The organism is Endozoicomonas sp., assembly GCF_965196975.1.
Taxonomy (GTDB): Bacteria; Pseudomonadota; Gammaproteobacteria; order Pseudomonadales; family Endozoicomonadaceae; genus Endozoicomonas.
The window spans coordinates 1,784,102-1,841,772 of record NZ_OZ239981.1 but is presented as its reverse complement, the minus strand read 5'-3'; the positions used below and the strand labels follow the sequence as shown (position 1 = coordinate 1,841,772).

The 57,671-nt window shown below is 47.4% G+C and carries 53 protein-coding genes (2 of these 53 running past the window's edge); 32 read left to right on the top strand and 21 right to left on the bottom strand.

The window, feature by feature from the left end:
* Positions 1-40: the 3' portion of a DUF1579 family protein gene (locus ACOCLE_RS08135; RefSeq protein ID WP_419537178.1), read on the top strand. It extends 392 nt beyond the left edge of the window; the window shows 40 of its 432 coding nt (coding positions 393-432); the start codon falls outside the window, past its left edge; the stop codon is at positions 38-40.
* Positions 41-99: 59 nt separating this feature from the next.
* On the opposite strand, the gene ACOCLE_RS08130 is transcribed toward ACOCLE_RS08135, so the two are convergent.
* Positions 100-765: a potassium channel family protein gene (locus ACOCLE_RS08130; RefSeq protein WP_419536282.1), complete on the bottom strand. Its 666-nt coding sequence runs from the start codon at positions 763-765 to the stop codon at positions 100-102.
* Between the two features lie 216 nt (positions 766-981).
* Between ACOCLE_RS08130 and ACOCLE_RS08125 the strand changes: the two genes are divergently transcribed.
* From ACOCLE_RS08125 to ACOCLE_RS08110, 4 genes are all read left to right on the top strand, one after another.
* Positions 982-3,393, top strand: a complete 2,412-nt coding sequence (locus ACOCLE_RS08125) for a DNA translocase FtsK (RefSeq protein WP_419536281.1) — start codon at positions 982-984, stop codon at positions 3,391-3,393.
* A gap of 154 nt (positions 3,394-3,547) precedes the next feature.
* The gene (gene lolA, locus ACOCLE_RS08120) at positions 3,548-4,135 is read left to right on the top strand and encodes an outer membrane lipoprotein chaperone LolA (RefSeq protein ID WP_419536280.1); all 588 of its coding nucleotides are present in this window, start codon (positions 3,548-3,550) and stop codon (positions 4,133-4,135) included.
* Positions 4,132-5,451, top strand: a complete 1,320-nt coding sequence (locus tag ACOCLE_RS08115; RefSeq protein WP_419536279.1) for a replication-associated recombination protein A — start codon at positions 4,132-4,134, stop codon at positions 5,449-5,451. Before lolA ends, ACOCLE_RS08115 begins: the two co-directional genes overlap by 4 nt.
* 154 nt (positions 5,452-5,605) lie before the next feature.
* Positions 5,606-5,983, top strand: a complete 378-nt coding sequence (locus tag ACOCLE_RS08110) for an ester cyclase (protein ID WP_419536278.1) — start codon at positions 5,606-5,608, stop codon at positions 5,981-5,983.
* A 56-nt stretch (positions 5,984-6,039) separates the two neighbouring features.
* Here ACOCLE_RS08110 and ACOCLE_RS08105 read toward each other — a convergent pair whose 3' ends face one another.
* Complete coding sequence (locus ACOCLE_RS08105) at positions 6,040-7,296, bottom strand: amidase (RefSeq protein ID WP_419536277.1); 1,257 nt, start codon at positions 7,294-7,296, stop codon at positions 6,040-6,042.
* Between the two features lie 211 nt (positions 7,297-7,507).
* Between ACOCLE_RS08105 and ACOCLE_RS08100 the strand changes: the two genes are divergently transcribed.
* Complete coding sequence (locus ACOCLE_RS08100; RefSeq protein ID WP_419533005.1) at positions 7,508-8,551, top strand: transposase; 1,044 nt, start codon at positions 7,508-7,510, stop codon at positions 8,549-8,551.
* On the opposite strand, the gene ACOCLE_RS08095 is transcribed toward ACOCLE_RS08100, so the two are convergent.
* Positions 8,541-9,158 (bottom strand): hypothetical protein, encoded by a 618-nt coding sequence (locus tag ACOCLE_RS08095; RefSeq protein WP_419536276.1) that lies wholly within the window; start codon positions 9,156-9,158, stop codon positions 8,541-8,543. The two genes, ACOCLE_RS08100 and ACOCLE_RS08095, sit on opposite strands and share 11 nt — an antisense overlap.
* 247 nt (positions 9,159-9,405) lie before the next feature.
* Between ACOCLE_RS08095 and crcB the strand changes: the two genes are divergently transcribed.
* Both crcB and serS read left to right on the top strand, forming a co-directional pair.
* Positions 9,406-9,807, top strand: coding sequence for a fluoride efflux transporter CrcB (gene crcB / locus ACOCLE_RS08090; protein ID WP_419536275.1), 402 nt, complete (start codon positions 9,406-9,408; stop codon positions 9,805-9,807).
* 151 nt (positions 9,808-9,958) lie between these two features.
* Positions 9,959-11,248 carry a serine--tRNA ligase gene (gene serS / locus ACOCLE_RS08085; protein ID WP_419536274.1) on the top strand — a complete coding sequence of 430 codons (1,290 nt, stop codon included), beginning with the start codon at positions 9,959-9,961 and terminating at the stop codon, positions 11,246-11,248.
* A gap of 52 nt (positions 11,249-11,300) precedes the next feature.
* Here the strand turns inward: serS and ACOCLE_RS08080 are convergent, their stop codons facing one another.
* Complete coding sequence (locus tag ACOCLE_RS08080; RefSeq protein ID WP_419536273.1) at positions 11,301-12,686, bottom strand: MATE family efflux transporter; 1,386 nt, start codon at positions 12,684-12,686, stop codon at positions 11,301-11,303.
* A 378-nt stretch (positions 12,687-13,064) separates the two neighbouring features.
* Here ACOCLE_RS08080 and ACOCLE_RS08075 point away from each other — a divergent pair, with 378 nt between their 5' ends.
* From ACOCLE_RS08075 to cysG, 3 genes are all read left to right on the top strand, one after another.
* Positions 13,065-13,517, top strand: coding sequence for a precorrin-2 dehydrogenase/sirohydrochlorin ferrochelatase family protein (locus ACOCLE_RS08075; RefSeq protein WP_419536272.1), 453 nt, complete (start codon positions 13,065-13,067; stop codon positions 13,515-13,517).
* Positions 13,518-13,581: 64 nt separating this feature from the next.
* Positions 13,582-14,862, top strand: coding sequence for an ISKra4 family transposase (locus ACOCLE_RS08070; protein WP_419532972.1), 1,281 nt, complete (start codon positions 13,582-13,584; stop codon positions 14,860-14,862).
* Between the two features lie 39 nt (positions 14,863-14,901).
* The gene (gene cysG / locus ACOCLE_RS08065) at positions 14,902-15,861 is read left to right on the top strand and encodes a siroheme synthase CysG (RefSeq protein ID WP_419536271.1); all 960 of its coding nucleotides are present in this window, start codon (positions 14,902-14,904) and stop codon (positions 15,859-15,861) included.
* An 18-nt stretch (positions 15,862-15,879) separates the two neighbouring features.
* Here cysG and ACOCLE_RS08060 read toward each other — a convergent pair whose 3' ends face one another.
* Positions 15,880-16,695, bottom strand: coding sequence for a hypothetical protein (locus ACOCLE_RS08060; RefSeq protein ID WP_419536270.1), 816 nt, complete (start codon positions 16,693-16,695; stop codon positions 15,880-15,882).
* A 159-nt stretch (positions 16,696-16,854) separates the two neighbouring features.
* Between ACOCLE_RS08060 and nfuA the strand changes: the two genes are divergently transcribed.
* From nfuA to ACOCLE_RS08045, 3 genes are all read left to right on the top strand, one after another.
* A complete protein-coding gene (nfuA, locus tag ACOCLE_RS08055) occupies positions 16,855-17,436 on the top strand; it encodes a Fe-S biogenesis protein NfuA (RefSeq protein ID WP_066017465.1) in 582 nt (193 codons plus the stop codon).
* Between the two features lie 84 nt (positions 17,437-17,520).
* On the top strand, positions 17,521-18,009 hold the full coding sequence (gene greB, locus ACOCLE_RS08050; protein WP_066017464.1) for a transcription elongation factor GreB: 489 nt from the start codon (positions 17,521-17,523) through the stop codon (positions 18,007-18,009).
* Positions 18,010-18,155: 146 nt separating this feature from the next.
* Positions 18,156-18,551: a hypothetical protein gene (locus tag ACOCLE_RS08045; RefSeq protein WP_419536269.1), complete on the top strand. Its 396-nt coding sequence runs from the start codon at positions 18,156-18,158 to the stop codon at positions 18,549-18,551.
* Positions 18,552-18,576: 25 nt separating this feature from the next.
* Here the strand turns inward: ACOCLE_RS08045 and ACOCLE_RS08040 are convergent, their stop codons facing one another.
* Positions 18,577-19,647, bottom strand: coding sequence for a 3-deoxy-7-phosphoheptulonate synthase (locus tag ACOCLE_RS08040; protein ID WP_419536268.1), 1,071 nt, complete (start codon positions 19,645-19,647; stop codon positions 18,577-18,579).
* Between the two features lie 333 nt (positions 19,648-19,980).
* Positions 19,981-20,751 carry a sulfite exporter TauE/SafE family protein gene (locus ACOCLE_RS08035; RefSeq protein WP_419536267.1) on the bottom strand — a complete coding sequence of 257 codons (771 nt, stop codon included), beginning with the start codon at positions 20,749-20,751 and terminating at the stop codon, positions 19,981-19,983.
* A gap of 213 nt (positions 20,752-20,964) precedes the next feature.
* On the opposite strand from ACOCLE_RS08035, the gene cysB reads away from it, so the two are divergent.
* Positions 20,965-21,939 carry an HTH-type transcriptional regulator CysB gene (gene cysB, locus ACOCLE_RS08030; protein WP_066015488.1) on the top strand — a complete coding sequence of 325 codons (975 nt, stop codon included), beginning with the start codon at positions 20,965-20,967 and terminating at the stop codon, positions 21,937-21,939.
* Between the two features lie 20 nt (positions 21,940-21,959).
* Here cysB and ACOCLE_RS08025 read toward each other — a convergent pair whose 3' ends face one another.
* A complete protein-coding gene (locus tag ACOCLE_RS08025) occupies positions 21,960-22,238 on the bottom strand; it encodes a hypothetical protein (protein ID WP_419536266.1) in 279 nt (92 codons plus the stop codon).
* A 164-nt stretch (positions 22,239-22,402) separates the two neighbouring features.
* Here ACOCLE_RS08025 and thrH point away from each other — a divergent pair, with 164 nt between their 5' ends.
* Positions 22,403-23,005, top strand: coding sequence for a bifunctional phosphoserine phosphatase/homoserine phosphotransferase ThrH (gene thrH / locus ACOCLE_RS08020; RefSeq protein WP_419536265.1), 603 nt, complete (start codon positions 22,403-22,405; stop codon positions 23,003-23,005).
* 34 nt (positions 23,006-23,039) lie between these two features.
* Here thrH and ACOCLE_RS08015 read toward each other — a convergent pair whose 3' ends face one another.
* From ACOCLE_RS08015 to ACOCLE_RS08005, 3 genes are all read right to left on the bottom strand, one after another.
* On the bottom strand, positions 23,040-24,035 hold the full coding sequence (locus ACOCLE_RS08015) for an ATP-grasp domain-containing protein (RefSeq protein WP_419536264.1): 996 nt from the start codon (positions 24,033-24,035) through the stop codon (positions 23,040-23,042).
* Between the two features lie 12 nt (positions 24,036-24,047).
* Positions 24,048-24,803, bottom strand: coding sequence for a methyltransferase domain-containing protein (locus ACOCLE_RS08010; RefSeq protein ID WP_419536263.1), 756 nt, complete (start codon positions 24,801-24,803; stop codon positions 24,048-24,050).
* Between the two features lie 206 nt (positions 24,804-25,009).
* Positions 25,010-25,282 carry a ComEA family DNA-binding protein gene (locus ACOCLE_RS08005; protein ID WP_419536262.1) on the bottom strand — a complete coding sequence of 91 codons (273 nt, stop codon included), beginning with the start codon at positions 25,280-25,282 and terminating at the stop codon, positions 25,010-25,012.
* Positions 25,283-25,629: 347 nt separating this feature from the next.
* On the opposite strand from ACOCLE_RS08005, the gene tnpC reads away from it, so the two are divergent.
* On the top strand, positions 25,630-27,135 hold the full coding sequence (gene tnpC, locus ACOCLE_RS08000; RefSeq protein ID WP_419532963.1) for an IS66 family transposase: 1,506 nt from the start codon (positions 25,630-25,632) through the stop codon (positions 27,133-27,135).
* Between the two features lie 154 nt (positions 27,136-27,289).
* Here tnpC and ACOCLE_RS07995 read toward each other — a convergent pair whose 3' ends face one another.
* Complete coding sequence (locus ACOCLE_RS07995; protein WP_419536261.1) at positions 27,290-27,553, bottom strand: hypothetical protein; 264 nt, start codon at positions 27,551-27,553, stop codon at positions 27,290-27,292.
* A 268-nt stretch (positions 27,554-27,821) separates the two neighbouring features.
* Here ACOCLE_RS07995 and ACOCLE_RS07990 point away from each other — a divergent pair, with 268 nt between their 5' ends.
* Positions 27,822-28,685 (top strand): alpha/beta fold hydrolase, encoded by an 864-nt coding sequence (locus ACOCLE_RS07990; RefSeq protein WP_419536260.1) that lies wholly within the window; start codon positions 27,822-27,824, stop codon positions 28,683-28,685.
* Between the two features lie 12 nt (positions 28,686-28,697).
* On the opposite strand, the gene pabB is transcribed toward ACOCLE_RS07990, so the two are convergent.
* Positions 28,698-30,098 carry an aminodeoxychorismate synthase component I gene (pabB, locus tag ACOCLE_RS07985; RefSeq protein ID WP_419536259.1) on the bottom strand — a complete coding sequence of 467 codons (1,401 nt, stop codon included), beginning with the start codon at positions 30,096-30,098 and terminating at the stop codon, positions 28,698-28,700.
* A 219-nt stretch (positions 30,099-30,317) separates the two neighbouring features.
* Between pabB and ACOCLE_RS07980 the strand changes: the two genes are divergently transcribed.
* From ACOCLE_RS07980 to prpF, 6 genes are all read left to right on the top strand, one after another.
* Positions 30,318-31,955: an amidohydrolase gene (locus ACOCLE_RS07980; protein ID WP_419536258.1), complete on the top strand. Its 1,638-nt coding sequence runs from the start codon at positions 30,318-30,320 to the stop codon at positions 31,953-31,955.
* A gap of 209 nt (positions 31,956-32,164) precedes the next feature.
* On the top strand, positions 32,165-32,839 hold the full coding sequence (locus ACOCLE_RS07975; RefSeq protein WP_419537177.1) for a GntR family transcriptional regulator: 675 nt from the start codon (positions 32,165-32,167) through the stop codon (positions 32,837-32,839).
* A 49-nt stretch (positions 32,840-32,888) separates the two neighbouring features.
* The gene (locus ACOCLE_RS07970) at positions 32,889-33,728 is read left to right on the top strand and encodes an isocitrate lyase/PEP mutase family protein (protein WP_419536257.1); all 840 of its coding nucleotides are present in this window, start codon (positions 32,889-32,891) and stop codon (positions 33,726-33,728) included.
* A gap of 184 nt (positions 33,729-33,912) precedes the next feature.
* Complete coding sequence (gene prpC, locus ACOCLE_RS07965) at positions 33,913-35,040, top strand: bifunctional 2-methylcitrate synthase/citrate synthase (RefSeq protein WP_419536256.1); 1,128 nt, start codon at positions 33,913-33,915, stop codon at positions 35,038-35,040.
* 103 nt (positions 35,041-35,143) lie between these two features.
* Positions 35,144-37,738 (top strand): Fe/S-dependent 2-methylisocitrate dehydratase AcnD, encoded by a 2,595-nt coding sequence (gene acnD / locus ACOCLE_RS07960; protein ID WP_419536255.1) that lies wholly within the window; start codon positions 35,144-35,146, stop codon positions 37,736-37,738.
* A gap of 69 nt (positions 37,739-37,807) precedes the next feature.
* The gene (gene prpF, locus ACOCLE_RS07955) at positions 37,808-38,989 is read left to right on the top strand and encodes a 2-methylaconitate cis-trans isomerase PrpF (RefSeq protein WP_419536254.1); all 1,182 of its coding nucleotides are present in this window, start codon (positions 37,808-37,810) and stop codon (positions 38,987-38,989) included.
* 41 nt (positions 38,990-39,030) lie between these two features.
* Here the strand turns inward: prpF and ACOCLE_RS07950 are convergent, their stop codons facing one another.
* Positions 39,031-39,852, bottom strand: a complete 822-nt coding sequence (locus ACOCLE_RS07950; protein ID WP_419536253.1) for a pyruvate, water dikinase regulatory protein — start codon at positions 39,850-39,852, stop codon at positions 39,031-39,033.
* Between the two features lie 311 nt (positions 39,853-40,163).
* Between ACOCLE_RS07950 and ppsA the strand changes: the two genes are divergently transcribed.
* From ppsA to ACOCLE_RS07925, 5 genes are all read left to right on the top strand, one after another.
* Positions 40,164-42,539, top strand: coding sequence for a phosphoenolpyruvate synthase (gene ppsA, locus ACOCLE_RS07945; RefSeq protein WP_419536252.1), 2,376 nt, complete (start codon positions 40,164-40,166; stop codon positions 42,537-42,539).
* A 148-nt stretch (positions 42,540-42,687) separates the two neighbouring features.
* The gene (rraA, locus tag ACOCLE_RS07940; RefSeq protein WP_419536251.1) at positions 42,688-43,167 is read left to right on the top strand and encodes a ribonuclease E activity regulator RraA; all 480 of its coding nucleotides are present in this window, start codon (positions 42,688-42,690) and stop codon (positions 43,165-43,167) included.
* Between the two features lie 303 nt (positions 43,168-43,470).
* Positions 43,471-44,892, top strand: coding sequence for a pyruvate kinase PykF (gene pykF / locus ACOCLE_RS07935; protein WP_419536250.1), 1,422 nt, complete (start codon positions 43,471-43,473; stop codon positions 44,890-44,892).
* 205 nt (positions 44,893-45,097) lie between these two features.
* The gene (locus tag ACOCLE_RS07930) at positions 45,098-45,646 is read left to right on the top strand and encodes a heme NO-binding domain-containing protein (RefSeq protein ID WP_419536249.1); all 549 of its coding nucleotides are present in this window, start codon (positions 45,098-45,100) and stop codon (positions 45,644-45,646) included.
* Positions 45,647-45,652: 6 nt separating this feature from the next.
* Positions 45,653-47,104, top strand: coding sequence for an ATP-binding protein (locus ACOCLE_RS07925; RefSeq protein ID WP_419536248.1), 1,452 nt, complete (start codon positions 45,653-45,655; stop codon positions 47,102-47,104).
* Here the strand turns inward: ACOCLE_RS07925 and ACOCLE_RS07920 are convergent.
* The 6 genes from ACOCLE_RS07920 to ACOCLE_RS07895 form a co-directional block, all read right to left on the bottom strand.
* A complete protein-coding gene (locus tag ACOCLE_RS07920; protein WP_419536247.1) occupies positions 47,094-48,122 on the bottom strand; it encodes a threonine ammonia-lyase in 1,029 nt (342 codons plus the stop codon). The genes ACOCLE_RS07925 and ACOCLE_RS07920 overlap by 11 nt on opposite strands.
* Positions 48,123-48,257: 135 nt before the next feature.
* Positions 48,258-49,865 (bottom strand): hypothetical protein, encoded by a 1,608-nt coding sequence (locus ACOCLE_RS07915; protein WP_419536246.1) that lies wholly within the window; start codon positions 49,863-49,865, stop codon positions 48,258-48,260.
* Positions 49,866-50,011: 146 nt separating this feature from the next.
* On the bottom strand, positions 50,012-51,676 hold the full coding sequence (locus ACOCLE_RS07910; RefSeq protein ID WP_419536245.1) for a sulfatase-like hydrolase/transferase: 1,665 nt from the start codon (positions 51,674-51,676) through the stop codon (positions 50,012-50,014).
* A gap of 22 nt (positions 51,677-51,698) precedes the next feature.
* Positions 51,699-52,517, bottom strand: a complete 819-nt coding sequence (locus ACOCLE_RS07905; protein WP_419536244.1) for an SDR family NAD(P)-dependent oxidoreductase — start codon at positions 52,515-52,517, stop codon at positions 51,699-51,701.
* Positions 52,518-52,538: 21 nt separating this feature from the next.
* Positions 52,539-52,928: a DUF4260 domain-containing protein gene (locus ACOCLE_RS07900; RefSeq protein WP_419536243.1), complete on the bottom strand. Its 390-nt coding sequence runs from the start codon at positions 52,926-52,928 to the stop codon at positions 52,539-52,541.
* A complete protein-coding gene (locus tag ACOCLE_RS07895) occupies positions 52,925-54,145 on the bottom strand; it encodes an NADH:flavin oxidoreductase (protein WP_419536242.1) in 1,221 nt (406 codons plus the stop codon). The genes ACOCLE_RS07900 and ACOCLE_RS07895 overlap by 4 nt, the downstream gene beginning before the upstream one ends.
* Positions 54,146-54,250: 105 nt before the next feature.
* Here ACOCLE_RS07895 and ACOCLE_RS07890 point away from each other — a divergent pair, with 105 nt between their 5' ends.
* Together ACOCLE_RS07890 and ACOCLE_RS07885 are read left to right on the top strand one after the other, a co-directional pair.
* On the top strand, positions 54,251-54,829 hold the full coding sequence (locus tag ACOCLE_RS07890; RefSeq protein WP_419536241.1) for a TetR/AcrR family transcriptional regulator: 579 nt from the start codon (positions 54,251-54,253) through the stop codon (positions 54,827-54,829).
* 96 nt (positions 54,830-54,925) lie between these two features.
* Entirely contained in the window at positions 54,926-55,714 is a 789-nt protein-coding gene (locus tag ACOCLE_RS07885; protein ID WP_419536240.1) for a hypothetical protein, read from the top strand.
* A 35-nt stretch (positions 55,715-55,749) separates the two neighbouring features.
* Here the strand turns inward: ACOCLE_RS07885 and aceA are convergent, their stop codons facing one another.
* Entirely contained in the window at positions 55,750-57,066 is a 1,317-nt protein-coding gene (aceA, locus tag ACOCLE_RS07880; RefSeq protein WP_419536239.1) for an isocitrate lyase, read from the bottom strand.
* Positions 57,067-57,205: 139 nt separating this feature from the next.
* On the opposite strand from aceA, the gene ACOCLE_RS07875 reads away from it, so the two are divergent.
* Positions 57,206-57,671: the 5' end (the start) of a LysR family transcriptional regulator gene (locus tag ACOCLE_RS07875; RefSeq protein WP_419536238.1), read on the top strand. Its footprint extends 467 nt past the window's final position; the window shows 466 of its 933 coding nt (coding positions 1-466); the start codon lies at positions 57,206-57,208; its stop codon lies beyond the right edge, outside the window.

The window sequence follows — 57,671 nt, the reverse complement described above, 5'->3', positions numbered from 1 at the left end:
TCCGGATTACCAGTCAGTCTCTGAATTTTCACGCATATAAAGCTACCGACAGTAGTGGCAGTTCATCCGCTGCCACCAGACTTCGTACTGGTTTTCGTGTTATTTTCCAACAAATCTGGCAATCATTACCGTTGGGCTCAGAACTCCCACGATAGCTTCCAGCGATACCAGACTCTGGGCCAGGGAACTAAGTGGCAGGATGTCGCCATAACCAAGGGTAGTCAGGGTGACAAAACTGAAATAGAGATAATCCGGCCAGCTGGAAATACTCTGGTTAGCAAGATCGAAGGCACCGGGAGTAAACAGGTTAACCAGCAGATAAAGATAACTGAACGTGATGCCCGTCAGTAAGTAGAAGTTGATCGCGGCCAATAATTTCTCTGCCTGAGGCTTAACGCTGAATAGGTGTCGGATCAACATCAACATCATACCCAAATGGAACAGCATGCTGGCTATCAGGGTAAAGAAGGGCAGCCATTCTGGTGGGTTTGGAAGCTCAACGACGGCCCTGAGTATGACGATGGCAATACCCGTAATTTGTAACCAGAGACGGGTTTTCGGACTGTTTTCCGTAAGCGACCTCAAGGTAAGAACCAGACTGGCTATCATCAGGCAGGAAAAGAGCGTACCCCCAATGGACTGGTACTCCATGACGATAGGAGAGAAAACGATACTGCATATCAGAGTGGCTAATAGCAGGCCAAGTGAAGCGTCCGGGTTGCGGCTCACTCGTTGTGAGAAGTTCAGGAAGGATCGTCGTAACATTCTTAGCTGGCCTTGAGGGCACTGTCTAAATAAGAGATAGCTCTCTAAAATACCTTGCAAGGTGACAAGGGGCTACAAAAACTGTTCATTCTCACGTTATTGGCCGATGTTTGATCTTTATATGGTATAGGATGCAGGATTGTCCGCAGTTCAGGGCTCGTGTTATCTTCTCAGGTTAAACTACTGTGTTTATAGTCAGTTATTTCAGGGAGCCGAATGGCAGAGTCGGTGAGTAAAAAGAGTAATCAGTTGGATAATGATCAGTCAGACGAGTCTGTTTCCATCCGACGGCGCAAGCGTTCAATCCGGGGGGAAGTGGTGACGGAAGCCCTCTCATTACGGGTGCGTGAAGGCATTATGTTTGGCTGGCTGGTACTGGCCGCTTTTCTCGCGTTGGCACTGGTCAGCTATGATAAGGTTGATCCCGCCTGGTCTCATGTTGGCTCTGTCAACGAGATTGCCAACAGTGCTGGCAGAATAGGCGCCTGGTCTGCCGATTTGTTATTAACCCTGTTTGGGTTTCTGGCTTGGATGGTGCCGGTCATTCTGGTGATCAAGGCGATTAAGGTCTTTCGCTACCGGCATGAACCTGATGAATGGAACTCCTGGTTACTGCTGATTCGCAGTATGGGGTTTATTCTGGCCATTGCTTCAGGTGCTGCGCTGGTTTCACTGCACTATCATGCTTTCAATGAATTGCTGCCACAGGGCAGTGGCGGAATTATTGGGCGATCAGTTATTGAGCAGTTCCTGCCAGCCTTTAATGTGACTGGCAGTACGTTGTTGCTGATGGCGTTGTTCCTGCTAGGCGTGACTCTCTATACCGATCTTTCCTGGTTTCGTCTGATGGACAGTGTTGGCTATTGGAGCCTACGCTTTGCCGTTTACTGCAAAGATCAGTCGATTGCGCTCTATTTTGTGTCGAGAGAGAAGCTGGAAGCCAGAAAGCAAAAGCAACCGGAGAAAAGTATTATACCGCCAGTCAAAAAGCAGGAGCCTGCGTTGAAGCTTCAGGATGAGTATGCGCCTCCGGCTTCACCACCGATGGTAGAAAAGAAAGTCGATAAACCCAATTCCCCGGTTATCATTCCTCCTCCAGCAAGGGAGAAGACGCTTCCTCTGGTTGACAATACTCCGCTTGGCAGTTTACCAACCGTTTCATTACTTGATGAAGCACGCCACTCTGGCAAGGCCATGAGTCCTGAGTCACTGGATGCGATGTCCCGTTTGCTGGAACTGAAGTTAAAAGACTTCAACGTCGATGTCGAAGTGGTTGCCGTTCATCCCGGCCCGGTCATCACCCGTTTTGAGATTCAACCAGCACCGGGTACCAAGGCCAGTAAAATTACCAATCTGGCCAGTGACCTGGCCCGTTCTCTAGCCGTGGTCAGTGTTCGTGTGGTGGAAGTGATTCCCGGAAAGTCGGTCATGGGTATTGAGATTCCGAATGATGACCGAGAAACCGTTTTCTTCAGTGAGATCATTTCATCAAGAACCTTTGATGATGCACAGTCTCCGATCAGTCTTGCTCTGGGGCATGATATTTCAGGTCAGCCAGTGATCGTTGATCTGGCTAAAATGCCGCACCTTCTGGTTGCCGGTACCACCGGCTCTGGTAAGTCTGTTGGCATCAATGCCATGATTTTGTCCATGCTGTTTAAGTCCAGCCCGGAAGATGTGCGGTTAATCATGATTGACCCCAAAATGCTGGAGTTGTCGATTTATGATGGAATTCCGCATCTACTGGCACCGGTGGTGACGGACATGAAAGAGGCGGCTAATGCCCTGCGCTGGTGTGTTGCGGAAATGGAACGTCGTTACAAGCTGATGGCGCATATGGGTGTACGTAACATTGCCGGGTATAACCGGAAAGTGAAAGATGCCCTGGAAAAAGGAGAACCACTGAGGGATCCTTTCTATCAGCCGGTTTCTGCAGAGGATGTGGCTCCTGAGTTAGGTACGCTGCCCTTTATTGTCGTCGTCGTTGATGAATTTGCCGACATGATGATGATTGTTGGTAAAAAGGTGGAAGAACTTATTGCCCGTATCGCACAAAAGGCGCGGGCAGCAGGTATTCACCTGATTCTGGCCACGCAACGTCCATCCGTTGATGTTATTACCGGCCTGATCAAGGCCAATGTTCCCACTCGCATCAGTTTCCAGGTATCCAGTAAGATTGACTCCCGAACCATTATCGATCAGGGGGGCGCTGAACAGCTACTGGGGCATGGTGATATGCTCTATCTACCCCCGGGAACGAGTGTTCCTGTTCGTATTCATGGTGCTTTTGTTGCTGATGATGAGGTACATCGGGTGGTTGCAGACTGGCAGCAACGGGGTACCCCGGATTTTGTTGAAGAGATTCTGAACGGTGTGAGCGAAAGCTCTGAAGGCAGTGCATTCTCCGGCGGTCTGGATAACAGTGAGCAGGACCCGCTGTATGATGAAGCGGTTGCCTTTGTCACCGAGTCCCGCAGGGCATCCATTTCTTCGGTTCAACGACAGTTGAAAGTCGGTTATAACCGGGCTGCCCGAATGATTGAAGCCATGGAGGCGGCAGGTGTCGTCAGCCCAGCATTGAGTAACGGTAATCGAGAAGTCATTGCTCCACCACCGCCCAAGCATTAATTATCCAGATAAGATCATTTATATGATGAAGAAAACGCGGTTATTTGCTGTTTTACCACTGGTTTTTACTATTAGTATTCCAGTCTGGTCTCTTGAACAGAAATCAGTTCAACCATCCATGCAGTCAAAGGCTGAAAGCAGTACGCCTGCCAGTATGAAACATGATAAAAAAGCTGTTGATGAACTGTCTAAAAAACTGCAGGCCATGAATACTGTCAGTGCAAATTTCTCTCAGAGCACGATGGATAAAAGCGGTCGCCCTAAAGTTGAGAAGGGAAGCATGCAGCTGAAGCGGCCAAACCAGTTTCGCTGGAATATCACTTCTCCGTTTAATCAGGAGATCATCGCCAAAGGTGGCAAGCTCTGGATGCTCGATCCTGATTTTAAGCAGGTGGTGATTAAAAAACAGGATAACCAGTCAGGACCTACCGCGGTTCAGCTACTCAGTGGTGATGCCAGAGAGTTTCTGACAGAGTACGCAGTGACTCGAATGAACTATGGCCCTGAGGTGGTTTATACCCTGAGACCCCGCAAAGCGTCGGACCTTTTTGAAATGCTGGAAATTCATTTTTCAAGAGATGAGATTTCTGCCATCAGTATTGTGGATTCTCTTGGTGGTAAGCGTCGCATTGACTTTACCCGGGTGAACCTCAATCAGCCTGTAGACAATAAATTGTTTGAGCCTGACCTGAAGAAGTTAAAGAAGGCCGGCTTTGATATTATTGATGAGAGCGGGGTATGACCTCACTCTTTGATACCCCTGTGGCTGATCGCTATGAGCCCCTGGCGGCGAGAATGCGTCCCCGAACGCTCGATGAATACCTGGGTCAGGAACATATTCTAGGAAGAGGAAAGCCCCTGCGGGAAGCGCTTGAGCAGGGCATGCTCCATTCCATGATTTTCTGGGGGCCTCCCGGTGTTGGCAAGACAACACTGGCCAGACTGATTGCCACGAAAACTGACGCTCACTTTGAAACACTTTCTGCCGTACTTTCCGGCGTTAAAGATATACGGGAAGCGGTGGCAAGAGCCAAGGATGAACAGCGATTTTATCAGCGTAAAACTGTACTGTTTGTTGATGAGGTCCATCGGTTTAATAAATCTCAGCAGGATGCATTCCTGCCACATATAGAAGATGGCACCGTTATTTTTATCGGAGCCACGACTGAAAACCCATCGTTTGAACTCAACAATGCCTTGCTTTCAAGGGCCAGGGTCTATGTACTCAAGTCACTGGGTGAGGAGGCGATTGGCCAGTTGGTTGATCAGGCCTTGACCAATGAAGAGAGAGGGCTGGGGGGCAAGGGGATCCAGCTTGATAAGAGTGCCAGGGATATTCTGATTCGTTATTCTGACGGTGATGGTCGTAAGGCACTCAATACTCTTGAAGTTGCGTCTGATCTGGCTGAGAGCGGGGTTATCACATCTGAGGCTATTCAGGCCATTCTTGCTGACACAGGACGCCGTTTTGATAAAGGCGGCGATGCTTTTTACGATACTATTTCAGCGTTTCATAAGTCAGTTCGCGGTTCTAACCCGGATGCAGCGCTTTACTGGGCTGCCCGAATTGTGGATGGGGGAGGGGATCCGCTCTATGTGATTCGCAGGCTGGTGGCCATCGCCAGTGAGGATATCGGCAATGCGGACCCTCGAGCGCTGGAGATTGCCATTAATGCCTGGCAGGCATTTGAGCGGCTGGGGGCACCGGAAGGGCTTCTGGCTCTGGCCCATGCCACGGTTTATTGCGCCTGTGCACCAAAAAGTAACGCAGTATACAAAGCCTGGAAAGCGGCATTGGCTGACGTTAAAAGCAGTCCATCCTATGAGGTACCTCATCATCTGCGAAATGCACCGACCCAGTTAATGGGAAGCCTGGGCTACGGTGATGGTTATCGTTATGCTCATGATGAACCCAATGCCTATGCCGCAGGGGAGTGTTACTTTCCTGAGGAAATGAATGCTCCGGGCTATTACCAGCCTAATGACCGTGGATTGGAGATTAAGATTAAGGAAAAGCTGGCCTGGCTCAGGCGTCTTGATGAAGAGAGTGCTCAATAATGATATTATCCAATCATATTTCTAGTCGGTTATAATCATAGCCAATCTTGAACTGAAACTAATGTTAGCCAATGTGGTAAAGGTTGACTATGTCGTCTACGTTTATCGCTTAACTGAATTTGCTCTGTATCGATCAGTTGTCGAGGTGTCGAATATGGATCTGAAGCAAAATAAACTGAATGCGATTAATTTTTATCAGATGGCTTATCAGGGGGAACCAGCAAAAGCGTTTGACCTCTATGGAGGTAATGAGTACATACAACACAACCCGGATGTTGCCAACGGTAAGGAAGGGTTGGTCGATTATTTTACCCGCATGAAAGAAGAGTATCCTGATAAAGAAATAAGTTTTGTCAGGGCTATAGCTGAGGGAAATATGGTAGCCCTTCATACTCATCAAGTATGGCCAGGTAATGATGAATACATCACGATGGATTTTTTCAGGTTTGATGAGAAGGGAAAAATCGTAGAGCATTGGGATTCCATTCAACAAATCCCGAATAAGACCTTGAATGGAAATAGTATGTATTAGGACCTGTGACATGTAATTGCCAACAGGCCCTGTCTTGCAGGATGAACAGATATTGGTTAGAGCTTTGATTTGATCTTTGGCTCTTGATTAACTGACCATGCATTTCTCATTGGATCAAAGTATGGTCTTTTTTTCCATGCTGGATGGTCTTTATCTCTTTTATAGATGCTTTTTTCCACTAGAGCACCAAGCATCATTAACAAATATTCACTATTGTCATCACCCATTAACTGAAGGCCTATTGGCAGGTTGTCCTCATCAAACCCACAGTGAACAGTGATACGTGGACCACCGGTAAGATTTGCGAGGCCTGTGTGTGCCGTCATAAGATAGGTTTTAGGTAGATTTAATTCACCATTATCAAAGCTCTCAAACCACGGGCGAGAGGCCTTTGGCGCAGTGGTTAGTAGGGTTGGCATCGCAATAATATCGACTTTAGAAAATACATTGTTCTGGAAGTGATGAGCCAGCCTTTTCTTGTTTTCGTGCGCTTTTTCAATCGTACTTTGATCCAGAGAGAGCCCCATAATCAAAGCAAGTTCAATTTCGGCAGGAATTCCTTTATCGATATAGCTTGCTTTTCCTTCAGCTTCACCTCGGCCAAACAGTACAGCATGAGTATCCCATAGTGGTTTTTCGAAACCTTTAGGCAAATAGTCCATTTCCAGAAGATTGGGAGTAGCTCCTGATTGCTCAAGAGAATCAGTCAGTCTTTCAAGGCAGGTGATGGTGGTTTCAGCTACTTCTTTTGATGCATGCTCAAACCACTGGGGGTCAATACCGATACGGAGGTCTTGCAACGTATCTGCAACCTGGCTTGTTGGCCATTGACGACTGGTCAACATGTAGCCCTCTGCAATGTCCTCAAAAGACTGGCCAATAAATCCAATGGCGACAAGCCCAGGTGCAGCATTGTCATAGTTTTTAACAGACAATTTCCCTTCGGTAGGCTTAAGTCCGGACACAGCATTGTTAGCGGCCGGAATCGATATTGAACCTCCTCCATCCGTTCCCAGTGCCAGAGGTCCTCCTATCCCTGCAAACATAGCCGAACCACTGGAAGACCCTCCTGGAATATGAGAGCTGTTAAAAATATTTCCAAGTCGGGGGTAATGAGGGTTCAAACCGAAGGCACCCAAACCAAAAATATGCTGATTACTCTTTCCAAGAACAATAGCCCCTTCATCGATCATTCTCTTTACAACTTCGGACTGACTATCCTCACTGTGAATGACAAACTCCTTATCTACACGAAAAGGATCAAGTCCATAGGATGTGGTATAACCTGAAACATTAATTTCATCTTTTACCATAATAGGAATACCTTCAAGTGCTCGAACTACTCCAGCCTGACGGCATTGCCGTAAATCCCCTTGATAACTCTCACGGCAAGTTTGCCACCTTTCTGATGATGCTTTGGCCTGACTTCTAGCAAGTACCCTGTTTTTTTTGATAATCTAGGACTTTCGCATTGACAGGCAGCTGTAAAAATTGCTAGATCAGCAAAAAATAGCGGATGTCGTCGTGCGTAGAAAGATAACAAGACCTACAACAGCTGGGTGTGATTTGCCGAAATATACAGGGTTTCTATTGTGTGAGCCGAAATCAGCAACCTGTACTCGCCTTAGTGAGATCGGAGATATGTCACACCACAGCGTTAACCGTTTTCTACAACGTGAAGACTTTGCTCCCAATGACCTTTTCATGGAAGTAGCCGCAAGGCTGATTCTTGATGGGGGCACGCTATCGGTTGATGATACGGTGCTGGATAAGCCGTACAGTAACTACACGGCATTCATCGGCTATCATTACTCGGGCAAGCATCATAAAGCCGTCAAGGGCATTAATCTCATAACGCTCTATTACACCGATATCAAAGGCTATAGCCTTCCTGTCAATTTCCGTATCTATGACTCTGCGGACGGAAAGTCCAAAAATGATTATTTTCTCGAGATGCTGAAAGAAGTACTTGTATGGGGCTTACGACCTGCATTTGTTACGGGGGATTCCTGGTATAGCAGTGCCGCAAACCTGAAGACTGTGAAAAACAACGGTCTGGGTTTTATGTTTGCCGTTAAAAGCAACCGTACTGTTTCTATCCAAAAGGGTGACTACCAACAAGTGCAGAGCCTGGAGATTCCTGAAGAGGGAATAACCGTTTGGCTACGTAATTTTGGTTCTGTGCGTTTGTACCGGACGCGGCTAAAAAACGAGCTGCGCCATTACGTCGTCTACACACCCCATGCTGGATCAGAGGTATCACCACAGGTAGGCTTTAATGAACTTCACCTGCACCATTGGGCGATCGAAGAGTATCACCGGGCGCTGAAACAACTCTGCAGTATTGAGCGCTTTCAGGTGAGAGGAAAGCAGCAGGTCAGGAACCATATTTTTGCCTCTATCTTTGGGTATGCCTGCCTTCAGGCCAAGAAAGTATCTGAATCTCTCAGTAGCATCTATCGCGTTAAGAATGATGCGCTCAAGGATGCTATTTGGGACTTCATTAAGAGCTTCTCTGATGGTAAAGACTGGCTGAGACCATCTTTTATCAGAGCTGTCAATGCGTAAGTTCTATAATCATATCTTGAATATGCCAGGGTCCTTCACGGTCAAGCCAAAAGTAGAAGTTATCTATAACTTCATCAGGTTCAAGGCTGGTGTTTGCATAATTCTGGTGATAGAAATGTATGCCATTTGGCTTATCTTCATCCCTGATTTTCTCAAGAAACTGCTCTGTTATTTGATGGTTGTTATCATGGCTTTCATATTTTGATTTTGCAGTTTTTTTCGGAATATCTGCATTGAGTTTTGAGAGTTTGTATTCATTAAATAGTTTAGGTGTATCTGGAGTAATACCACTCTCTGAAAGTAAAGAATTGACTTTACGTTCACGGTTTTTCTTAAACTCTTCCTCATCATAGGCCTTTGAACTAAACAGCCACAACGCGTTTGCTTTGGGGTCTGATATTAGATTCAGTAGAACCCTTTTGCTAGTTAACTCAAATCCAGAAGCCTGGTCGGACGTGATCAGCCAAGGAGGAATGAAATTTTTATCAATATGTCTTGAAGTATCAATTGAATCTCTGACCTCATCAATCGTAATACTAGGGCCTGCAAAGCTAAGTGGACTCAGCATTATCAGACCTTGTAAAGTGAGTACCTTTGCCGTTTTCATTCGATGTAAGTTCATCTTGTATATTCTTAAATTATGGATTGATAGTGTTCTAGCAAGTTAGATACGTTTAGCGAATGACAGTTCAGATTTATTTCTTTTTGTTTCTTTCTTTATATTGGGAAAAGTATCTTCTTTTACGGAAAGTTCCAGTTTTGTTGCTCATTTACACATTTTGATTTAATCGCCAAAATAAACCCTTGAAACGATGTAATATTTGTCTCAGATCTCATCTGAAAAGGAATCTCTGATGCAATACCCGTATATGTTGAACTACCTTGCAGTGGCAGCCGGGGGAGCCCTGGGTGCATTGGCACGTTCACTGGTTTATGAGTGGTATGCCAAATCCGGGAATGATCAGCTATTTCCGCTGCCGACATTGACGGTGAACATAATTGGTTCGTTTCTTATCGGAATTGGCTGGTATTGTCTGGTAGAAAAAAGCTTGCTTCCGCCAATCTGGAAAGATTTTGCCACGGTAGGCTTTCTGGGAGCATTAACTACCTTTTCCACTTTCTCACTGGATATTTTCCGGCTTTTTCAGTCTGATCGGTTTGTTGAGGCGATAGCTTATATGCTGGCCAGCGTTATTTTGTGCCTCGTGGGTACCTGGTTAGGTTATCAGGGCATTCGAGTCATTCTGAACGGGTGACAGATCACCACGATCTGTCACTATCATTATCGAATGTCTTGTTCTCATGGTGTATGATCTGCAGGTTACCCTGATCGGAGCCTGTACATTTAAAATGGCTTCTAAATCCAGGGATGTAAACCATCGTCCAATCAGTTAATTTGGTAGGAATATGCTAGACCCTAAGCTCGTTCGCAGCACTCCTGAAGCTGTGGCAGAACAGCTGTTAAAGAAGCACTACAAACTGGATGTTGAGCGTCTGGTTTCTTTGGAAGAGCGTCGCAAATCACTCCAGGTTAAAACTGAGCAGCTGCAGAGCGAACGTAAGTCGGGTTCCAAGGAATTTGGCAAAATCAAGGCGCAGGGTGGTGATGTTTCGGCACTTAAAGAGCGCATGGATCAGGTCAATGCCGAGCTTAGGGAAAATGAGCAGGCCCTGTCCGAACTGCAGGATGAATTGAATAACCTGTTGCTGGAAGTGCCTAACCTGCCAGACAGTTCTGTACCAGAAGGTAAGGACGAGAACGATAATGTTCTGGTTCGTACCTGGGGTGAGCCACGGAAGTTTGAGTTCGAGGTTAAAGACCACGTTGATCTGGGTGAAACCCTGGGCCTGGATTTCGAAGCGGCAGCAAATATTTCCGGCTCCCGCTTTGCCATGCTGCGTGGAAAAATTGCCCGACTGCACCGTGCACTGGCTCAGTTTATGCTGGATGTTCAGACTACTGAACACGGTTATGAAGAAATCATTACCCCTCTGCTGGTCCATGACAAAGCGCTTTACGGTACTGGTCAGCTACCAAAATTCGGTGAAGACCTGTTCAAGACCGCCTGTGATGATGATACCGGTGCTGATCAGAAGCAGTTTTTCCTGATTCCTACGGCCGAAGTTACCCTGACTAACCTGGTGCGTGAGCAGATTGTTGAAGCAGATCAACTGCCAATCCGTCTGACGGCGCATACTTCCTGTTTCCGTAGTGAAGCGGGCAGTTATGGCCGTGATACCCGCGGTCTGATCCGTCAGCACCAGTTCGAAAAAGTTGAGATGGTTCAGATCGTCCATCCTGAGAAGTCTTTCGATGCCTTGGAAGAGATGACCGGACACGCAGAAGCCATTCTGCAGAAGCTGGGCCTTCCTTATCGTGTGGTTGCATTGTGTGGCGGCGATATGGGCTTTGGCGCTGCCAAGACCTATGATCTTGAAGTCTGGCTGCCTGCTCAGGATCAGTACCGTGAAATCTCTTCCGTCAGTAACTGCGTTGATTTCCAGGCACGCCGTATGATGGCTCGTTTCCGTAATGAGTCTGGAAAGCCGGAGTTGGTTCATACGCTGAATGGTTCAGGTCTTGCCGTGGGCCGTACTCTGGTGGCTGTACTGGAAAACTACCAGGATGAAGAAGGCCGTATCCACGTGCCTGAAGCACTCCAGCCTTATATGGGTGGTTTGAAGATTATTGAATAATCTTTCTTACAAAAAGGCTTCCTTAATGGAAGCCTTTTTTATCCAGATCTTTTTACGCTTCAGCTTCTACAGTCAGGTTTTTCAACCAGTATTTTGCCAGAACGCGGTAAAGCACCAGAACCGCTTTTGTCACTTCCTCCATCAGCGCACAGATAAACACCAGATAAAGTGGCCAATTCCAGATATTCACCGCAGCCCACGCCAGGGGAACCCCCACAAACCACATACCAATGACATTGATGGCTGCCGTGGCTTTCACATCACCTCCGCTGCGCAAAACACCAACAATCCCCGTCAGGTTGATGACCCGGATACACAGGGCAAAACCGGCAATAATCAGCACCTCGCTGGCCATTTTTAAGGTTTCACCCTGAAACTTACCGAACATTCTGACGATCTCTTCATTAAAGATCAGGGTAATAAAGCCAATTAACAAAGCGATTGCCGGAGCCGCCAGCATAAAGTAGCGGCTCTGTTTCCAGGCCAGTTCAAATTCTCCAGCGCCGAGTTCCTTTCCAAGAATAATCGAAGTGGCGATGGCGAACCCGATAAACAGGGAGATCAGAACACCTTCAACGGAAGAGATCGCACTCATCACCGCCAGCTCAACAACCCCCATCTGGGCAAACATCAGATTGTACAGCACCAGACCAAATGACCAGAGACCGTCCTGAATCAACATCGGGACACAGATGCCAATGTACTTAATCCAGTGTCTGCGGTTTTTGCACTGCAGAAAATCTGCCTTCACCGGTATCAGGCCAGGGCGCACCTGGAGGATGTAATAGATGAGTAATCCAACCTGAATCAACCGCGAGATGGTGGTTCCCCAGGCTGATCCTGCAACCCCAAGTGCCGGAAAGCCAAAGTGGCCATAGATGAGCAGGTAATTAAACAGCACATTCATAAGAATGGTGATAAAACCAATGCGCGTTGGGGTTTTTGCGTCGTTATTCGTTCTCAGCAGGGCTTCCAGTGGGATTGTGATCGCTACACAGAGAAAGGAGGGTGCAGTGATAATGAGATAACTGCTGCCCAGAGCCTTCAGTGTAAGATCATCACTGACCAGCCCCATGATCTGTTCTGGAAAGAGCAGGTACACAATGGCAAATGGGGTGGTGATGGCCAGTGCTGCAATGATGGTTTGAACTAGCGTCCTGCGAACGCCATCCATATTTCGGGCACCAATATACTGCGCGGCCAGAATGCTCATCCCACTGCCCAGGGCGGCAATCAGAATCAGGTTAAAGAAGAAGATCCGGTTACCCATACCCACCGCAGCAACTTCGGTTTCACCCAGCATGGACACCATGAAGATATCGATCAATCCAAGCATTGAAAACATCATGGATTGCAGGGAAATTGGCAGCGCCAGTTGCCAGAGATTGCGCAGAAAGTCCCGGTTTGGGGCTGTGTTTTCAGTAGTTTGACTGGTCATAAGGCGACTAACAATTATTGGGGCCTGAAGCGCGTTTCAATCCATGAAGGAGGGGAATAGTCTCATTCGGATATAAACAGCCATGAGCTGTAAAGCATCCTCGTTGTCGTTATGTCGGAGTAATGCAATCACAGTATAAAAAGCTATATCGTCATCTTTGATATCAACTGTACTCTCATAGTCGCATAAGATATAAGTCGGATTTTTCCTTATCCTACATCCGTGCTTGGCTTATTTATAACTTTTAAGAATAGATGATAAGAAAACATTGTTATCTTTGTTCTGTCGTATGCTGGTAAACTCGTGCCATCCATGGTTCGGCAAGCCGTGCCAGAGGCTTATGTGGCCTGAGCTAACCCAACAAATAACGAGAAGAACATGGACTATCTGCCATTATTTCTACAGGTACGTAACCAGCGCTGTCTGGTGGTGGGTGGTGGCGATATCGCCCTGCGTAAAATCAGGCTTCTCAAGGCTTCTGGTGCCACTGTTCGAGTGGTCGCCAGTGAGATCTCTTCAGATATTTGTGAGTTTCTTCCCGGCAGTGATGACCAACTGCTGGAAAAAGCATTTGATCATCATGATCTCAATAATGTTTGTCTGGTCATTGCCGCAACGGATGATGAGGGTGTTAACCGGCAGGTAGCCCTGTTGGCACAACAGCGACAACTGTTTGTTAATGTGGTGGATGATGCGGATGCTGGTAATGCAGTGATGCCGGCAATCGTTGATCGTTCGCCTGTCGTGGTCGCCTTCTCTACCGGAGGAAAAGCACCGGTTCTAGCCCGTCTCCTGAGACAGAAGCTGGAAACGGGTGCTCTCTCTGAATGATTGAAACAATAGTGCTCTATTTTCACAGCTACTATGGGAACACCACTCATAATAGTTAACTGTCATGCCCGCTTCTGTTATTTCCAGCTCTACCAAAAGCATCGTTTTGCAAATTGAAGTTTCTATAGATTCAGGCAACATGCTGAATCTTGAAGATAGTTTACAGCGTGCACTCAATGAAGCCGGGCAGCTTGGAACAAAAGAGTTATTGGGGCTATTTGAATCACCCAATAAAGAACCTATCGTCGTTAATCAGCAGAAGTGGAACTACAAAGGAAAGGTTCTTAAGCACTATGAAACCTTATACGGTCGTATACCTTTGGAGCGCTCCGTATATCAGGGTGTCAGAGGTGGCAGTACTCTGGCAGCACTTGATCTTCGTGCCGGTATTATTGGTTCAGCTACCCCCAAATTTGCCAAGTCTATCGCCTGGAAATACAGCCAGATGCCAGCGCCTGCGGTAAAAGAAGATTTTGAGACCAACCATCAAAGGACGCTTTCAAATTCTTATATCAAGCATTTATCGGACAGAGTAGGTGCATTAATTGAAGACCAGCAAGACACTCACTACCACCTTCCTCCACTAAAAGAGCCTGTTGAAACAATAGCCATTGGTCTGGATGGAACCTGCATGCTGCTTTGTGAAGAAGGCTGGAGGGAAGCCATGTGTGGGACATTGAGCCTATATTCTGCAGATGGAGACAGGCTCCACACGATATATACAGCCAGTTCGCCAGAGTATGGTAAACAAAGCTTTATGAGCAAGCTCGACGAGGAGATTGCAGATCTAAAACGACTCTACCCAAATGCCACATACATCGGGGTAGCTGACGGGGCTAGAGAAAACTGGAGTTATTTGAAACAACATACCTCTGGGCAGATACTCGATTTTTATCATGCATCTGAATATTTAGCTGGAGCAGCGGAAGCACTGTTTCCAACCAGTAAGGCGAAGCGACACCAGTGGCTTGAAGACAGGCTACATAGTTTGAAAAACAAGCGTGGAGCAGCCAAAAAAATCCTTCAGGAAATTGAATCAGCCGAGCTCCCGAAAAAGACAATCGCACTGACAGAGAAGCGCTACAAAGCTGTGAGCTATTTTACAAACAATCACCAGTTAATGAATTATCATCAGGCGCTTAAACGCCATTGGCCAATAGGTTCAGGAGTTACTGAAGCGGCTTGTAAGACTCTGGTAAAGCAACGATTATGTGGTTCTGGAATGAGGTGGAAAGCAACAGGAGCGGAAGTGCTTTTGACAACAAGAGCACTGATCCAGAGTAAGGGGCGCTGGGAACAACTTTGGTCTGAGTTCATGACTGGAAAGGTTGAAGCTAACCTATGAGTCAGTTATCAAATTGAGAGAGCACCCCTGGAAACCCTGTTGCCCCAGGGATATGGCCGACTGGCTGCACTGGCTGGTGAGTGTCGCGATATGGTCAAAGCCAGATTCAGTCAGATCAATGATCGCCGGTATTTCTGGGAGAAGGTGTTGGCAGGACCTGCTGCCGAAAAGGCTCTGATGGGGGATCTTCAGGGTGCCCGGAGTTTTATTGAGCAGACCCTGGAAAACACCTCTGAGCAGAAAACCGGTGAAGTGTATCTGGTTGGTGGAGGACCAGGTGATCCAGACCTTCTGACCTTTAAAGCACTGCGGCTGATGCAGCAAGCCGATGTCGTGCTTCATGACCGGCTGGTTTCTGAAGATGTTCTCGCACTGTGTCGCCGGGATGCAGATTATATCTACGTTGGAAAAAAGCGAGATCGACACGCACGGCCCCAGGAAGAAATTAATGCCCTGTTGGTCGAGTTGGCCAAAGAAGGTAAGCGGGTTCTTCGATTGAAGGGGGGAGACCCCTTTATCTTTGGCCGCGGTGGTGAAGAGATTGAAACACTGGCCAGCGAGGGAATACCTTTTCAGGTGGTGCCTGGTATTACTGCCGCTTCCGGTTGTGCCAGTTATGCCGGTATTCCTCTCACCCATCGGGATCACGCCCAGTCTGTCCGATTTGTCACTGGGCACCTGAAAGATGGCAGCTATGCCCTGAACTGGAATGAAATGCTGGATCCTGGTCAAACGCTGGTGTTTTACATGGGGTTACTGGGGCTTCCCCGTATCTGCCAGGAATTAATGGATCATGGAAGGGCTGCACAAACGCCCATTGCCTTGATTCAGCAGGGAACAACCCGGAATCAGCGGGTCTTCACCGGCACCCTGGCAACCATTAATAAGATTATTGAATCAGAAAAGGTAAAGGCACCCACATTGATCATTGTTGGCAGTGTAGTGACACTGCATGAGATGTTAAGCTGGTACAACAATGAGAAGCTTCTGGAACAGTAAGTTCCAGAAGCGTGTGAGTCAGACTTCCAGTGCTTCCAGTGGGTCTGGATAAACAAATTGATAATTCAGCGCTTTTTTCAATTTGTCGCAATTCACCAGACGGTAGGGCATGGGTTTATCGATAAAAATAGGAGGCTCAATGCCCATGACTTCACAGGACTTGGTGTAGAGCTGGCGACGGGTAGGGTGCTCATCCGCTGAAGCATTAAAGACCTCCCCGAACAGGTTTTTGGCAATGATCTGCTCAATGATTTGCAGACAGTCTTCCCGATGTATCATATTCACCGGGTCGTCAGCGCCACCCAGCGCTTTGCCCGAAAAGTAGCGGCCAGGTTGATATTCACCGCCAATAAGGCCTGAGAAGCGAAGGACCGTGGTTCTCAGGTCATCATGATTGGTGAACAGTTCTTCAATATCCAGCCATGCGGTGTCAGAGAATGGAGACTCAATTCGTACGGCATCTTCTTCCGTTACTTCGTCGTTATTTTGGGGGTAGACAGACGTTGCACTGATCAGAATAATTTTTTTAACTCTGGATTGCTCAATACGTTGAAGGAGAGCTTTCATCTGGCGAAAGTAAAAGTGGGGCTGACCATCGCCTTTTCCAGGCGGAATATTGATGAAGAGAATATCGGTATCAAGAAACGCATCAATATCACCCTCTGGTTCCGGTGAAAGCCCAATCCTATAAGGCTCCATGGCAACGGCAGAAATGGCTTCCATCTTTTCTTTACGGGTGGTGGAACCCTTGACTGGGTAGCCATCTTTCACCAGTCGTTCGCCTAATGGCATGCCCAGCCAGCCACAACCCAGAATGCTGATGGTTTCTTTCATTATCGATCTCTTTCTTGCTAATGAATTGCAAATGCGAACTTTTTCGCTGATTGTTGCAACAAATGAAACAGTTCTGAATAACCGAGTTACCCGGTAGGGATTCTCTGAAGCGTTCCAATGACATAGAATAGCCATGAAGTTAATAGAGGAAGTGTTGCGTTGAACATTACATTCACTGAAGCCGCACAGAAATATCTTGCCCAATTATTAGAAAAACAGGGGGTTGAGGGGATTGGTGTACGCCTGTTTGTCAGTAATCCCGGCACGCCTCATGCAGAAACCTGCCTTGCCTATTGTAAGCCAGGGGAAGAGAAAGAGGGTGATTTGACCCTGGAGCTTGAGTATTTCAACTGCCATGTGGAAGGTCCAAGTGAGCCTTTTCTGGAAGAAGCCGTTGTTGATTTTGCCGAAGACAAGCTGGGTGGCCAGCTGACCATCAAGGCACCCAACGCCAAGATGCCCAAAGTCAATGAAGACAGCCCTCTGGATATAAAAATCAACTACTTCCTGCAGACGGAGGTTAACCCTGGGCTGGCCTCCCACGGTGGTGTGGTTTCACTGGTGGAACTGGATGATGGTATTGCTGTTCTTCAGTTTGGTGGTGGTTGTCAGGGGTGCGCTGCGGTCGATATGACCCTTAAGGATGGTGTTGAGAAAACGTTGATGGAGCGCATACCGGAATTGAAAGGCGTTCGTGATGTGACGGATCACAGTAATACCGAGAATGCGTTTTACAAATAAAGCATGTCATTTAGAAGAGGGAGGTGGTGTCCACTTCCTTTCTTCATTGTTTCCCTTTTCACCTTTGGTTTTCGGTTTCACCCTATGAAGTCCCCCCTTATTACCCGTGCCGGAAAAGAAAAGCTTGAGCAGGAGCTTCAGTATCTGTGGCGAATAAAGCGCCCTGAAGTGACACAGGCTGTTTCTGAGGCTGCAGCTCTCGGGGATCGGAGTGAGAATGCGGAATATAAAGAAGGAAAGCGACAGCTCCGTGAGATTGACCGTCGTATACGATACCTTAGTAAACGGCTTGAAATCCTGAAGGTTGTCGATTATTCACAAGAGCAGGAAGGCAAGGCTTTTTTTGGTGCCTGGGTTGAGCTGGAAAGTGAAGCTGGTGAACTGCTCCATTGCCGTATAGTTGGCGCAGACGAGATTGACGTGAAAAACAACCACATTACCATCGATTCCCCAATGGCCAAGGCAATGGTTGGGCGTCAGGTCGATGATGAAATTGTGGTGAATGCACCGGGTGGACGCAAAATATGGTTCATCAATAAAATACAGTATCAGCCTTTTTCAGATGATGAATAGGCAAAGCTATGGTTTTTCAGGCTTTATTAATGGTACTTTTACTTAGTGGTAAAGATACCGGTATAACTCTCTGAAATAATGGTGTATCTTCTCCCGCCTTTTTGAAATCCCAAGCTCATTCAATCACCCAGTAGTCCGACGGAACTGTGAAGCGTTATAAACAGGCCATTTTATCCAACTTTTTTGTCACCGAAGACGGCAGTGCTGTGCGTCATCTGGTCGAGGCAAATCTGGATATTGAGTCAAGAAGTGACCGTACGCTCTGTACCGAAGTCCTGAACAGTGACTGTCGCTACGAGGTGTTGGTTAATGGCCATCTTTCCAGTGTCTGCATGATCTGCTCAGCCATTCTTGACCGCAGGATCAGCAATATGCCGGTAGAGCGTAAAGTCAGTTACGGCAAAAAGCAGGCCATTGAGGTCTATACACCACCCGATACCCAGTTATCACTTCTGGGAGGGGGGGAGTTTATTCAGATTACCGAGTGTAAAGTGATCACTGCAATAGAAGAACAGCCCGAGCAAATCGAGCTGTTTATTTGAGTAAAAGTCAGCTTTATAAGACCTTCTAGCGACGCCCCGGCAGAACGTCTTTCAGTTTGTCTCTGATGCTTCGAAGTGTCGTCTCCGTAGTTTTCCAGTCAATACAGGCATCAGTAATGGAAATACCGTATTGCAGGTCATCCAGATTGACGGTCATTTTTTGATTGCCCCAGCCAATATTGCTCTCCACCATCAGGCCCACAATTGACTGATTGCCTTCAATGATCTGGTTGGTCACATTCTCCATCACCAGTGGCTGCAGCGAAGGGTCCTTATTGGAGTTGGCGTGGGAGCAGTCGACCATGATATTTGGCTTAATGCCTGCTTTCTCAAGCTCCTTCTCACACAGTGCCACACTAACGGAGTCATAGTTTGGCTTGCCATTACCACCACGCAGGACAACGTGACCATAAGGATTCCCTTTGGTATGGGTAACCGCAACCTGTCCCTGGCTATTCAGCCCGAGAAAACGGTGTGGACTGGAAACAGACTGCAGGGCGTTAATCGCGACTTCCAGTCCACCATCGGTACCATTTTTAAATCCAACGGCGGAAGACAGACCGCTGGCCATCTCGCGGTGAGTCTGTGACTCAGTGGTTCTTGCGCCGATTGCAGACCAGGCGACCAGATCCTGAAGATACTGAGGTGAGATTGGGTCCAGTGCTTCCGTAGAGGCAGCAATACCCATTTCGGCAACATCCATCAACAGGCGGCGACCGATATGAAGACCTTCTTCAATTTTAAATGAGTCGTTCAAATGTGGGTCATTGATCAAGCCTTTCCAGCCAACCGTCGTTCTTGGCTTCTCAAAATAGACGCGCATCACCAGATACAATGTGTCGTTCAGCTCTTCACTGAGCGCTTTAAGTCGACGGGCGTAATCTTTGGCTGCAGCAACATCATGGATTGAACAGGGACCTATTACCACAAACAGGCGATGATCTTTGCCATCCAGAATATTCCTGATCACTTCACGGCTTTCAGAAACTGTTTTTGCGGCTACTTCCGTCATCGGAATCTCAGCCTTAAGGCGCTCTGGACTCAACAGAACTTCCTGAGATTCAATATTAAGGTCTTCAATGGGTAAAACAGCCATATGCGCGGTTCCGTTTTTTTAAAAGACTTGTTTAAAATCTCCTGATCAGTGGCGTTAGCAGTTGCTGGTAAAAGAAACATAGGGGTAACGATACAGGGTCTCTTGCTTTCACCCTGGCGACTACCGAGTTCCATCAGGTTACGAGTGTATTCCGACGGCTTCTATTTTATCCTTCTGCAACACTGCCCTGATGCCAGATATAAATATGGCAACCATACTGACAGACTGTGACCTCACTCTTTATAAAGCCCTGTTGGCTATGGATTTTCCATTGGCTCAGTGAGGGTTTTCCACTTTATTCAAACTGACACTGGCCTGCAACCCTGGAAAGGGTTAAAAAAGGTATTTCAGGCCCAATCCAAGCAAAATAATGGCCAATATGATGCGCATGAAGGTATCCGGCAGTTTCATGCCGACACGGGTTCCTACATAGATGGCCGGTATAGAGCCAATCAACAGGCTGCCCAGCAACACAAAATCAACATTCCCAAGCCAGATATGGCCAAAGCCTGCCAGCAATGTTAACGGTACCGCATGAGCCAGGTCGCTTCCCACGACCTTGATGGGTTTCAGTAGAGGATAGAGCAGGACTATAGCTGCCGTTCCCAGTGCTCCGGCCCCCACAGAGGAAAGTGTGACCAGAACGCCCAGGAAAATACCGGCAATAAATGTCAGAGGAGTCTGATACTCCTGTGGAATCATCGAGACACCGGAGAGCTGTCTTTTTTTCAAAAAAGGACTCATGAACAGCGACAGCGCAGTGAGGGTTAACATTATCCCAAGGCATAGTGTAAGGATCGGGCTATAATCAGCGCTTCTGTCAAAAAAAACCTTGAGCAGAACAATCGTCAGGGCTGTTGCAGGAAGACTGCCAGCACAGAGAGTTTTGACCAATGTCCAGTCAATGCTTCTCTGACGGTGATGGACAATGACTCCGGTTGACTTGGTAATGGCTGCATACATCAGATCCGTTCCGATGGCGATATGGGCCGGAAAGCCAAACATTAACAGCAGTGGTGTCATCAACGAACCACCGCCGATACCTGTCAGGCCAACCGCAAAGCCAACGCCGGCACCGGTGGCAATGTATGTTAGAAAATCCATAAGCATCCTGAAATTTATGGTCTAAAGTTATAAGTAGCCAAGGCGATGTTTGAAAATATTGACTAAAAATCGATGATTCGCTGGTAACTATATTGACTGGCTTGTATTCTGGAAAAGAATTTAATGTCATTCTTTTATGCCTTATAGAACTAACGGATCCTGTTTCACCTTATTCATTTTTGTCAGCACAACCTGCCTGACCGGAGGCCATCAATGAAGCTGCAACAACTGCGCTATATCTGGGAGGTCGCCCACCACGATCTCAACGTATCAGCTACTGCGCAGAGTCTATACACTTCTCAGCCCGGTATAAGTAAACAAATCCGGCTATTGGAAGATGAGCTTGGCGTTGAGGTTTTTGCCCGAAGCGGAAAGCATCTGACTCGCATTACCCCAGCCGGTGAGAAAATCATTGATACAGCTGGTGAGATTCTGAGAAAAGTTGAGTCGATCAAGCAGGTTGCTCAGGAATTCAGTGACGAGCGCAAAGGCAGCCTGTCCATTGCTACAACTCACACTCAGGCTCGCTATGCCTTACCAGGAATTATCCAGCAGTTTATTGGCCAATATCCCGATGTTGCGCTGCATATGCATCAGGGTACTCCCATTCAAATTGCCGAAATGGCAGCCGACGGTTCTGTTGACTTTGCTATCGCAACGGAAGCTCTGGAGTTGTTCAATGATCTGGTGATGATGCCATGCTATCGCTGGAACCGCTGTGTTCTTGTACCTAAAGATCATCCATTAACCCAGGTTTCTGAACTGAGCCTGAAAGATATTGCTCGATATGCTTTGGTAACCTATGTCTTCGGATTTACCGGTCGCTCTAAGCTGGATGAAGCCTTTATGAATGAAGGGCTGTCACCTCGGGTCGTGTTTACAGCAACTGATGCTGACGTGATCAAAACCTATGTGCGTCTGGGACTGGGCGTCGGGATCATTGCCAAAATGGCTTATGACCCTGAGCTTGATTCAGACCTGGTGCCATTGAATGCTGACCACCTGTTCGAACCAAGCATTACCAAGATCGGGTTCCGACGTGGTACTTTCCTGCGTGGCTTTATGTACGACTTTATTGAAGAGTTTGCACCGCATCTGACCAAAGATGTGGTTCAGGAAGCAATCCTTCGCCATAACAAGGCGGAAGTGGATGAGCTCTTTTCTCATGTTCAGCTGCCAAACCGGTAACTGCGTTCAAGCGGCTTGAATCAAGCCGCTTTTTCCAGTACTTCCTTTACCAGCTTAAAATAGATCGTGTAAATTATCGGTTCACAGCCTTCTTCTTCAACAATAAAAAAAGGGGCTTTCTCCACCTGGTACAGCTCTGCCAGTAAACTGCCTGTGCTATCTGGGTCGCCGTCAACAGCAGTGACAAATTGATCAATCCGGTTGATATGGCCTGAACTCTCCAGCCTTTCCTGTACTTCCTGACATTTTTTACAGAGATTGCCATCGGCCATTATCTTTTTGACCATGGTGATTTTCATAACTCACTCCCCTGGGAATTGTTTTGTTTTCCAATGATTGGCATTGTAGCAGTGGCTATTTAGTCAATAATAGAATCAATACCTATATTTATAGGTTTTTATGCTATATTCTCGACGAGCCTGTCAGGCCGCAATAAGTCTAACCAGCAAAGAGAGAATAACCAATGGATGTCGTCTGTCTTGACCTTGAAGGTGTGTTGATCCCGGAAATCTGGATTGAATTTGCTACGCATACCGGTATTGATGAGCTTAAGGCAACGACTCGGGATATTCCAGATTATGATGAACTCATGACCATGAGGTTATCTATTCTTGATAAGCATAATCTTGGGCTCAATGAAATCCAGGAAGTGATTTCCGGAATGAGGCCGCTGGAAGGCGCTGTGGATTTTGTGAACTGGCTTCGCAGTGAATTTCAGTTGATCATTCTTTCGGATACCTTTTATGAGTTTGCAGACCCTTTTATGGTTCAGCTGGGTCGTCCAACACTGTTTTGCCATCGCCTCGAGGTGGCAGAATCCGGGAAGGTAACTGGATATAAATTGAGACAGAAGGATCCAAAAAGGGCTTCGGTGAAAGCACTGAAAAGCCTGAATTATCGGATTCTTGCTGCGGGTGATTCATACAATGACACCACCATGCTCTCTGAAGCGGATGCTGGCTTTCTGTTCAAGGCGCCAGACAATGTGATTGCAGAGTTTCCTCAATATCCTTCAATTACCAACTACGATGATTTACGGACGGCTTTACTCGCTGCACGAGGTTGAGGAATAGAGCGCACATTTCTGTGCGCTATCTGGTTTATACTTTTGCTCTTCTTTGTATCAGCGCTTTCAGGTGCTCCTTCATTGCCAAATTAGGGGCATCCCAAAGATTGGGTGATGCCTGCGTATTGATCAGTATATTCATATTCGCATTCGCTTCGAAAATCAAAAGTTCTCCATCTTTATTCAAGCTGCAATCGATTCCAAAATAATCGAGCTTCAATTGCTCTGCTATCTGTTTGATTCGTCCTGCCAATTCTGGTGGTGGCGTTTTGTAGAACGTATCAATCCACTGTTTTTCTTCGTTCTGCAGGTCTTTTCTGGATGCCATAAAGTTACGTGCAGTCCGGTGAACCATCCAGTGATCATTAATCAGCATATGCCTGAGATAAGGTACGCCCTCAATAACAACGATGCGGAATTTTCTGTAAAGGTTATCTTCTGATGCAAAGTCCCTGAACTCAATCAGGTAATAGGGCCTTCCATCCAGGGCAAAAGGGTAGAGCTGTTCTTCAACCGCTTTCAGATCATCAATTCTGGTCAGGCTTTTTCCACCATGGGTACCTGCTTCTCTCAGCAGAACCGGACCATCGAAATGAGTCTTGATTTGCCGGCGTACATCATCGGTTGTTCTGGGGGTAAACCGGATGGTTTTTGGTGCCTCAACACCATCAATATTTTGCAGTGCACTGGTCACCAGGTCCCGCCGGGTCTGCCTGATTGACTCTGGATTGTTGATGACGGGAGTCTGTTGCTGTTTGCAGAAATCGATACAGCGCCCCAGTGCATGGCTATGTGTATCAGGATCACTGATCTCATTGAAAATGACAGAAGGGTGAAACTGAAAACCGTATCGCTGGTTTCCGCCAGTCCCTCCAAGAATAAAGCGATGGTTCTTAAAATCCGTTGTATTTTCCATATGGGGAGCAACACTGCTGGAGCCATTCAGCAGATATTGAAAGCGGCCATGGCTATCCAGAACGGCACTGACCTGGTTGTTATTGGCGATGCCACTGATAAATAGAACATCCATATACAGACTCCATTAAACCGGTGTTTTCTGAAAGGTGATATAGAGCAATTCCCAGAGCAGGTGTACTTCCCTGGCTCCATTGATGCTGGTAGCCTCAGTAAAACCAACATACTGGCTTAATGCATCCTGAAGCTTGTGATCTGAAACTCCCTTCAACCCGAAGAGTAAACGACAAAATCCAACCATTTCGTGAACATTGTTGAATATCCAGGGGCAGGGTTTCAATGCATGTTCGACCAGCTTGAGTTGATGATCAGGAGAGTAGCCAGGGTAGGGCGCATCTATCTCGAGATAGCTCCCTTCATGACTTGTCGTGTTATAGGTTCCGGCAAACTCATCAAGGAAGTGACTGATGCCGGAGTTCGCGGCGACATCGGCAAAACAAGACATTACCCCCTGCTTTAATGCATTGGAAACCGAAGTAAGAAACCCGGATTTATTATCAATATGGTGAAGTGCTGCCAGTAAGACTACAAGGTCATAATGGTTTTCCGGGAGCGACAGGTTTTCAAGATCAATCGGATAAATTAGTTCAGATTTTCGAAATGGAGAGCTGGGATCTACTGAATCTAACGAGCTGTACTCTGGCAGGAAGCGCTCAAGGTAGCCACCACCTGAGGGTAAATCCAACACAGTATGGCATCCCTTCACATCTATCTGATCAAACAGACGGATAAACTCAAGATCACGACAGGACGGAAACCATTGCATGGCCTGATCATAGGGGTGCCCCCTTTGCTCAAAGGTCTCTGCATATCGGTTACTCATATGAATACAGTCCCTGTTTATTTTTATATTTGGAAATACAGACAGTGGAAAAAATAAAACAGCTATTTCTGCGACAGAATTCACTTTCTGGGACTAGAGAGGATGCCTGATTGGCTGGTCAATTGCACGATATTTCAGGTAATAAAAAGCACAGGTCAAGCCTGTGCCGAAACATCAAAAATTCAGATGTTGTATGTTTTTATTGATTACTCAAAGCTTATGCGGCTTCGGTTATAGCGAGCCAGTCGTTTGCTGACCCCTTCAACCTTGGCAAGGTCGTGGATAGTGCTGAACTCACCGTGTTGATTTCGATAGTCAACAATGCGCTGTGCTGTTTTTTCACTGACAAACACCAGGGTTTTGTCAATGTCATTGGCACTGGCTTCATTGATATTCAGGCGATCAGATTCACCCGCATGGGCAGTAACGGCCAGAGTTGAGAAAAGAATGGCAGCACCGAGGCTTTTCAGGGAAGACATGAGCATACTCCTTACAGCATTTACTCGTTATTGATTTAATGACTCCTATTAATCGGTTTAGCTCATGGAGGAGGGTGCATCAAACTCCTGCCGTGTCTTGGGTGCAAAAGAGCCCGAATAACGGATATTCAGTATTTGGCGTGTGACTGGTGATTGAAAGTGTCAACTTTCAGGCACAAAAAACCGGCCATAAGGCTGGTTTGTGGGAAATTAGTCAGAGCAATCAGAAATCATAAGTGTATAAAGCTTAAAAAAGACGTAACTATTCAGCACCCTTCATATAAATCTGGAATTTTCTGATTTTTCGACCATCATCTTATACTCAATTTTTCTAACAAATCTCCAGTATGGAACCAGACTTCCCAGCTACTCCGTTTACCGAAGCTCTCCTTAAAGAGAATGAAGAGCTTCGGACCGAGAATGCGCTTTTACGGGAACGTTGCAGCGAACTGGAAGAAAGGGTTAATAAAAACAGTCAAAACAGTAGTAAGCCACCATCGTCAGATGGTTATCAAAAGCCCAGTAAAAAAGGGAGTGATAAAGGTGATACATCTTCCAAAGAAGCCCCCTGCTCCTCACAGGAAACACCGAACCCCAAAAGCCTTAGACCATCTTCAGGCAATAAACCAGGTGGCCAGAAAGGTCATCAAGGCTCTTGTTTGAGACGTGTCGCCTTACCCGATTATGTCAGGCATCTGAAGGTTGAAAAATGTTGCTGTTGCCAGTCTTCGCTTATCGATATTAAACCCACCAAATACATTGAGCGACAGGTTTTTGATCCAGGTAGACCCGGAGAATTTGAAGTTACCGCGTACTGGGCAGACGTTAAAGTATGTCCTTGTGGTAAACGGAACACCGCTGAGTTTCCCCAAGGAGTGAAAGCCGCTGCTCAATACGGAGAAGTGACTCAGGCAATGGCTGTTCATTTAAACCAGTATCACTTCATCCCATATCACCGGGTGTCTGAGTATTTCAATACTATTTATTGCATGAGTGTCAGCGCAGGCTCTGTTGCCAATTTTGTTGCCTATACCCATGAGAACCTGGCCTCTACTGAGCAGAGTATCCGCGATGCTTTACAAGAAAGTCCGGTTGCAGGAGCGGATGAAACTGGCATGCGGGTTGACGGTTCACTGTGGTGGTTACACATTATGCGAGATGACCAATGGACGCTTTACTACCTCTCAGAAAGGCGAGGTTGTGAAGCAATGGATGCAATGGGCATCCTGCTGACTTTTGCAGGCATTCTGGTTCACGATCATTGGAAGTCCTACTTTGCCTATGCGGCAGTGCATGTGCTTTGTAATGCCCATCATCTGAGAGAGCTTCAGGGAGTTGTCGATAGGGATGCGAATAAGCTGGCTCTGCGGCTGATGAAATTGCTTACGCTCTCCTGGCACTTCTGCAAGAAATACAAAGCAGCCGGTCTGACTCAAATGCCTGGTGCAATACAGCTTCGCATTGAGACGATATACGACCAAATCCTTCAAAGGGCTCTCACGAAGGAAACCGCTTATATGGAAAAACAACGACAGGTGCTTGGACGTAAGAAGGTCAGGAATACCAAGGCCTACAACCTGTTCAAAAGGCTTATTGAGTTTAAGGTTGAAACGTTGCGCTTCATGTCGGACTTTTCAATTCCCTTCGATAACAATGGCAGTGAACGTGATGCCAGGATGGCCAAACTTAAGCAGAAGATCTCAGGCTGCTTCAGAAGCGAAGACGGAGGTACCATGTTTACCCGAATCCGAAGCTATTTATCATCTGCTAAAAAGCAGGGGTTGAACATATTTCAGGCGCTTCTTAAAGCGGTTCGAAATTACAACAATACGCCTTTGCTGGGTGCTGAATAGTTACAAAAAGACTTTAGAAAAGCACATTGAGCCCTAGTTCAGGATAAATAGAACCAGCATTATTCCCAGGCTTCGGCATTAACGATACTGCCTTCTACTATTGCGCCGTCGATGAAAATTCCATAAGTTTCAGCTGAGATAGCTCCATATTTTTCTATCTGCCTGACGAAGCATTTTCGATGACTTGAATACCATTTACGGTATAGCCACCTTCAAATGCATCTCTATAGCGTTCGAAACCAAGATGAACCTCAATATCCCCTTGGTTAATGATAGTGTCCACAGTGTTGTTATCTTCCAGTGAGATGCCTGCGCAGGTATGGTGGTTTGCTGGCTCAATGAAATGTATATCACCATCATTATCATTGAACAACTCATCAACGGAGCTATTGGTATCCAGCTGAGGAACAATAAACATGGATAATATTATCGATACTGAGGAGGGCAGTTCCCTGCAGATGCAAAAGAAGTCTGGATTGAGAGTAAAACGGCAGAGCTGAGCAGGGAACGTTTGAAAACACGCTTGCGAATACTGTCCATAGTGTTCACTTCTTAAGTTTAGATTGAGATGGTGCCTATTCCATAGCTGGCGAAGTGTGAAAAAGTCTTCTTCTGGTCAGTTAACAATAACGGGTTCACGTTTACAACAAAAAACATATAACAACGGTTTACATTGATATAAATTTATGGAAATTGCATTTAGTCAGTCAATTGTTGCCTCAATGAATAAAAGAACAGTATTAAAAATAACACTATGCTTTTGCTTCTGGTTAATGGCTGGTTGTTCCAGCCGCTCAGTTATTCCCGAAATAAACTCTGGGGACTTACAGCAATCATTAAAAGTTGTCGTTTATGATGAGGCTTACTGGCCAATTTATACCTGGTCACCCGAAGAAACCGTGAGCCGTACGCTTAGAATATATATTGAAGGAGATGGTCGTGCCTGGCTGAGGTCCAACCGTCCTTCAATGGATCCAACGCCGGTTAACCGGCTTGTGCATCATTTAATGCTGAAGGATAAGTCACCGGACCTTGCTTACATTGCCCAGCCCTGCCAGTACGTTATGAATGACAGTTGCAACAGGCAGGTATGGACTTTCAACCGCTACAGCCAGAAAGTAATTAATACGATGAATTCTGTTGTGACATCTATGAAAGAGAGTGGGCAGTATAAAGAGCTGGAATTGGTCGGTTATTCTGGCGGCGGAGCGCTGGCCCTCTTAATTGCTGCACAGAGAAATGATGTCACCAATGTTCGAACCGTGGCGGGTAACCTTTCTCCTGAGTTTTTAAACCGTCACCATGGTGTTTCCGAGATGCCTGCAGCACTGGATCCGACTGCTTTCAGTGCTCAATTATCATCAATTGCGCAAGTTCACTATTTTGGGGCCAGAGACTCGACAGTTCCTGGGCAGGTCAGCCAGCACTACCTTAACGCATTTGGGGATGCTTCCTGTATTAATGTAGAGAGAGTCGATGCTGACCACCAATCAGGCTGGATTGAAAAATGGCCACTTTTACTGGAGAGGCCACTGGCATGTGGCCTATGAATAGCGTTGTTTCTATAAACAGGTTTCCAATGTGTTCATCAGGTTTCTTACTTTGGTAATGGACTCCTGATACTCCGATTCACAATCAGAGTCAGCAACGATCGCTCCACCTCCCCAGCAATGTAATTCGCCATCTTTTGCAAGAATAGTCCGAATGGTAATACTGGTATCCATATTGCCATCACAGCTGATATAGCCAATGGAGCCGCAGTAAACAGTGCGTGCCACAGGTTCCAATTCCCTGATGATTTCCATGGAACGTATTTTTGGGGCTCCCGTAATTGAACCACCAGGAAATGTACTTTTGAGCAGGTCTAATGCATCATGATCGTCCATCAGCTCGCCTTTGACGGTACTGACCAGATGGTGGACATTGGCATAACTTTCCAGGGCAAATAGCCGGGGAACAGAAACCGTTCCGGTCTTACAGACTTTACCAAGATCATTCCTCAGCAAATCGACAATCATCAGATTTTCCGATTGATCCTTCTGGCTATGTTGTAACTCTTCAGCAATAGCGCGGTCCTCTTCAGGAGAAAGGCCTCTGGGACGGGTACCCTTGATTGGGTTTGTGGAAACATGACCGTTTTCCAGTCGGATAAACTGCTCTGGAGAGTGGCTGAGAATGGTCATGTCGGGGCGTGAAATAAACGCTGAATAGGGTGCTTTGGTGACGGTTCTTAGCCGTTTGAAAGCTTCCCACGAATTACCGCTATAGGGGGCAGTAAAACGCTGGGTAAGGTTAACCTCATAGCAATCTCCCGCTGTAATATAGTCCTGAATTTGCTGAAAGGCAGCTTGATATTCAGTTGGTGTCTGGGTCGGGACGAATCTTTTGATCAGCTTGAATGATGAATGATCTGACTGCTTAACCATCTGATCAATATTGTTCAAGATTTCATTTTTCAGTGATTCTGAAATATCAGGGTGAAATACCAGGCAGGTTCGTCGTTCCTTATGATCTGAGATCAGAGCCCACTGATAGAGACCGACGGACATCAGTGGTGTTGAGATATCCCGATGGGCTATTCGGCCTGGCTCGAGGTATTCGCACATCTCATATCCCCAGAAACCAACTATGCCTCCCACAAATGGCAATCCTACATTGTCAACTTTGCTCATATGATGAAGACGGTCTGACAATTGCGAAAAAGGTTCTGTATCAGAAAATGTTTCTGTTTTTTGTTGAATGAGGTCTTCAATAATCAAATTACCTTCTGAGGTAAAGGTGAAGTGCATTTCGGGGGCTGCCGTCATGATGTCATAACGGCTGAAATGGTCTTTATAAACTGCCTGATTACCATCAAATGCTGAACTATCCAGAAAACATGGATAAGGAAGATTAATAAAATGTTCAAAGTAGAGACTGGTGTCGTCTTTATATTCCAGTTCCAGAATCGTCAGAGTATTCATACAAGTGTCCGAACAAAACAGCCGGCATTTTAACTGGAGCCGGAGTGCAATGCCATTTTCTATAAAGCATGAATCAGCCGTCAAAAAATGACATAGTGACTATTTTTATTGATCAGCCATGAGCATATAGAGTCTCTGTCATTCTTCCACTGAAATCTCAGGATAAATATGAAAATAATTGTTTTTCTTGGAATTGTTTTTCTAACAATGGGGCACCCGATGGCATACTCAGACCGTAATGATGGCGCCGATTTGCTTTTTATCCATGGTCATGTCATCACGATGAATGATGATCTGCCTCAAGCTGAAGCTGTTGCAATAAAAAATGGCAAGATAATTTATGTTGGTAATAATAAACAAGCAATGATGCTTGCTGGCAGGTACAGCAAAGTCATTAATCTACATGGCCGGACGATGATCCCAGGTTTTCATGATGTCCATATCCATGCGCTTGAAGCGGGTAGTGAAGTGGGAGGGAATTGCTGGCTAAAAGGAAGCCGCTTGAAAGCTTTGAAACCCCAGTTACTCTCCTGTTTGCAAAAGCAGCAGGGTACTGACTGGCTTCTGGCTTATGGTCATGAGTTAGAAACACTGTTGGAGGAGTCTCAAGACCCACGGGGACTTCTGGACAGTTGGATCAATGATCGCCCTGTAGCAATTATGGAGCAGTCTTCGCACTCGGTATGGGCCAATTCTAAAGCATTAATTGCTGCAGGGATCACCGCGTCGGATAAAAACCCCAGGGGAGGCATTATTATGCGTTATACCTCTGGCCCCAGGGTCGGTGAACCCAACGGTATCTTGTTGGAAACTGCGGGTGAGCAGGTATACGATCTGGCATTAAAACCCAATCCAACTGCTGCACTGATTAATTATGAAGGGCTTCAGTGGGTTATGGATGAGTTGCCACAATTTGGAATCACCTCGATTTCTGATGCCCGGGTCTATTGGAAGCGAGGCTGGCTTAAAGTATGGCACCAGGCGGAAGAGAATGAGGACCTCACGGTAAGGGTTAACCTGGGCTTATGGGCCTATCCAAATGAAGATGATGAAAGCCAGATTGAATACCTGAAAAAACAGTTTCGTTATGATCCTGAACGGCTGATGCAAATCAATCAGATCAAGATATACAGTGATGGCATTATCCATAACACCACTGCAGCCCTGAAAGAACCCTACAATGTGAGTCTTTATGGTGTACCAGCAACCGGACTCAATTACTTTGATGAGCAGCGTTTAACGAAATACATCGCCCGATTACAACCTTCTGGTTATGATTTTCACATTCATACGATTGGGGATCGTGGCGTTCACGAAGCGTTAAATGCCATTGAAAGCAACCGATCAGAGAAACCAGACCATCGTCATCGCCTAACTCATGTGGAGATGATAGATGATGATGATCTGCCCAGGTTTGCCAAACTGAATGCGATTGCCGATATGCAGGTTGCTGGGAAATTTACTCTGCCTGAAAATCAATACTGGCAGGAACCCTACCTGGGAAAACGGGCTTTTCGTACTTATCGCCTGAAAGATCTTCACGATTCAGGGGCTCATTATGTCCTGAGCAGTGACTGGACGGTTAATGATCTTAATCCATTTATTGGAATCCATAACGCCGTTAACAGGGGAGAGCAGAGCATTACGGTTGAGCAGGCGCTTAATGCTTATACAAAGGCTGCGGCTTACGTAATGCGAAGTGAAAAACGTACTGGCAGTATTGAAACCGGAAAGGAAGCGGATCTCGTTGTGATTGATCGGGATATCCTTGCGGTTCCCAGAAAATCCATCAAAAATATCAGAGTCTTGTTAACAATGTTGTCCGGTCAGGTAACGTATCAGTCTGCTGAAATGTAGCTCACTCCATTGCAGAATAAACACCTTGCTGCGGAAACTAAGCCCCTCCAGACAAAAAAGCAAAGGCATAGAGCCGCTTTACAACCATCTAAAAATCCAATAATTCGTGAACTTTTAAAACATTGTTTACAATATAAGTAGAAATACGGATTAAAGTTCGGTATAAATGCCACGAATTAAAATATTGTCAACAATGTTTCATAATGCCTATGACGTCGACAGAGTCCACAACTCGTCTTACCCAGGCCAGTGAAGTGACTGAAGTACTGGTTCAGGACATTATCCGAGGCCAGCTGCCAGAAGGGAGTCGAATTTCCGAGCCCGAGTTGTCACGCCGTTACGGTGTTGGGCGCGGACCACTTCGTGAAGCTATTCTCCGGCTGGAAGGCATGGGGCTGGTGGTTCGTGCACCTCATGTGGGTGCCCGTGTCGTGACACTGACACGGCAGGAGTTGTCTGAAATTTTCTCTATCCGTGAAGCACTGGAGGGTATTGCGGCGCGTGAAGCGGCAATAAATATGACCAGTGAAGCACTTGTTGACCTAGGTCAACTCATTGAAAGCCATGCCCGATATGTTGAAGCTCATAATGGTGAAGCCTACATGGACCAGGAAGGCGATTATGACTTTCACTATCAGATCATCAAGGCCTCCGGAAATAAACGATTGATCAGGGCGCTCTGCGATGAACTCTATCATCTGGTACGTATTTATCGACGCTCTTCAAAATCATCAGCACGGCCTGAACAGGCACTGATTGAACACCAGATGATCTATAAAGCCCTCAAGGATCGAGATGGTGAGTTGGCAGAAATTCTTATGCGCCGACATATCGCCCGGGCTCGCCGGGAAATTGAGGCAGCCATTGAGCAGCAGCATGGATAATGCGGTTGTTAAACTCTTAAAACAAGAAGTAAGAACCAGAGGTAACACCATGAATCAAAAGAATAATGCATTGGATCGACTGATTGCTGAGCAGGGCATTGTCACCGCTCCCGGTGTTTACGATGGTATTTCAGCGCGTCTCGGTGAGGAGGCCGGCTTTTCAGCTTTATACGCCAGTGGTGGCGCAATTGCCCGTAGCACAGGCGTGCCTGATATTGGTCTGTTGACACTGACCGAAGTCGTTGACCGGGTTCGTCAGATCGTTGAAGCCACCTCCCTGCCTGTAATCGCCGATGCAGACACTGGTTTTGGCAATGAGGTAAATGTAAAGCGCACCGTAGAGCTGTTTGCCAATGCCGGTGTCAGTGCATTTCACCTGGAAGACCAGGAGTTTCCAAAGCGCTGTGGACACCTGGATGGCAAGTCTCTGGTATCTGTCGAAGAGATGTGCAAGAAAGTTTCAGTTGCTAAAAAATATGCGGGGGATGTCACTGTCATCGCCCGTACGGATGCGATTGCCGTTACCGGCTTTGAAGATGCAATCGATCGTGCCAGGGCTTATGTCGAAGCAGGTGCGGACATGTTGTTTGTTGAAGCCCCACAGACGATTGAACAGATTGAAGAAATTGCCAAACAGGCTCCGGGTCCCAAGCTGATTAACATGTTCTACAGCGGTAAAACACCTCTGGTACCTACTGAAGACCTGAAAGCGATGGGTTATCAGTTGATCATTATCCCCTCGGATCTGCAGCGGGCTGCAGTGACTGCAATGCGTGAAGTACTGAATGTGATCAAGCGTGACGGTAACAGTGGTGCTATTGCCGATGGCATGATGACCTTCCAGGAGCGTGAACAACTGGTTAAAACCAAAGAGTTCCTTAATCCATAAATTGTCGCCTGCTGCTGGTACTTAATTAACCAGTACCCAGCAGCTTTATAGTCAATTTGAGGGAAGTCTTTTTTTCAGGGAATTACAATAATTCCCGGGTGCCGCTGATGAGGTGGGTAGTGTTTCTATCCTTCTGGTGCCCGATACTCAGCAAGTGAACGAAATAAAAAAACGGAGAAGTTCCATGGCAGAGAAGAAATTGAGTGGTGCTGGTCTGCGTGGTCAGTCAGCCGGTGAAACCGCACTGTGTACCGTTGGCAAAACCGGTTCAGGTCTGACTTACCGTGGCTACGACATCAAAGAACTGGCTGATAAGGCCCAGTTTGAAGAAGTCGCGTATCTTCTGCTTTATGGCAAACTGCCGAACCAGACTGAGCTGGACGCCTACAAAACCAAACTCAAAGGCCTTCGCTCTCTGCCGGCTGCGCTGAAAACGGTTCTGGAGCAGATTCCTGCTGATGCGCACCCAATGGATGTGATGCGTACCGGTTGCTCAATGCTGGGTAATCTGGAAACTGAACAGGATTTCTCAGAACAGAACGATCACATTGACCGCATGCTGGCTATTTTCCCAGGCATGATTAACTACTGGTACAACTTCAGCCACAACGGTGTTCGGGTTGATGTTGATACCGATGCTGACTCCATCGCTGAGCAGTTTCTCTGGACCCTGCACAATAAAAAACCTGAGCCTCTGCACGTTCAGGTGATGCATGCCTCTCTGGTCCTTTATGCCGAGCATGAGTTCAATGCTTCAACCTTTACCGGCCGGGTGTGTGCTTCAACCCTCTCTGATATTCACAGCTGCGTAACCGGTGCAATCGGTTCACTGCGTGGTCCTCTCCACGGTGGTGCCAATGAAGCGGCCATGGAAATGATCGAGAACTGGCGCTCTCCTGATGAGGCCGAAGAAAAGATCATGGGTATGCTGGCACGCAAAGATAAGATTATGGGCTTTGGTCATGCCATCTATCGCGAGTCTGATCCGCGTAATGCCATTATCAAAGAGTGGTCTCAGAAACTGTCTGAGCAGGTGGGTGATGAGTGCCTGTATGCGGTTTCTGAGCGCGTTGAAGCGGTCATGTGGCGCGAGAAGAAGCTGTTCTGTAACGCGGACTTCTTTCATGCCTCAGCCTATAACTTTATGGGGATTCCTACCAAGCTGTTTACCCCAATCTTTGTCTGTTCACGGGTAGCAGGCTGGACCGCTCACGTTATGGAGCAGCGCGCTAACAACCGTATTATCCGTCCATCTGCTGACTATACTGGCCCGGAAACAGCCAACTGGGTCGCTATTGAAGATCGCGATTAATCACAAAGATTACAAGGTGCACAAAGAAGAAAGTTATCTGTGTGCTCCTTGTATTCTTCGTGGTTCATAACAATAAATTTCTTGCCCGGTGGACGTTCGACGTATGAACACTGATTTTCGTAAAGCCTTACCCGGCACCCAGCTGGATTATTATGACACCCGTGAAGCCGTGGAAGCGATTCAGCCGGGCGCTTATAAAACCTTGCCCTATACCTCCCGAGTACTGGCTGAACAGCTGGTTCGTCGCTGTGATCCGGCAACTCTGACCGATTCCCTGAAGCAGATTATTGAGCGCAAACGAGACCTGGATTTCCCCTGGTATCCTGCCCGTGTTGTCTGCCATGATATTCTTGGCCAGACAGCGTTGGTTGATCTTGCCGGATTGAGAGACGCCATTGCCGAGCAGGGCGGTGACCCTTCCAAGGTTAATCCGGTTGTGCCCACCCAGCTGATTGTTGACCACTCTCTGGCGGTTGAGCACGGCGGTTTTGATCCAGATGCGTTTGAAAAAAACCGGGCCATTGAAGATCGTCGGAATGAAGACCGTTTCCACTTTATCGAGTGGACCAAAACCGCCTTTGAAAACGTTGATGTGATTCCTGCTGGGAATGGCATCATGCATCAGATCAATCTGGAAAAAATGTCTCCGGTTATTCAGGCTCGTGATGGTGTCGCCTATCCGGACACCTGTGTCGGTACCGACAGCCATACGCCGCACGTGGATGCCCTGGGTGTTATAGCCATTGGTGTTGGTGGTCTGGAAGCGGAAACCGTTATGCTGGGCCGACCTTCCATGATGCGCCTTCCTGATATCGTAGGCGTTGAGCTGGTTGGGCAACGTCAGCCGGGGATTACGGCGACCGATATAGTGCTGGCCCTTACCGAATTCCTGAGAAAAGAGCGTGTGGTTTCATCCTACCTCGAGTTCTTTGGAGAAGGGGCTGCCAACCTCACCATTGGTGACCGTGCAACCATTTCCAATATGACGCCAGAGTTTGGTGCATCAGCGGGGATGTTCTACATCGATGAACAGACCATTGATTATCTCAAGTTGACCGGCCGTGAGCCTGAACAGGTGGCTTTGGTCGAAAATTACGCGAAAACTACCGGTCTCTGGGCAGATGATCTGAAAACGGCTGAATATGAGCGGGTGCTGAGATTTGATCTCTCTACGGTTTGCCGGAATATGGCAGGGCCATCCAACCCGCATCGCCGTTTGCCGACATCCGAGCTGGAAAGTCGTGGTGTGGCCGGACAGTGGGAAGAGCAGGAGGGCTTGATGCCCGATGGTGCAATCATCATTGCTGCTATCACCAGCTGCACCAATACCAGCAACCCCCGTAACGTCGTTGCTGCCGGGCTGGTGGCCCGGAAAGCTAATGAACTTGGGCTTGTACGGAAACCCTGGGTGAAGTCTTCGTTTGCACCAGGCTCTAAAGTCGCCAAACTCTATCTTGAGGAAGCCGGTCTGCTTTCTGAGATGGAAAAACTGGGCTTTGGTATTGTCGCCTACGCCTGCACTACCTGTAACGGCATGAGCGGGGCGCTTGACCCTGAGATCCAGCAGGAAGTCATTGATCGGGACCTCTACGCAACCGCCGTTCTCTCTGGAAACCGTAACTTTGATGGTCGGATTCATCCTTACGCGAAGCAGGCTTTCCTTGCGTCTCCACCGTTGGTGGTGGCTTACGCCATTGCCGGTACCGTGCGCTTTGATATTGAAAAGGATGCACTGGGTACGGATAAGGATGGTAACCCCATCACCTTGAAAGACATCTGGCCCAGCGATAAAGAGATTGATGCGATTGTTGCTGAATCCGTGAAACCAGAGCAGTTTAACCAGGTTTACATTCCCATGTTTGATCTGGGCAAGGTGGAGCAGGCCGAAAGTCCTCTATACGACTGGCGTTCCATGAGTACCTACATTCGCCGTCCTCCTTATTGGGAAGGTGCATTGGCGGGTGAACGAACCCTGAAAGGCATGCGTCCTCTGGCGGTTCTGGGTGATAACATCACCACGGATCACCTGTCACCTTCCAATGCGATTCTGGCCAGCAGTGCCGCCGGTGAATATCTGGCGAAAATGGGGCTGCCGGAAGAAGACTTCAACTCCTATGCCACACACCGTGGTGATCATCTGACAGCACAGAGGGCCACCTTTGCCAACCCGAAACTGCTGAATGAGATGTGTCTGGATGCTGACGGTGAGGTCAAGCAGGGCTCTCTGGCCAGAATTGAGCCTGAAGGCAAAGAAACTCGCATGTGGGAAGCGATTGAGACCTACATGGATCGTCGCCAGCCACTGATTATTGTTGCCGGAGCGGACTATGGCCAGGGGTCATCCCGTGACTGGGCAGCCAAAGGGGTTCGGCTTGCCGGGGTTGAGGCGATCGTGGCAGAAGGGTTTGAGCGTATCCATCGTACCAACCTGGTTGGTATGGGTGTACTGCCACTGGAATTCAAGGCTGGCACAACCCGCAAGACATTGGGGCTGGATGGTACTGAAACCTACGATGTCATCGGTGAGCGGACTCCGGGTGCGACACTGGCTCTGTTGATCCACCGTGCAAACGGAGAAACCGTTGAGGTTCCGGTAACCTGCCGCCTGGATACCGCTGAAGAAGTATCCGTATACGATGCCGGCGGTGTTCTGCAGCGTTTCGCCAAAGATTTCCTTGAATCCGAAGCCGCAGTCTGATCATCCTCACGCTGGCCTTTTATCAGAGGGCCAGCACAACACTCTTAATGACAGAAGGAGCTATTCTATATGGCTCATCCTCCACAGATTAAGGTTCCTGCCACCTATATGCGGGGCGGAACCAGTAAAGGCGTTTTTTTTAATCTCACCGATCTTCCAGAAGCTGCACAGGCTTCAGGCAAGGCCCGTGATGCCCTGTTGCTCAGGGTGATTGGCAGTCCAGACCCATACGGTAAGCAGATTGATGGTATGGGTGGTGCAACGTCCAGTACCAGCAAAACGGTGATTCTCTCGAAAAGCACCCAGACTGGCCATGATGTCGACTACCTCTTTGGCCAGGTATCCATAGATAAACCGTTCGTGGACTGGAGTGGCAACTGTGGAAACCTGACCGCAGCCGTCGGCGCATTTGCCATCAACAGTGGGCTGGTTAATGCTGAACGGATACCCGACAATGGCATCGCCACAGTACGGATCTGGCAGGCCAATATCAAAAAAACCATTATTGCCAATGTGCCAATGACCGACGGTAAAGTGCAGGAAACGGGTGACTTTGTCCTGGATGGTGTGACTTTCCCGGCCGCTGAAGTTCAGGTTGAGTTTCTTGATCCTGCGGATGGCGAAGGCGCCATGTTTCCAACAGGCCACCTGGTGGATGATCTTGAGGTTCCAGGCGTTGGGTTGTTAAAGGCCACCATGATCAATGCCGGTATTCCTACCATATTTATCAATGCTGAAGACATTGGTTATCAGGGAACGGAACTGCAGGAAGTGATCAACGGTGATGAGAAAGCGCTGGCCATGTTTGAAAATATCCGGGCCCATGGCGCACTGCGGATGGGCTTGATCAGCAGTCTTGAAGAAGCCGCGACCCGACAGCATACGCCGAAAGTCGCTTTTGTTGCTGAACCGAAAAGTTATCCTTCTTCCAGCGGCAAAGCAGTCTCTGAAGACGATATCGATCTGCTGGTCAGAGCACTCTCTATGGGTAAACTTCATCATGCCATGATGGGAACCGCTGCAGTGGCCATTGGCACAGCAGCGGCCATTCCGGGAACTCTGGTTAACCTGGCTGCCGGTGGTGGTGAACGAAACTCGGTTCGCTTTGGTCACCCCTCGGGTACATTGAAAGTCGGAGCAGAAGCCGTGCTTAAAGATGGTCAATGGTCGGTGACCAAAGCCATCATGAGTCGAAGTGCCAGAGTCTTGATGGAAGGCTGGGTACGTGTGCCTGCTGATACTTTTAAATAACACGAATAAGGAAGTATGGTTAAGCCATACTTCCATCCTTTCTATTTAAGCCTTCTTACCAGGCAGGCCTGATCCATTATGCGGGTGGCAATCTCTTCAACGGAAAACTCAGTGGTATCAATGTAGCGGATCTGCTCCTGCTGGTAGATCTGTTCCACCATCTGTACTTCATACTGGCACTGTCTGATTGATGAATAGCGACTGTTTGGTCGCCGTTCATTTCTGATGCCTGAGAGCCGGGCCGGATTGATGGTCAATCCAAAGAGGCGTTCTTTATGAGGTCGCAGAAAGTCAGGCAGTTTGATGCCCTTATCAAGATCATCCTCAGTAATGGGATAATTGGCAGCAAAGATACCAAACTGTAACCCCAGGTAGATGCATGTCGGTGTTTTACCCGAACGGGAAGCTCCCAGCAGAATGATATCGGCCTTTTCATAGTGCCGGATACGGGCACCGTCATCATTATCAAGAGCGAACTGTACCGCTTCAATGCGACGGTGATAGCTGTCGCTGCTGGTTGTTGAGCGCTTCTTGCCGACGGTATACAGCGGGTGAGAGCCTAATTCCATCTCCAGGCCGGGAAGAAAGGTATCAAAAAGGTCAATAATATAAGCGCCACTGGTATGCAGAAGTTTGCTGACCTCTTCATTGAGCACGGTCATAAAGACGATAGGCTGAACCGCCTCATGCTGATGTGTTTCTTTTATAAGGGCTAGAGCCCGGACTGCTTTTTCGGAGGTATCAACATATGGCAGAGTGTTGTGACGAAATTTAGGTCCGGAAAACTGGGCAAGCAGGCTTTGCCCAAACGATTCAGCGGTAATACCAGTACCATCAGAGATAAAAAAAACTGATCGCTCCATTCAATACACTCCAGCAGCAATTTTGTGATTAACGTCTCGAGAAAACACCATTTTTAGGAGTTTCTGGTACACATTTAAAAAACAATGCGATCCAGGTTAAAAAACTCTTCCAATCTATAACATTTTCTAACAAACTATACCGGATTCTTCCCGATGAGAGAACCAGTGTCGTCTTATCAGCAGTACTATGACAGCCTTTTTGATGGCCCGGGAGCCGATTAGACTTAAATTCTGACAGGCCCTGGCGCAGTCGGTGCATTCTCAACGGTGAAACCCATGGTAGTCCTTTGAAGTACAGGCAGGAGAGTGGCTTGAACAGTTCATCTTTACCAGAGTTTGTAGTGGGCCTGGATGCTCTGGGCAATAGTGATGTAGAGCGAGTCGGTGGTAAGAACGCCTCGCTGGGAGAAATGCTCAGTCATCTTGGCAAGGCAGGGGTTCGTGTGCCGGGTGGTTTTGCCACCACCGCTGAGGCCTATCGTGACTTTCTTGATGGCTCCGGGCTGTATGATCGTATTCATACCCTGCTGGATGAACTGAATATTGATGATATTCAGCAATTAACGCAGGCAGGTGCCAGAATTCGCCAATGGATTATGGATGAACCATTCCGGCCCGAATTTGAAGAAGCCATTGTCAACAGCTATCGTGAGCTCTGTGGTGATCAGGATGATCTTGCGGTTGCCGTTCGCTCATCAGCAACGGCGGAAGACCTGCCCGATGCCTCCTTTGCCGGACAGCAGGAAACCTTTCTGAATATTCGCGGCGCACAGAATGTTCTGCGAGCGGTTCGAGAAGTCTTTGCCTCTCTTTTTAATGATCGTGCGATTTCATACCGCGAGCATCAGGGCTTTGATCATCGGGATGTAGCATTGTCGGCGGGTATTCAGCGGATGGTCCGGAGTGAAACAGGCTCTGCTGGTGTGATGTTTACCTTGGATACCGAGTCAGGCTTCCGCGATGCCGTATTTATCACTTCCTCCTATGGTCTGGGAGAGACAGTGGTTCAGGGGGCGGTAAACCCGGATGAATTTTATGTTTACAAGCCCGCACTGGAAGCAGGGCGCTCTGCCATTCTCCGACGCAATATGGGCAGCAAGGCGATTCAGATGGTTTACGGTGATGCCGGAGAAACCGGGAGATCGGTTCAAACTGTGGATGTCGACCTTGAGAAACGTCAGCAGTTTTCCATTAATGATGCCGATGTGCTGGAGCTGGCCCGTCAGGCTATGGCAATCGAAGCACATTATGGCCGACCAATGGATATCGAGTGGGCCAAGGATGGGGATGATCAGCTGCTTTATGTGGTTCAGGCCAGGCCAGAGACAGTTCAAAGCCGAACTGAGTCCAGAACCCTTGAGCGTTACCGCCTCTTGAAGCAGGGCAATATCCTTGCAGAAGGTCGAAGCATTGGTCAGCGCATCGGTCAGGATAGAGTCTGCCTGGTGGATGATCTGGCGGATATGGATCGGGTTCGGGATGGTGATGTTCTGGTGACGGATATGACGGATCCGGACTGGGAACCTGTCATGAAACGTGCCTCAGCCATTGTAACCAACCGTGGGGGGCGTACCTGCCATGCAGCCATTATCGCCAGAGAGCTTGGTATTCCAGCGGTCGTAGGGTGTGGTGATGCAACCGATCGACTGAAAGATGGTCAGGCGGTTACCGTTTCCTGTGCCGAAGGGGATACCGGCTTTATCTACGAAGGTGAGCTGCCATTTGAACACCAGAAGAAAGACCTGGATCAGATGCCAGAGCTGCCATTCAAGATCATGATGAATGTGGGTAATCCTGACCGGGCTTTCAGTTTCTCCCGACTGCCTAATGCCGGTGTCGGTCTCGCTCGACTGGAATTCATCATCAATAAGATGATTGGTGTTCATCCCAAGGCGTTGCTGAACTACGACAGCATGCCTGATGCCGTCAAACAGCAGATTGATGAGCGCATGGCGGGCTATGGTGATCCTGTTGATTTTTACGTCGAGAAACTGGTTGAAGGTGTAGCGTCTATTGCTGCAGCTTTTGCCCCTGAAAAGGTTATTGTCCGACTCTCAGACTTTAAGTCTAACGAATACGCCAACCTGATTGGCGGAAAGATCTATGAGCCTCATGAAGAGAACCCGATGTTGGGCTTCCGTGGTGCTTCGCGCTATATCTCGGAATCATTCAGAGATTGTTTTGAGCTTGAGTGCCGGGCCATGAAGCGGGTGAGGGAAGAGTTCGGTCTGACCAATGTTGAACTGATGGTGCCATTCGTCAGGACGCCGGATGAAGCTCATCAAGTTATCAAGATCATGTCAGACTTTGGGCTCCGTCGTGGCGAAAATGATCTGAAGATCATCATGATGTGTGAGCTGCCATCCAATGCGCTGTTGGCTGATGAGTTCCTGGATTACTTTGATGGTTTCTCTATCGGTTCAAACGATATGACTCAGCTGACTCTGGGACTTGATCGCGATTCTGGTCTGATTGCTCACCTTTTTGATGAGCGCAATGCTGCGGTCAAGCAATTGCTGTCCATGGCTATTCAGGCCTGTCGCCGGCAGGGTAAATACATTGGTATTTGCGGCCAGGGTCCTAGTGATCATCCGGATCTTGCCCGCTGGTTGATGGAGGAGGGGATTAATACCGTTTCCCTGAATCCGGACTCGGTTCTGGAAACCTGGCTCTATCTGGCGGAATGATTCTGTAAAAGACCGTGATAGTCATTGCCATATCGGCATTTCAGTCATTTATGGCAGTAACTCAAAGGCCATAAACCTCACAAAGCGCTGTGAAGTTTGTGGTTTTTTTGTTTATCATTTCAGCCATGATTGCCATGGGAGAATAATAATGAGCTTTACTACCCCTGATCTGTGCGATGACTTTGCCGATAAAATTCAGGTGGTTGAGCCGGGTTTTAAAAGCCTTGGCGGGAAAACCATTTTTGGTGGTGAGATTGTCACGATCAAATGCCATGAAGATAACTCCATGGTTCGGGAGCAGGTTTTCAGTGATGGTCAGGGTAAGGTACTGGTCGTTGATGGAGGTGGTTCCCTTAGAAGGGCATTGCTGGGTGATATGCTGGCAGAACAGGCCGTCAGTAACGGTTGGCAGGGGGTTGTTGTCTATGGCTGTATCCGGGACGTGGAAGTGATTTCGCAACTCCAGCTGGGGGTTCACGCTCTCGCTACCCATCCAATGAAAACGGATAAAAAAGGACTTGGAGAGGTCAATATACCGATTCGCTTCCATGGCACCGATTTTATTCCTGGTCATTTCCTTTATGCAGATTTAAACGGTATTGTTGTTTCCGCAGAACGACTTGTTTAATTGTCTGAAGCCCTGTTTTATTGAATTCTAGGACTACCTGAACAGGGCAATTTTCAGTCAGTCATAAATAACGATTCTTTCTATAATAAGTCACTGTTTAACAAGCCTTTTCATAAGTTATTATCGTTGATGATTAATTAAACACTTTTTCGGAAATTACTGATCTAAAACGACGAATTTATTGTAAAAAGGCCAAGGTTTTCTTTCGTTTTTGCGGTAATATCCGCCCCCATCAAAGCGTCGGGACATCATTCACCTGACCGCCATTCACACTAGAACCCCCCTCTGACGGAGAAAACTCCAGTGAGAAAGACCAAGATCGTCTGTACCATCGGCCCTAAGTCTGAATCCCATGAAATGCTGACCAAGCTGGTCGACAATGGCATGAATGTGATGCGACTGAACTTCTCCCATGGTGATTTTGACGAGCATGGTGCCCGTATTGCCCGTCTGCGAGAAGTAATGGCTGAAACCGGTAAGCGTGTTGCCATTCTTCTGGACACCAAAGGCCCTGAAATCCGTACTGTTAAGCTGCAGAATGGCGATGATGTCATGCTGACTGCTGGACAGGAATTTACTTTAACTACCGACACATCGGTTGTTGGAGACAGCACCCGCGTAGCCGTTACCTATGCAGGCCTGACTGCTGACCTGAAACCTGGTAACACTGTGCTGCTGGACGACGGACTGATTGAGCTGACCGTAAAAGAAGTCAGGGCTCAGGAAATCGTCTGTGAAGTTAAGAACAATGGTGAACTGGGTGAAAACAAAGGTGTAAACCTGCCGGGTGTTAAGGTTAACCTGCCTGCTCTGTCAGAAAAAGACAAAGCGGATCTGGTCTTCGGTTGCGAACAGGGTGTTGACTTTGTAGCCGCTTCCTTCATCCGCAAGGCCAGTGACGTCAAAGAGATTCGTGAGCTGCTGGATGCCAATGGCGGCCAGGAAATTCAGATCATTTCCAAGATTGAGAATCAGGAAGGCGTTGATAACTTCGACGAAATTCTGGCCGTCTCTGATGCCATCATGGTTGCCCGTGGTGACTTGGGTGTAGAAATCCCAGTTGATCAGGTAATCTTTGCCCAGAAGATGATGATCAACAAGTGTAACCATGCCCGTAAGCCGGTTATTACTGCTACCCAGATGCTGGATTCCATGATCAAGAATCCTCGTCCAACCCGTGCAGAAGCCGGAGACGTAGCCAACGCTATTCTGGACGGTACTGATGCGGTTATGCTGTCTGGTGAGAGTGCGAAGGGTAAATATCCTGCAGAGTCAGTTGCTGTCATGGCGACCATCTGTAACAGCACTGACGGCAGCATGGAGCTGCGCGTTGAAGATTTCGATGCTGAGATCGACAACTACCGCAGTATCACTCAGGCGGTATGTCGTGGTGCGGTGAAAACTGCTGATATCCTTGCAGCCAAGCTGATTATCGTTGCCACTGAACAGGGTAAGTCTGCACGCTCACTGCGTAAGTTCTTCCCTAAAGCCCAGATTCTGGCTCTGACGTCTTCTGAAAAGACAGCTAACCAGCTGAGTCTGAGCAAGGGCGTTACCACCAGCCTGGTACCACAACAGGAAAACACCGATGCATTCTATAAGCTGGGTAAAGAGCTGGCTGTAAACCACGGTTTCGTTCAGTCTGGTGATCTTGTTGTTATGGTTTCCGGAGCTCTGGTTGAATCTGGCACAACCAACACTGCTTCTGTCCATGTAATCGACTAACTCCCTTAATCATACCTGGTCAACGCGCTTACCTGCCTCTTCCCCAGTTGGAAGTTGGCAGTTAAGCTGCTTAAAAAGACACCTCATTTCATTGCTTTCTCCCCAAAAATATTAACTCTTTAAAGATTTTGGTTTCACTTCGGTAAACACTTTTATGATTGCTGCCGACAATAAGTAGCATCAAGTCAGCTACGGAGCTTCAGCGATGAAGGGAATCATCTTTACTGAATTCATTGAAATGGTGGAGTCGCGCTTCTCGGTCGAAGTCGCAGAACAGATTATCGAGGCTGCCGATCTGCCCTCCGGCGGAAGCTATACATCACTGGGTACTTACTCGCATCATGAAGTTTTGAAGCTGGTTATCAAACTGTCTTCTGTAAGTGGCGTTAATCCTGCTGATCTTCAGTTTGTTTTTGGTGAGTATCTGTTTGGCCGATTCAACGAAGTTCATCCTGAATTTTTTGATGGGGTGCAAGGCTCATTTGAGTTTTTAAGTAAAGTTCAGGAATACATTCATGTAGAAGTGCGGAAACTTTATCCTGAGGCTAATCCTCCCACGTTGACCTGTAAACGTATTGATGATCACCACATGGAACTTCATTATGTGTCTCACCGTCCTTTTGCTCCATTGGCTTTTGGCTTGATTAAAGGATGCGGCATCCATTTTGGAGAAAACCTGACGATTCATTATGAGCCGCTACCAGGAACTGGTGACGGTACCGAAGCTCGCTTTCATTTGACTCTGGAAGGTTAATTGCGGATGGACGATAAAGCCTGGGAAAAACGCTATGAACGGGAGAAAGCCGCTCGTCTTCAAGCCGAAAAAATAGCGGAAGAAAAAACCAGGGAAATTTATTATCGAAATCTTGAGTTGAAAAAACTGGCAGAGACTCTGGAAGAACAGGTCAAAGAACGAACTGCTCAACTTGAGTCCAATAACCATCGATTGGTTGAGTCCAGAAATACGTTGCGGACACACCAGCAGGAATTGCAGGAAATCAACCAGCGTTTACAGGAAAAAGCCGCTGAGCTTGAAAAAATCAGTCATCATAAATCGCAGTTTCTGGCAAATGTATCCCATGAATTAAGAACACCGCTGAATAGCCTGATGATTCTGGCAAGCATTCTGGCGGAGAATCATGAAGGAAATCTAACCACTGACCAAGTTCAATCTGTTCAGATAATTTTTAATAGTGCCAATGAGTTACTTGAGATTATTGAGGATATACTGGATATGTCCAAGGCTGAGGCTGGCGAGCTCAGTATTTTTCAGGAGGACATTCTACTGGGCGATATCTGGCGAAGCCTGGTTGACCAATTTATGCCTGTCAGTAAGGAAAAGGGAGTTAACTTTGAAGTTATCTGTGCTCCCAACCTGCCTGAATGGATTCATACCGACCGAAAGCGTCTGAAACAAATTCTTAAAAACCTGTTGGCCAACGCGTTTAAGTTCACACCGAAAGACGGTTCCATTAAACTCTTGATCCATAAGGAAACTTGGCGTCTTGGCAGAGATTATTCTTCAGAAGGACTTGTTTTCCAAGTTACTGATACCGGGGTGGGGATTCCTGAAGAAAAACATGAAACTGTTTTTCATATGTTTAAACAGGCTGATGGAACAACCAGTAGAAAATACGGAGGGACGGGGCTTGGGCTCTCCATTTCGAGAAAGCTGGCGCGCCTGCTTGAAGGTGATTTAACCCTGGAAAGTAAAGAGAATCAGGGCTCTACCTTTTCACTGATACTTCCCCCCTTAACGCTGGTCACTACTGAAGAATCCATCCGGAATATTAATAGTGAATTTATTATTGTCAGCGATGAGGACAATACTGAGCCTTTTACTGGGCAGGAAGTACTATTGGTGGATGACGACCTGAGAAACAGCTTTGCACTTTCTCGGTTATTGGAAAGTTATGGACTTCGGGTTCATCTTGCGGAAAGTGGTCAGCAGGCCCTCGACTTTCTGGAGGAAAATAAACAGATTGAGCTGCTTCTTTTGGATCTGATGATGCCGGTTATGGATGGCTGTGAAGTCCTGAAACACCTGCGTGGCAAGGTGGAATTTCGATTAATGCCCGTAATTATGCTAACAGCAAGTATGCTGAAAGATGATGAAATGCGTTGTCGAGCGGCTGGTGCAGATGACTATTTACAAAAGCCTGTAGAAATAAGGGTTCTGATGGACCATATCCGGAGTTGGATTACTGCCTGATTGAAACTTTTTTATCTTCTTTTGATTGCAGTATGGAAGCATACTTCTCAGGATCAACATTGCCCCCGCTTGCAATAATAACCACTGTTTTATTTTCAAAAAGTTCCGGATTTTCCATGATCGCGGCAATAGCAACAGCACCGCTGGGCTCCAGTACAAGATTCATCTCCTGAAAGCCAATCCTGACTGCATCATGAACTGTATCACTGTTAACGGTTATTCCCCTGACATTGGTTTGAAGAGTGATGTCCAGATTCGCCACGCCAGGCTCAAGAGCCATTAAAGCATCACAGTCGGAAGGGATACTTCCATCAGCGCGACACCTCTTTCCCTGTTTGAGAGACAGGTTCATCCCTTGATAACCATCTACTTCAACAGCCCAGACCTCGGCCACGTTGGTAAACACCAGGCTAGATCCTGCAACAAGGCTGCCGCCGCCAACTGGGCAAAGGAGGTGGTCACACATCTGATTTTTTTCTTCCAATTGACCCTGTAACTCTAAGGCGACAGAAGCCTGACCAACAATAATTTCATAGTCATCAAAGGGGTGCAGTAATGTTGCGGAGTGTGTTTCAGCCAACTCCCTGGCCATGTCACTCGCCGCTTCTTCTCTGGATGGAGTTACTGAATGGCAAAGGATAACCTGAGCCCCATAATATTCCGCATTTTGAATTTTAGCCTTTGGGGCATCATGAGGCATTACCAGTCTCACAGGTATTTTGAGTATCTGACCAGCGGCAGCCAGCCCTGCAGCAAAGTTGCCCGAAGAATAAGCAATAACCCCTCGCTCTTTTTGTTCATGATTAAGGTTAAGGAGTCTGTAAAGAGCCCCCCTGAACTTAAAAGCGCCGGTAACTTGAAGGGACTCAGCCTTAACCAGAACTTCTCCATGGATGAGCTGACTTAAATGATCGGATCTTATCAGCGGAGTTGTCCTAACGAACCTTCTGATCTGTTCATAAGCACGGCTGATCGTGTTGTGGTTGGGGAGTGTGCTGAAAACTGGTACTTCTGTCATAGGTTTATGATTAATGGCGCCAAGCGGATAAGAAACATGTAGGCGGGTCTAAGGGTTTGCAACTTAATTCCCAACCAACATACAAGATAGTCGATGATTGGCAATTGGGGCACTCTGGAGGCAGCATTGTCATCATCAGATGATTTGAACAGGATTATCCCTCATCAGAAAATGTGTTTGAGTGGTTACAGGCTTCGCTAACCGGTTGATCACAGCAGGAACAATTGAGGTTATTGCCCCAATTCCCGTAAAGAGAGTTACCGTCATTGGACAGATCTTAGTATTTACAGCCCTGTTTAAATAGCCAAAATAAGCGAGTACATCCCCAACAATCGTACCAGTAGTGCCGGTGATGGATGTGTAAAGATACGTTTTTTTAATCAGTTCATTGAAAAAGTTGGGTACTAGACTTTCCAATTTGTCGAAAAGCCTGCAAATTGCTCTACAGACTTCTTCGAACTGTGTATTGATGCGGGTTCTTGCATGATTTTTCTGTATGAGTTCACCGCATTGGAACAACCCATCAATAAAGCCAACACTTCCCATGAATAATATGGCAGCAACTCCAAAGTCAGGGTATCCAAGATAAACAGCAATATCTGCACTCACCGTTCCTGCTGTTGCGTGGATTATGGTGCGCTGTAATAACAACTTGAGAACGGTGACTGCATCCAGCGAAATGACTTCGCTATCTTGTTGCTCATGCATGAGTTCTTTGCAAGTAAGCAATCCTGCAAACAGAGTTGGGAGAAAAATAATTAAGGGGCATACAATGTCTGGTACCGCATCTGTCTTCAAATGACCGGCATCATTTAAATGAGACAGTAAATCTGCAGGAACTGTGGAGGCAGCAGCAATTAAAGAGCAGTTGTAGTAAAGCGTTCTGAAAGCATTTTTACAAGAGTCTGGGATAAAGTCCTGAATACTATTGAGTCTTTGGTGAATCCATCTGCAAGCTGAAAGAGAATAAGAAGCGCATTGCCTGTTTTTTTCTCCAATTTTATAAATACCATCAATCACACCAACCGATGTCATGGTTACGATGACCGTTGCTGCATAATATGGGTGTTTCAGGTAATTGAGAATATCTGCAAGTGCGGTGCTTGATGCCGCATGACGAAACATGCGTTTGCTGAAAATTAAAATAACATCATCTACTGTAAGAAACGGGCTCTGACGTTCTTCACTTGCGCTTAGGCTTTCAAGCAGATTGGCAACGGTATCTAGAGAGGCTCTACTTTCTGACAGATGCAATTGGCATAAATTAGAGGCGTTGCCATTGCTAACTAACGAAACCGTTTCTGTTGTGTTAACAGATACTAAAGGATTCTCCAGGTCTGGTGCTGGCAAGTTGATTGTTTCATTAGACATACCTCGAGTAGATGAAGCCCCGGCATTGTCTGAAACTTCATGCTCTTTAAAACTCTGGTATATATGGTAATCAGACCTGTTCGTAGGTTTTCCTAAATAACCTATACAACCTGTATCAGAGTTAATGCATGGCCAGGAGTTATTCCTTCGTAGTTGACATGACGGCGATTCCGTTCTGATCGATCTTTCTGATAAAAAACGGATTTGATGCGCTAAATCATGGGTGATTGCTTCTTTTTTCGTTGAACTGTCTGGAGGAACTGAGCATATGCCAGGATCTGAGGACAGCGTATGTATAGATGCTGGGTTTGCGTCATCCAGATGCCCTGGTAGCGAAACAGTTACTCTCTGGCTTCCTGTTACACGAGGCATAAAACATTGATTCTCACAAAGTTAAGCTGCTCATAATGACAAGCACAGCCAGTACAAGTTCATGAGAAACTTTTCTAAGTGATCCAAAATGATCGAGCCGGGAAGAAGCACCCACCACGGCTTAAAGTGATGAGCGCGAAGTGAGCTTAATTCAGGCAGGTTTTACCGACAATCGGAATATCCAGTGGGTCGCAGTTATAAATCAACCGTCCCCGGTCACCATGCAGGTAGTCCAGCAAATGTTCAGATCTTTTGCTGGGAGCCATGCTGGTAGCTGGCTGCTCCTGAAGTTCTGAAACCGGGCGTGGATAACTGGCCCAATCTTTTGGTGGGTGCCAGCCGGGCGGCGAAGAGATTCTCGCCCTTGTCCCATTGATTGGGTAAAGCGCCCGACGATCGAGTATTTCCTGAGACATTTTTCCGACACGGCCGGGGTGCTTGCTGGCCAGATTATTATACTCTCCCGGATCTTCAGCCAGGTTGTAGAGTTCGTGGGTCACGGTGGTGGCCATGGGATCCATGGTCAGCCACTGAACCAGCTTCCAGTCACCATCAATGGCGGTAAAGCCAAAAGAGTTATAGAGAGGAATCTCTGAGGCAAAGAAGATCGTGTCATCCCTGGAGACTTCCTTATTGTCCAGTAGGGCAGGTGTCATATCGATGCCGTCGAACTCTAGCTGATTCTGTGGTGAAACGCCTGCCGCTTTTGCCAGCGTCGGAAAAACATCCATCACCGTCATGGCCTGATCAAGGTTTAAGCCGGCAGGAATCTTTTCAGGCCAGCGAATAACGGAGGCGACTCGTATTCCGCCTTCATAGACTTCCCCTTTACCGCCACGAAATGGTGTGTTGTCACCGCCACCACGACCATATACTCGTGTTGCGCCATTATCGGAAAAGAACATGACTATTGTATTGTCGGCGATGCCTTCCTCATCCAGGGTGTTTAGTACCCTGGCAACGGCCTGATCCATGGCATCAACCACGGCGGCGTATAATGGACGACGACTCTCTGCACCGGTAACTTTGGCAAGGCGTGATATTTTATCCGATGGGCTTCTTGCCGGTGGGCGCTCATCTTTCATATCACGGTATTTTTCAACCAGCTCATCGGGTGCCTCAAGGGGTTCATGAGGTGCCAGGAAAGGCAGGTAAAGGAAGAATGGACGGCTTTTATCACGGTTTCTGATCCATTCGGATGACTGGTCGGCCAGCATGAAGGTTTCATAGCCTTCTGAGCTACCTTTCTCCCCGGTCACGGTGCCGGCCAGTGTCTGTCCATTAACCTGAAAATCTGAGCCACCGAGGTTGTTAAAGGGAGGGTAGTAACCCACTTCGGTATGCAGATGGCCATAGAAATGGTCAAAGCCGCGCTCATTGGGGTGAAATACCTGCTGGGAGTGTCCAAGGTGCCATTTACCAAACATCGCTGTCTGGTAACCGGCTTCCTGGAAACTTTCTGGCATAAAATGTTCATCGGTATGAACACCGCCGCTGTCCCATGGCAGGAGCACACTGTAGGCAACACCAAGCCTCATGGGATCTCGGCCGGTCATCAGAGCTGCACGGGTTGGAGAGCAGATGGGCGTCGTGTAAAAGCGGTCCAGGGTCATGCCTTCTTCCGCAAGGCTGTCCAGGGCAGGGGTTTCGATACCAGAGCCCCGGAATCCGGGGTCTGCGTAACCAATATCATCAGCCAGCAGGATAATGATATTGGGTTGATCAGGGGTTGTTGCATTACTTTCAGCAAAAATCGGTGCTGATGAGGCAATAGCTGCTGCTATAGCCGCTCTTATTATTATTTTTTTCATCAGATAAAGTCTCTGGGTAACCTCAGGCGGCCCTGGATTGTCTGGCAATCTTAACCATGGGCTTCAAAATCGCAGTGGGGAGCAGGCGTTTGACAATGTCCAAAATGATGGCATCTCTGCCAATTCTCAAACGAACTTTGTTTTTCTCAACGGCCTCAATAATTTCATTAGCTGCAAACTCTGCGGTAACTCCCATTTTCTGGGCCATTTTGTAATTTCGTTTGGCTACCGCGATATTGTCAGACTCTTTCAGCGTGGCCTGAATCATTTCCGTTTTGATACAGCCCGGATGGACTGAGGTCACGCCGACACCATCGTCTTTCAGCTCAGACCAGAGCGTTTCACTCAGTCCGCGCACGCCCGCTTTGGTCGCACAATAAGAACCTTGATTGGGCAACCCGGTATAGGCAGCCATACTGGACAGGTTAACAATATGAGCGTGTTTGGCGGTTCTCAGTGCATCCATAAAGAAGTGGCAGCCGTAGATGGTTCCCCAGAGGTTGATATTGATCATCCGTTCCCAGTCCGTTAAAGAGTGGGTGGCGACACTTTTCTGAATGGTGATTCCGGCGTTATTGATCAGTAAATTGATGGTGCCGAATTTTTCAATCACAGCAGTGGCCATCTGCTCCATCTGTTCACGATTGCCAATATCTGTGGTGAACAACAGTACATCAATCCCCGGCTGCTGAACTTTCACCCGGGTTTCTTCCAGAGCCTGCGGGTTGATATCAATAAGTGCCAGATGGCAACCTCGACTGGCCAGCTGCTCAGCAAGAGCCCGGCCCAAACCTCCACCAGCACCGGTAATAACGGCGACATGTCCTTTTTTAATTTTCATGATCAGATCAATCCGGTCGTTTTATTTCAGTAGCGGTGTATCAATAGGCAGTTGATTCGTTCCCAGATCGGTATGACAGAAGCTGTCTTCGTATTTCAGCCCCCAACCGATCGTGCGATCGAATGCGCAGTGAGCCAGCCATACCAGGCCAATCTGTTGCGCTATTGGAATATCCAGCGTAAGTCCTGCTACCAGCAACAGGGTTGGCCAGATAAAGCAGTGCACCAGGTTGTAAGTAAAGGCACCAAATGACTTGCTCCTGAGATAACCCAGTATTGAGAGGTCGGGCAGAGAGAATGTCAGCACGAAGAAAAGCCATGAGAAACCAAAGTAGTGATACAGATACAGACTGCATACCAAAACTACTGTTGCCTCGAGGCGTTTCTGTATTGTCGGGTCCGTGAATTTCATGCAACCTGCTCATGCTTGATATTGAGAGGGCAGTGGACACCACCAGGGACTTCGATGGTGGTGACACAGCGGTTGCAATGGGTACAACCATTAACGTAGTTGCCTTGCTGAGCCATAGCATTTTTAACGTAGTTCGGGTCTTTGATCAGTGCACGGCCGATCTGCACAAAATCGATACCTTCTGCCATGACTGTTTCCAGACTTTCCATGGTATGACAACCACCGATATAAACCAGCTGAGCATTTTTCACCCGGTCACGAACCCGCTTGCAGCCTTCCAGAAAATAGAGCTCCTCATATGGGTATTCCTTGAACATCTTGGGCCCCATAAAGCGGAAAGCGGCTTTCATTATCGGGTTGGTTTGTGACTCCGCCATGCCTTCAGCGATCGAATCTCCCCGGAACATGTGCATGACGTTGTAGCTGCTGGTGCCACCGCTGGTAATCAGGGCATTGATACCGCCTTTATCAAGATGCGCAGCCACTTCAATGGCTTCATCCCGCGATAACCCACCACGAACCGCATCTGTCAGTCCCATTTTTCCAAGGATTGGGAAATCATCACCCACCGCTTTGCGCACAGCTTCCAGGGCTCGAAGAGGAAGGCGCATACGGTTATCGAGACTGCCGCCATAACGGTCTGTCCGCTTATTGGTCTTTGGGCTGATAAACTGGCTTAGTCCATAGCCATGGCCAAAATGCACTTCAATGGCATCAAAGCCAATCTCTTTCATCATGACACCGGCTTCATAATAGGTATTCACCATGTAGTCGATGTCTTTCTCGGTCATCGCGTCAGACCAGGGCTTGCCAACGGTCAGGCCTAATGGGTTAACCATGGCAGTAGGCCCTTTAGGGCGCTTTAACCGCTGGAGTTTCCGGTTTTTGGAAAAGTGGCCACAGTGGGCCATCTGGCCGGAGACTTTAGCACCGGTAGACTTCAAATCCGCAATCATGTCACCCAGAGGCTTGCGGACGTAGTCGCCCATATACATCATCTGGTCATTCACACGACCATCAGGGTCTGTTGTGCAATAACCAATGGTGGTCATCCCAACACCACCCTCACAGAACTGACGATGAAACTGATGCAGTGTTTCACCGGGAATACCATCCGGTGTCTTACCTTCAAAGGTGGCCGCCTTGATGATACGGTTACGGAGTTCAAGAGTTCCCAGCTTCGCCGGACTGAATGCTTTCTGGAGTAATGGGCTCATTTTCTTATTGTTCTGATTTATGTAATGATGTTGCATAACTTATGCAATGACCTTGCATAAATCAACTTTTTTATTAATTTGGTATATAAAGGTTGCAGTAGACAGGTGGTTGTAAAAAGAAAGACGCAGGCAGAGAGAAGGGCAGAAACACGACAACAGGTTCTTGATAGCGCCTGCCGCCTTTTTGGTAGAAACGGCTATGCAAATACCTCCCTGGAAGAGATTGCCAGTGACTGTGGCCTCACAACCCGTCCTGTATACCATTACTTTGGGAATAAACTGGCACTTTTCCAGGCCGTCAATGATGTTATGGTATCCAGAATTCTGGCCATACAGCATGAACCGCGCTCTGGTAACAAAGCAACACGTTTTATGGCGATCTGGGAGGCCTTTCTGGATCTCTGTGACGACCCCGGATTCAGGCAGATCGTTTTGATTGACAGTCCTACAATTCTAGGGCGTGAGCGCTGGAAAAAAAGCCCTGTGACAGCCCGGGCAGAAAGTCTGTTGATCAATCGACAGGAAGGGGATAAGGAACATTACCGTCAGAAGTTATTAAGTAGAATGGCCATTGCTGCAATGGCAGAGGCGGCCTTGATGATTGCTGAGGCGGAGGATATTCAGTTGGCCAAGCAAGAAGCCAAAGCAGTTGTAAACTCAGTTCTGGAAAAATTAGTAACGTGATTTGCTGATCATTGAACTTAATAAGCAATACTAAGTCGAAGGTGCTTAATGATGAGCTGACTAAGGTTTGAGCGAATGTTTCCGGCAATTCCGAGTATGACTGGATATAGTTCGACTAGTGCTGAAAGTGATCGGGTATCAATTAGTAATAAATACAAAGAATTGCTAAATGTAGATCAAAATCATTCTTCCTCATACAGCTCATCATTTACAGAGACTAGAGCGACTAGAATTCAAAGAGGTGTTGATACTTTTTTGAGTACTCCAGAGACAGGGACTTTGGATATTACAGTATTTCGTCGTTTGCTCGAAAACAGATTTGTGAGCACTGCAAGCAGATCAGCGAGAAATTCTCATCTTCAACACGCAAATGCTCTGACAACGTTGGGAAGCCAAAACAGGGTGGCATTTCCACCACCAAAAGTATTGTCTGATCACAGCTTTTCATTCAGTTCTATATCTGTAGAAAAAAGGGCCGCTCAAATCCTACAGGATATTTGTCGCTTTTTGAGTTCGCCACACACAAATACTCAGGATGGCAAGATGCTTAATCGACTTCTGGAAAATAGATTTGTAGGCAGGCCAAGATCTATTAGGACACTAACTGAGAACTTTGAGAGGATTATAGAAGAGGTATTTGATTCCAGAGCAAAAACAATGGCTGCAGATCTTTTATTTAAAGGTATATTGAGGTCAGACGAGTATCAGAGCATCCTATCCAAACCTTGTTCAAATATGCATCAATCAACAGTGGCACTTCTTGATATTTTAATAGCACCTAGTGTTCATAGATCATCACCGGAGCAGACAGCTATTGCTTTTGAAGAGGTTTTAAGCCTTAGATGTCCAGCTCTGGCAAGAAAGTTATCCCTCAAGCTGTCTTAAGCCCCCCCAATCCTTAGATCAGGGGGAGCAACAGTTTAGAACTGCTCTTCTTCCGTAGAACCGGTCAATGCCGTTACTGAAGACTGACCACCCTGAATGACTGTGGTCATATCATCAAAGTAGCCTGTACCTACTTCCTGCTGGTGAGCAACAAAGGTGTAGCCTTTTTCAGCAGCACCAAACTCTGGCTCCTGAACCATTTCTACATAATGCTTCATGCCTTCACCCTGAGCGTAGTTATGAGCAAGCTCAAACATGTTGTACCACATGTTGTGAATGCCGGCGAGGGTGATGAACTGGTACTTGTAGCCCATGTCGCTCAGTTCCTGCTGGAATTTGGCGATGGTTTCATCATCCAGATTTTTCTTCCAGTTAAAGGAGGGTGAGCAGTTATAAGCCAGCAGCTGGTCCGGATATTCAGCTTTGATCGCATCAGCAAACTTACGGGCTTCTTCCAGATCAGGAGTCGCGGTTTCACACCACAGCAGATCCGCGTATGGCGCATAGGCCAGACCCCGGGCGATCGCCTGATCAATGCCTGCTTTGGTCCGGAAGAAACCTTCAGGGGTTCTTTCGCCAGTCAGGAATGGAGCGTCGTAAGCATCGCAGTCAGATGTAATCAGGTCGGCCGCATTGGCATCGGTACGAGCCAGAACAATGGTTGGTACATCAGCAACGTCAGCAGCCAGTCGTGCAGCAATCAACTTCTGTACAGCTTCCTGTGTTGGAACCAGTACCTTACCGCCCATGTGGCCACATTTTTTAACGGACGCCAGCTGGTCTTCAAAGTGGACACCGGCAGCACCAGCCTCGATCATGCCCTTCATCAGCTCATAGGCGTTAAGTACACCACCAAAGCCAGCTTCTGCATCAGCAACAATCGGAGCGAACATTTCAACATAACCTTCGTCGCCTGGTTGCTTACCCGTTTTCCACTGAACCTGGTCAGCACGGCGGAAACTGTTGTTGATGCGCTTAACTACCGCTGGTACGGAGTCAACAGGGTACAGGGACTGGTCAGGATACATAGTGCTGGCCGTATTATTGTCTGCCGCAACCTGCCAGCCGGAAAGATAGATCGCTTCAATGCCTGCTTTAACCTGTTGTACTGCCTGACCACCGGTGAGGGCGCCGAGACAGTTGACATAGCCTTTTTTAGACTGGTTGCCATACACCAGGTCCCAGAGCTTCTCGGCACCCTGTCTGGCAATGGTATTTTCAATGTTGACAGAGCCTCTCAGACGGACAACGTCTTCTGCACTGTAGGTTCTTTTTACATTTTTCCAGCGAGGGTTTTCCGCCCAGTCTTTTTCAATTCGGGCAATTTCTTCAGAGCGGTTATAGCGAGCCATCTTATTTTTCCTCCCCCGGAAAGCGAGGTGTAGTTATGCGACCGTTTAAATTCAAACAAATGTTTGATTTACGCCGACCATCCTAAACACCTGAGAAAGATTCTGGTAATTTATAAGAGTTATCTCGGGTATTTATAGAATGAATATTGCACGCGTTGATCTGAATTTGATGGTTTACCTGGATGTTCTGCTCAGGGAGCGGAACGTAACCCGTGCCGCTGAACAGCTGGGAATTACACAGCCCGCTATGAGCAATGGACTTCGTAGACTGCGGGAGTTGTTTAATGATCCTCTGTTAATCCGGACCAGCGAAGGGATGACCCCGACAGAACGTGCACTTGAACTCCAGCCACTGATTCGTGAAGCACTGCTGGCCATGGAGAAAACCATTCAGCCAAAAGAGAAGTTTGATCCTGAAACCAGTCAGCGGGTATTCAGAATCATGGCTTCTGATTATGCCGAGTCAACTCTGATCCCTTTGGTGCTGAAACAGGTGCGTTCATTGGCACCGAGCGTGACACTGGATGTCTTAACGCCCAGTGATGTGAGCTTTCACGATGTAGAGCAGGGGTGGGTCGATATGGCCATTAACCGTTTTGACAGTC

What these genes read in the sequence shown, in the direction of transcription:
- pabB (WP_419536259.1), bottom strand. Translation starts at nt 30,098, where the DNA reads ATGAATACTCTGACGATTCTGGAACTGGAATATAAAGACGACACCAGT.
- ACOCLE_RS08110 (WP_419536278.1), top strand. Translation starts at nt 5,606, where the DNA reads ATGGATCTGAAGCAAAATAAACTGAATGCGATTAATTTTTATCAGATG.
- ACOCLE_RS07995 (WP_419536261.1), bottom strand. Translation starts at nt 27,553, where the DNA reads ATGTTTATTGTTCCTCAGCTGGATACCAATAGCTCCGTTGATGAGTTG.
- ACOCLE_RS07905 (WP_419536244.1), bottom strand. Translation starts at nt 52,517, where the DNA reads ATGAAAATTAAAAAAGGACATGTCGCCGTTATTACCGGTGCTGGTGGA.
- lolA (WP_419536280.1), top strand. Translation starts at nt 3,548, where the DNA reads ATGAAACATGATAAAAAAGCTGTTGATGAACTGTCTAAAAAACTGCAG.
- ACOCLE_RS08115 (WP_419536279.1), top strand. Translation starts at nt 4,132, where the DNA reads ATGACCTCACTCTTTGATACCCCTGTGGCTGATCGCTATGAGCCCCTG.
- aceA (WP_419536239.1), bottom strand. Translation starts at nt 57,066, where the DNA reads ATGGCTCGCTATAACCGCTCTGAAGAAATTGCCCGAATTGAAAAAGAC.
- ACOCLE_RS08015 (WP_419536264.1), bottom strand. Translation starts at nt 24,035, where the DNA reads ATGGATGTTCTATTTATCAGTGGCATCGCCAATAACAACCAGGTCAGT.
- ACOCLE_RS07990 (WP_419536260.1), top strand. Translation starts at nt 27,822, where the DNA reads ATGGAAATTGCATTTAGTCAGTCAATTGTTGCCTCAATGAATAAAAGA.
- ACOCLE_RS08010 (WP_419536263.1), bottom strand. Translation starts at nt 24,803, where the DNA reads ATGAGTAACCGATATGCAGAGACCTTTGAGCAAAGGGGGCACCCCTAT.
- crcB (WP_419536275.1), top strand. Translation starts at nt 9,406, where the DNA reads ATGCAATACCCGTATATGTTGAACTACCTTGCAGTGGCAGCCGGGGGA.
- ACOCLE_RS08060 (WP_419536270.1), bottom strand. Translation starts at nt 16,695, where the DNA reads ATGAAAGAAACCATCAGCATTCTGGGTTGTGGCTGGCTGGGCATGCCA.
- ACOCLE_RS08075 (WP_419536272.1), top strand. Translation starts at nt 13,065, where the DNA reads ATGGACTATCTGCCATTATTTCTACAGGTACGTAACCAGCGCTGTCTG.
- prpC (WP_419536256.1), top strand. Translation starts at nt 33,913, where the DNA reads ATGGCAGAGAAGAAATTGAGTGGTGCTGGTCTGCGTGGTCAGTCAGCC.
- prpF (WP_419536254.1), top strand. Translation starts at nt 37,808, where the DNA reads ATGGCTCATCCTCCACAGATTAAGGTTCCTGCCACCTATATGCGGGGC.
- ACOCLE_RS07895 (WP_419536242.1), bottom strand. Translation starts at nt 54,145, where the DNA reads ATGAGCCCATTACTCCAGAAAGCATTCAGTCCGGCGAAGCTGGGAACT.
- ACOCLE_RS07975 (WP_419537177.1), top strand. Translation starts at nt 32,165, where the DNA reads ATGACGTCGACAGAGTCCACAACTCGTCTTACCCAGGCCAGTGAAGTG.
- tnpC (WP_419532963.1), top strand. Translation starts at nt 25,630, where the DNA reads ATGGAACCAGACTTCCCAGCTACTCCGTTTACCGAAGCTCTCCTTAAA.
- ACOCLE_RS07900 (WP_419536243.1), bottom strand. Translation starts at nt 52,928, where the DNA reads ATGAAATTCACGGACCCGACAATACAGAAACGCCTCGAGGCAACAGTA.
- ACOCLE_RS08005 (WP_419536262.1), bottom strand. Translation starts at nt 25,282, where the DNA reads ATGTCTTCCCTGAAAAGCCTCGGTGCTGCCATTCTTTTCTCAACTCTG.
- ACOCLE_RS07920 (WP_419536247.1), bottom strand. Translation starts at nt 48,122, where the DNA reads ATGACAGAAGTACCAGTTTTCAGCACACTCCCCAACCACAACACGATC.
- ACOCLE_RS07925 (WP_419536248.1), top strand. Translation starts at nt 45,653, where the DNA reads ATGGACGATAAAGCCTGGGAAAAACGCTATGAACGGGAGAAAGCCGCT.
- ACOCLE_RS07915 (WP_419536246.1), bottom strand. Translation starts at nt 49,865, where the DNA reads ATGCCTCGTGTAACAGGAAGCCAGAGAGTAACTGTTTCGCTACCAGGG.
- ACOCLE_RS08035 (WP_419536267.1), bottom strand. Translation starts at nt 20,751, where the DNA reads ATGGATTTTCTAACATACATTGCCACCGGTGCCGGCGTTGGCTTTGCG.
- acnD (WP_419536255.1), top strand. Translation starts at nt 35,144, where the DNA reads ATGAACACTGATTTTCGTAAAGCCTTACCCGGCACCCAGCTGGATTAT.
- ACOCLE_RS07930 (WP_419536249.1), top strand. Translation starts at nt 45,098, where the DNA reads ATGAAGGGAATCATCTTTACTGAATTCATTGAAATGGTGGAGTCGCGC.
- ACOCLE_RS08080 (WP_419536273.1), bottom strand. Translation starts at nt 12,686, where the DNA reads ATGACCAGTCAAACTACTGAAAACACAGCCCCAAACCGGGACTTTCTG.
- ACOCLE_RS08095 (WP_419536276.1), bottom strand. Translation starts at nt 9,158, where the DNA reads ATGAAAACGGCAAAGGTACTCACTTTACAAGGTCTGATAATGCTGAGT.
- ACOCLE_RS07885 (WP_419536240.1), top strand. Translation starts at nt 54,926, where the DNA reads ATGACTGGATATAGTTCGACTAGTGCTGAAAGTGATCGGGTATCAATT.
- ACOCLE_RS08105 (WP_419536277.1), bottom strand. Translation starts at nt 7,296, where the DNA reads ATGGTAAAAGATGAAATTAATGTTTCAGGTTATACCACATCCTATGGA.
- ACOCLE_RS07970 (WP_419536257.1), top strand. Translation starts at nt 32,889, where the DNA reads ATGAATCAAAAGAATAATGCATTGGATCGACTGATTGCTGAGCAGGGC.
- ACOCLE_RS07980 (WP_419536258.1), top strand. Translation starts at nt 30,318, where the DNA reads ATGGCATACTCAGACCGTAATGATGGCGCCGATTTGCTTTTTATCCAT.
- cysB (WP_066015488.1), top strand. Translation starts at nt 20,965, where the DNA reads ATGAAGCTGCAACAACTGCGCTATATCTGGGAGGTCGCCCACCACGAT.
- thrH (WP_419536265.1), top strand. Translation starts at nt 22,403, where the DNA reads ATGGATGTCGTCTGTCTTGACCTTGAAGGTGTGTTGATCCCGGAAATC.
- ACOCLE_RS08125 (WP_419536281.1), top strand. Translation starts at nt 982, where the DNA reads ATGGCAGAGTCGGTGAGTAAAAAGAGTAATCAGTTGGATAATGATCAG.
- ACOCLE_RS07910 (WP_419536245.1), bottom strand. Translation starts at nt 51,676, where the DNA reads ATGAAAAAAATAATAATAAGAGCGGCTATAGCAGCAGCTATTGCCTCA.
- rraA (WP_419536251.1), top strand. Translation starts at nt 42,688, where the DNA reads ATGAGCTTTACTACCCCTGATCTGTGCGATGACTTTGCCGATAAAATT.
- greB (WP_066017464.1), top strand. Translation starts at nt 17,521, where the DNA reads ATGAAGTCCCCCCTTATTACCCGTGCCGGAAAAGAAAAGCTTGAGCAG.
- ACOCLE_RS08130 (WP_419536282.1), bottom strand. Translation starts at nt 765, where the DNA reads ATGTTACGACGATCCTTCCTGAACTTCTCACAACGAGTGAGCCGCAAC.
- ACOCLE_RS08070 (WP_419532972.1), top strand. Translation starts at nt 13,582, where the DNA reads ATGCCCGCTTCTGTTATTTCCAGCTCTACCAAAAGCATCGTTTTGCAA.
- serS (WP_419536274.1), top strand. Translation starts at nt 9,959, where the DNA reads ATGCTAGACCCTAAGCTCGTTCGCAGCACTCCTGAAGCTGTGGCAGAA.
- ACOCLE_RS07950 (WP_419536253.1), bottom strand. Translation starts at nt 39,852, where the DNA reads ATGGAGCGATCAGTTTTTTTTATCTCTGATGGTACTGGTATTACCGCT.
- ACOCLE_RS08040 (WP_419536268.1), bottom strand. Translation starts at nt 19,647, where the DNA reads ATGGCTGTTTTACCCATTGAAGACCTTAATATTGAATCTCAGGAAGTT.
- ACOCLE_RS08025 (WP_419536266.1), bottom strand. Translation starts at nt 22,238, where the DNA reads ATGAAAATCACCATGGTCAAAAAGATAATGGCCGATGGCAATCTCTGT.